Here is a 55,185-nt window from a genome sequence, read left to right as displayed (position 1 = left end):
TCGCCCCCGCGGGGCCCTTCTACTTCGCAGAGGACTACCACCAGCAATACCTGTACAAAGTGCCCCATGGGTACTGCGGCATCGGCGGCACCGGGGTCTCCTGTCCCGTGGGCATCGTGTCGGCAGATGAGTAGATCAGTCCCTTAGGTGAAATCTGACCTCGGCAGCGCAGAGGGCCAGGCCTCGAGGTTGGGGTCGAGCCCTCTGCGAAGTCGTCGGAGGGCTCAGGTGCTTGCCAAGGCCTGCACGAGATCAGTAGCCAGCAGAGACGTTGCCAAAGCAACCGTCTCCGGTTCGCCAATTCCCTCTTCCGCACGTCCGGCCATCGTTGAGCCGGGCGCGGTTGGTCCTGCCGCGAACAGTGTCGCCAGATGTTCGATGGCCTGCTCCGTGACCTCGCTGCTGATGGGATCATGAGCTAGGAGCCTGAAGGTGGTGGCCAGTTCAGCGGTGTCGGCGTCGATAAGGATGCGGTACGTGTCGTGTGCGTCCTTGTCATTCAGCCGGTGGGGGACCGAAACCCGTTCTGCGATCTTGTGGAGCTTGGCCACCAGCAAGGCTGCGGGCCCGGCGACTCTGACTCGATATACGCGGGCATCGGCCGGGTCAAGGGCGGTGACGTCCATGACCGTGTTGTCGATGACAGCGGCTTCGAGACCTCGAGCACGCCGGGTGGCACGGCGATCATGTGGAGGGATGCGGGCTCCCCGTGTCTTTCTCGTACCTGCTCCTGCAAGAGCCTCGGGCACCATCAGATCGACGGGAATGCCCGCGGGGTTCAGCCATGCTCCGGGTTGTCCGCCAATGGGGTCACGGTAGAACCCCGCGCGGCCCATGGATTGCTCCAGAAGCGGATCGTCCTCCAGGACCCTGGGGTCGAGTGCGAGATCGCTGTCCTTCGTCGTCTCGGCGAGTGCGACAGGACTTCCTGCAGTGCGCAGGTAGATGGCCTGCGCTCCAATCACGATCACAGCGTCGCGATGGGCGTCCAACGCGGCCAATGCATCGAGCAGCGCGGACCGAGATCGGACGAGGATGTCGCTACTGCTTACGCCAGGAGGATTCATGTCGCGCCATCCATTCAATGAGTTCTTCGGCTTCAGAGGGGCTGCGTCCAGGGCCTGTCATCAAATCGACGGCGACTTGGGGTGGCGATGCGATCGTGAGACCGGAAGCGTCAGTAAGGGTGCGGGCGAAGACGACATCACTTTCAGGTTCGGCCAACATCACATTCACTCCGGCTTCAGCAGGGCGAAGATCCCAGAGTTGGGCGGTGTGCTCGGCGTCTGTCGTGTAAATCATGGCGGAGCGGGCTGGAGCGTAGGGGGCCCAGCTAGCTGCGGCCAAGGTTCCGGTTATGACGTATTGGGTGGGAGGGCCATCAGCCGCCCGCCGCATGAGGCTAGGCAGGCCTCTCGGTGCTATCCACCGTGTGACGCGACTGCATCGTACGAACCCGTAGTCCTCGCTCCAACGCCTCAGCAGTGCGATCCAGTCGGGAACAACGACTGCACCCGAACTGGTCCGCGTTGCCAGGTTCTCGCTCTCGAGAAACTCGATCACCCGGTAGGTCGACCCAGTGGATACGTCGGCGACGTCGATCAGCTCACGGATCGCCCACGATCTTTCGTGGTCCAACAGCGCACGCACGATCTTCGCTGCGGGAGCGCCCTTCAACGTTCCGCGCGGTCTTCCAGGACCGCGCCACGGATCATGGTCGGCCCCTCTGTCTGCAACGTATAGACCGGGCTTAGAAACGTTCAGGGTGATGTTCCCTGTCGCATCTATGTAGGACAGGCCAGCCTCCGAGAGCCGCTTACGCACGGGCGGCGACAGGTATCGGGAGACGACAACTCCACGGCTGCCTGGATGCTCGTCCGCTGCGGCATTCAACTGATGGAGCAGCGTAGCGGTGTCACGTCTCTCCACCACGCGCTTGGCTTCCACGACCAGCACGACCGAGGTTCCGTCCGGTGCTGTCACCTTCCAGAGAGCGTCGAAGCGAGCATCGGGCAGTCTGCGGCTCAGTGGTTGGATGTCCCACCCGGCCGGCAGTCGGTCACCTAGCACAGCCATTCCGGCTCGCAGAACTTCAACCTCGCTCTGAGGCTGTGGCCTCGCCTCCATTGGTGCTCTCCAGTCCTTCGGCGTTCGGGAAAAATCCTAACTCCGTTGAGGGCGGAAGGCAGGGATTTCCCGAACGCCAGCCGGAGGCGGTTGCTGGGCGTGGCGTCTCACCCGGTTGCCTGCGTGGGCCAGTTGTTGCCGGAAGAGGAGTGCTACCCAGCAATACCTGTACAAAGTGCCCAATGGGTAATGCGGGATCGGCGGCACAGGCGTCGCCTGCCCGGTCGGCCTGACCTCTGGGGAGGCCTGAGCCGATGCTCGGCCCGGGGGCACTGCTCTTCTATATAGAAAGATGTACAGTTGATGCATGACTGTTCTCCGCGACGCTAATGAGCTGAGCGTCACAGAGGCGGCCCAGCGAGGCGTTGCCCGCCTGGTGGCTGATGCGGAGCAGGGGACCGACCTGGTGGTCACCCGGCGGCATCAGCCAGTGGCGGCCGTCGTGAGCATTCGCCGGCTCAATGAGCTGGAGGAAGCGGCGGCTGATCTTCGCGATCTGGCGCTGGTGCTCGCCCGGTCGGTCACGGATACGGGGGAGCGGGTCTCGTTTGATGAGGTGCTTGCCGCTTTCGGACATACTCGCGAGTCGCTGTCCGCCATCCCGGACGATGAGTGAATCGTGTCCGACGTCGTCTTCACGGCGCCGGCGGTCGACGACCTCCGGCGTATCGGCCCGGACGCGGTGCCTGAAGTACTCAAGAAGATCCTGCTCCTGCTGGACAACCCTGAAGCCGGCTACCCGCTGGGCGGCGAACTGAGCGGTTTCCGGAAGCTGGTGGTCGGTCGCAATACCTGGCGTGTCGTCTACCGCATCACCGAGGACAAGGCGGTGGAGATCCGTGAGGTGTGGGCTGTCGGTGAGAGGGCCGACGCGGAAGTGTACGCGGAGGCGACAGCGAGGGTTCGCGAGGCGGGTGCGGACCGGCCCGAGATCATCCAGCTCGGCCAGGTGATCGAACGCCTCGGCGCGCTGGCCGATCACATTCGAGTGGAGAAAACTCCTCCTAGGGAACCGGTTCCGGATTGGCTCGCGGACCGGTTGATCTACACGGTTGGGATGGCGCGTGAGCATGTTGCCGCTCTCGATCTTCAAGAGGCGGTCGACATGTGGGCTGAGTACCGATCCCAGCCTCATTAGGTCGCGCTGTTCGCCGCTCCGATCGCGATCGTCGCGGTGGTGAGCACTGTCGGCGCCATCGTCGGCGCCTTCGACGGCGGTTCGGTACTGCTGGCGCTGGACTCCGGTCTTTTCCTCCTCATCGAGGGCGCCATTCAGGCCCTTTTCGTGGTGACCTTCGTTCGCAACCATCGGCACTGGTTCAGCCGGCGCCGCTCGGCACCGGCCTCTCCTGAGCCGGGCGGCCTGACCTCCGGCGAGGCGTAGACCTGCGGAGCCCCGCGATCAGGTGGCCTTGCCGCGGGCGATGTAGACGTTCATGCCGGTGAAGTCGAGGGTGATGTTGTACGGCTTGTAGAAGCTGTGGAAGAAGGTGACCGGCACGTCGAACCCGAGGGGGGCGAGTGCGGACTCCGGGTGCGTGTTGCAGTAGATGTCGTGGGCGGTGGCGCTGCCGAGGCGGATCTCCTTCGGATAGCAAGGGTAGGTGACCGCCGGGTGGCTGTGAGCGTGAGTCCTGATGGGGCGGTCGTAGTCGGTGCGGATCCGCAACTGTTCGGCCGTATCCCCGTGCATGACCGCGGCGGCCTCGCTGCCTCCGCCGATGGGCAAGGCCACCACGCGCGGGCCTGAGCCGGCGACGCTGCCCCTGCTGTGGACCATGTGCTCACGGGCCAGCCACAGTGGCAGGGGCTCTGCGCCCGCCCGTTCGGCTGCGGCGCGCGCCTGCCTGGCCGCTTCCGGGGTGTTGCACCGCAGGATCAGCGATCGGCCCGCGTAGTCGAAGGTGGTCAGCAGGTGGTAGAAGACCCACGTGCCGATCATGCCGTCGTTGCCGGTGTCGACATCTCCGCCCGACTCCGACTCCGACCACGCCACGGGGATGTTACGCAGTTCGATGCCGCCCAGCCTGAACGAGTCCAGCACCCCGAAGTACTGCCATATGGTGCCGTCCAGATAATCGATCTTCTGGCTGGCGACGGGGCTCAGCCCGGCCTCCTTGGCCACCGTCGAGGACAGGCCCAGCCATGGGGAGCCGGTGTAGAACGTGAAGCGTTTTGACGGTCCACCGTTGACCGAGGCCTCCACCAGCGGTTTCGGGTCCATCTGCGGCCAGGGCAGCCGCGCGATGTCGCCGTGGATCTGGTACGGCTCGCCGCGGACCGCCGCGAACCACGTGGCGAAGACGTCCCTGCCGGCCGCTTGCCAGTGTGGTGCGGCGAGGGCGAACTTGTCCTGCCGGATGTAGCAGTCGGCCAGGAACCGGTTGGCATCCTTGTCGCCGGGTGCCAGCCCGATGGCCATCTTGAGGTATTTTTCGGCTTCGGGGAACCGGTTGGCCAGCAGCCCGACGTAGCCGCGCCGGCGGGCCGCGTTCAGGTTCGCGGGGTCAGCTCTCAGGATCTCCTCGTACGCGCGCCCGGCCTGCTCGAACTTCCCCGCCTTGAACAGCGCGTCCGCGTCACCACCGCGGGCTCGGGCCGTGGCCGCCCCGCCCAGCGGCGGTGCGGTCGCGGCGGCACCGGCCAGCACGGTGGCGCCCCGCAGCAGGGAACGCCGGTCCCATCTTCCGCCTTCAACCACGCCTTTCTCCTTTACGTCGATCGTCGTCCGCTGCACCTCGCCGGCCTGCGGACGGTCACAGCAGCTCCTGCCGGTTCGGCTCGCCCCGCTCGGTGAGGGCGACGCCGTAGTTGCCGGGGGCGTCCGGGCCGCCGACGTCGACCCTGCGCGGGCGGCCCGGGACGGGTGGTCTCGTGCCGGGCCAGCCGGTCCAAGCGCTTCACGCACGCCGGCGACAGCCCTGTCCCGTACTCTCCCGCCGTCAACCCCATCCAGTGTCGGCCGACCGTGTCCCCGCCTCATGCGCCCGGTGTCATCGTTGGGTCACGGTCGCGGCGTCTCGCCGACCCGCCTGCTGCCGGCTCTGCCTGTCGCGGGCGCTCCCATGGGTGGGCGATGAGGGGGCCGGTGCGACCGCGTCACCTCGTCGTGCGGGTGAGCACCCCCAACGGGTCGGCCAGCAGGTCGGAGAAGCCGAGTTCGGCGGCGCCGACCAGGGTGGCGTCGTCTCCCAGCGCCGAGGTGCGCAGTCTCACGCGTTCGCGGGCGACGGGCAGCACGTTGGCGGCGATGCGGGCGCGCACCTGGGCCGCCGCCCCCGGGTACATGTCGCGCAGCATGCCGCCGAAGACGACCATGCCGGGGTTGAAGAGGTTGATGAGGTTGGCCACCCCGATGCCGAGCCAGTCGCCGACCTGGTGCAGCGCCTCCTGGGCTGCGGGATCGCCGCGGTCGGCGTCGTCCACCACGGCTCGTACGGCGTCGCGGCCGAATTGGTCGGCGGGCCGGCCCGCGGCGTCGAGGAGCGCCCGCTCGCCGACCTCCGCCTCCAGGCAACCATGTGAGCCGCACCCGCAGGGGCGCCCGTTGTACGGGTTCACCACCATGTGCCCCAGCTCGCACCCGTAGCCGCCGTCGCCGTCCAGCAACTTGCCGCCCACGATGATGCCGCCGCCCACGCCGACGTCCCCGTGGAGATAGATCAGGTTCTGGAAGCCGGCGCCCGCTCCGCGTTGCTGTTCGGCCAGCGCGCCGAGGTGTGCCTCGTTGCCCACGGACACGGGCAGGCCGAGGCCCAGCCGGCGGCCGAGCTCGGTGCCGAACGCCTGGTCCACCCAGCCCATGTCGGGTCCGAAGCGCACCATGCCGTCGCCGGGCCGGATCATGCCGCAGTAGGACGCGCCGACGCCGACGCAAACGGAGTCCGGAGGGGCCGTACGGTGCAGCTGGCGGCCGAACCGGGCGAGCACCTCGACCACGCGGTCGAGGTCGGCTCCGGCGCGCGGGCGGACGGCTTCCCTGCGGTCCAGCATGATCCCGCCGAGCGCGACGCGGGCGGCGACCAGCCGGTCCACGGCGACGTCGAAGGCGAGCACGTAGACCTGGCCGGAGTCGGGGCGGACCACCAGCGACGGCCGTCCCGCCCGGCCGGTGTCGGCGGGGAGCTCTTCGCGGACCAGGCCCGCTGTGGCGAGCTCGGTGGTCAGCGCCATGATGGTGCTGCGGTTCAGTCTCATCCGCTCGGCCAGCGCCGTGCGGGAGACCGCGCCGCCCAGGTGCACGTGTCGGAGCAGCTTGCCGGCGTTGTGCCGGTGGATCTCCTCCTGGGCCAACCTGACCTCCGGGATCGTCCCGTTTCCTCAGTATCTGATCTGGACGATACTCCGGACAACGCCTCCCGTGATCCGGCCGTCCTGGCGCCCTTCAGGCACGTATGGGATGGGTACGCGGCGAGATATACGAACGATCGGTCGTTAATGTAGTCTGGGTACTATGACGAAGGACGGCCGGCGGCTGCGCGGACTGCGCAGCCGTGAGGTGATCTTGGCGCAGGCGGTGGGCCTGGCCTCCGTCGAAGGGCTGGACGGGCTCTCCCTGGGGCGGCTGGCGACGGCCACCGGCATCAGCAAGTCCGGGTTCTTCGCCCACTGGCCGGGCAAGGAGCACCTGCAGCTCGACGCCGTCGACTGGGCGGCCCGACAGTGGACCGAGCACGTGGTGGCGCCCGCCCTGCGGGCTCCGGCGGGCGTGCGGCGGCTGTTCGCGCTGCACGAGGCGCGCCTGAAGTTCTACGAGGACGGCGTGCTGCCCGGCGGGTGCTTCTTCTTCACCGTGCAGGTCGAGTTCGACGACCGTCCCGGTCCGGTGCGCGACCGCGTCGCCCGGGCCATGGGCGAGTGGCAGGAGTTCCTCCGGCGGCAGGTGGCGGAGGCGATCGCGCTGGGCGAGCTGGCCGAGGGTGTGGACCCGGCCCAGCTCGCCTACGAGATCGACGCGCTCGGCGAGATGGTCGTCATCCACTCCCGCCTGTACGAGGGCCGGGAATCCCTGGTCCGCGCCCGCCGCGCCGTCCTGCAGCGCCTGCGTGCCCTCTGCCCCGACCCCGAGCTTCTCCCGGAGGATCGACCATGATGGAAGCCGGTGTGCACGAGCCCGTCCAGGTGCACTTCGATGATCTCGACGCCATGGGCCTGTTGCACAACTCCCGCTATGCCCTGCTGGTCGAGCGGGCGATCGGCGCCTACTGGCAGCGGCTCGGCTGGGCCCCTGACCCCGGCCGGTCGGCGTTCAAGGACGTGTTCCTCGCCGTCCGCGAGTTCAAGGTGACCTACCACGCGCCCGTCGCCGGGGCGGGGGACCTGCTGGTGCACTTCTGGATGGACCGCATGGGGAGCACCAGCGGCGTGTACGGCTTCCGCGTGTTGTCGGCCGATCGTGCGGTGGTGCACGCCGACGGTTACCGCGTCAACGTCAACCTGGACCCGGCCACGCTGAGACCGACGCCGTTCAGTGCCGAGTTGCGTGCGGCCGCCGGCCCTCTCCTCCGCGCGTCCGTGCCGTGCTGAGGTCGGGCTGACTCTCCGGCCGGCACGCCCACCCACACCCGCGAGCAGCGGGTGGGCCTCGGGCGTCACGCGCAGGTGTATCCGGACGGCAGCGCGGTGTTGCCGTCCGGGCGGCTCACCTGGAAGCCGACGCCGCCGGTGGCGGCCCCGGGGGCGAGGGTGCCGTTGTGGCCGGCGTTCCTGATGGTCACGGTCTGCCCGCTGACGGTGGTGGTGCCGTTCCACGAGCCGGTCAGCGTGTGCCCGGCCGGCAGGGTGAAGGTGACCGTCCAGCCGGTGATCGTCGCGGTGCCGGTGTTGGTGACGGTGAGCGGCTGGATGACGTACCCGGTGCCCCACTGGGTCTGGACGGTGGCCTCGGCCGTGCAACCTCCGGTGGACGTGCCGGGCCGGGTGGTGATCTGGGCGGTGTTCGAGACCGGCGAGGTGTTGCCCGCGGCGTCCCGGGCCCTGACCTGGTAGCGGTAGGTGGTGTCGGGGGTCAGGCCCGTGTCGTTGTACGAGGTCGTGGCCGAGGTGCCGACCTGGGCGAACGTGCCGCCGCTCGCGCCCTGGGCGCGCAGGATGTCGTAGCCGGAGACGCCTTCGTCGTCCGTGGAGGCCGTCCAGGCCAGGCTCGTGCCGGTGGACGTCGTTCCTGAGGCCGCCAGTCCGGCCGGAGCCGTCGGCGGCGAGGTGTCGCCACCGCCGCCCGTCGTGGTGAACGTGACCGACGGCGAGTTGCCGGACAGGTTGCCCGCGCCGTCACGCGCCCGTACGTACACCTGGTATTCGGTGTTCGCGGTCAGGCCGGTGAGGGTGATCGAGTTGGTCGTCGCCTGGCCGAGTTGCGGGTCGGTGGCGCCCTGCTCCCGGTGGACGGTGTAGCCGGCCAGGCCGGAACCGCCCTGGTCGGTGGAGGCGGTCCAGGCCAGCCGGGCGCTGGTGGCGGTCACCCCGGACGCGGCCGGCGCGCCCGGCGTGCTCGGCGCGGTGGTGTCGCTGGAATCGTCGCCGAGGGTGGGTGTCTGCCAGTCCCGCCACTCGGCCAGGTTGCCCTGCGCCCTGGACGAGATCCTCATCGCGCCGGGTGCGTTGCCCGTCTTGAGGAGGAACTTCTGGATGTGCTGCTGCAGCGGGGTCCGCCATTCTGCCCGGTTGGCGCAGTGGCTGCCGTCCTGGACGTCGGACCAGTAGGTGATGTTGTCTCCGGCGCCGAGCGCTTTGTACACCTCCGCGCCGCCGAGGGCCGCCACGCTGGCCGACCTGGGACCCAGGTTGGTGATGTGGGGGTTGTCCATGATGAACAACCCGCGCGGGGCGATCATGGCCACTGCTTCGTGCGTGTCCACAGGCAGCCGGTTCGGGCTGCCGGTGAAGGAGCCGAACGCGTCGCCCAGCCACGGTTGCTCGCCGTACGCGCTGCTCAGGCTCTGGGCGCCCTCCCCTGGGATGCCGCGGAAGATGGGCACGCCGGCGCTGCCCGACTCGATCGGCATGGTCAACGCGATGCGCTGGTCGAACGCGCCGACCACGAAGGCGCCCTTGCCGAACCGCGAGCAGCCGGTGACGCCTGTGGCGTCCGCTCTGAGGATGCCGCCGCCCGACTGCTCGATGACGTCGATGATGCGGCTCACGCCCCAGGCCCAGGCGACCAGCAGCCCGGTGCTGCTCGACGAGCCGTAGACGCTGTAGAACGCGCCTTGCTTGTTGTTGCGCGGCGTGCCCTCCCTGCCGACCGCGTAGGGGTCGTAGTTGATGACCGCCGCCCCCGCGGCTCTGATGGCCGCCGTGTCGGCGCCGAACCCTCCCAGGACCACGACCGCGGGGAACGGCCCCGAACCGCTCGGCAGCGAGACGCTCGCCGAGAAGCCGGCGCTCCTGCCGTTGTGGTTGACGTTCACCGTGATGCCGGTGCTGGAGACCGTGCCCGTGACGCTCGGCGGCTTCGCGGGCTTCTCGCCGTAGACGAACCTCTCCGCCAGCTCCTTGATCTCCGCCCGCCGGCACCGCCAGTCGGACCTGGTGGTGATGCGCGTGCCGTCCAGCTTCCTGAAGGGGTCGGGAAGCCGGGAGTTGGACGGCAGCGATCCTTCGTCGGGCAGGCCGGTCACCGCGCAGTCGGCGCCTTCGTCCTCGACGCCGGCCGCGAAGGGCGCCGCCGGGGCCTCGGCGAGCGCCGCCCGGGTGCCGGCGAGCGTCGCGGGGGCCTTGGCCAGCGTCCCGGGGGATTCGGCGAGCGCCGCCGTTTCCGCTCCAGCGCCCCAGAGTGCCGCTGCCACCAGCACGGCGGCCGCTGTTCGGATCGTTGAGCGGCCCGAGCTCCTGATCACTGAGGCTCTCCTTCCGGGCGGGGGGTGCAGGCGACGATCGCCGATCGATCGACGGCACGGGCGTGTTCACCGCGCGTGCCAGCCGCTGATCAGTGTGAGAAGCGCGCCGAAATATGTCAATTAATCATAGAAATTTTCGGGACATGCGACGGCGTTGCCTCGGTGACCAGGCGCTACCGGTGGCAGGAGGATGAAAGTTACGGGAGTTGGGAGGGCTCACGCCCGGTCGTCGTCGTGCCCCGAAACTTTCGGAGCACGGCGTGCCCATGGTGGTGGTCGCGGGCCTTCACGGCGTCGCGCCGGCCTGTCGCGGGGTCGGGTGGCGGGGGAGTCCGGCCATGGCGACGTCGAGGGCACGGGTGATGTCCTCGACCAGGGCGGCGCCGTGCCGCCCGTTCTCGATGGCGGCTCGGCCGGCGCTCGCCAGCGCTCCGACCATGGCTCCGATGAGGGCGTGCGCGGTGATGTCGTCCAGCTCGGGGAACGCCTCCCTTAGCGCCTTCGCCCACTCGTGCTGGACGTCGAAGAGCCATCTCAGCGCGATCGCGCGCAGCGCCGGCACGGCGAAGATCAGATGCGTGCGGATCACGATCAGATCCTCGTCGGGATCGATGCTCCACCGCCCGGGCTCCAGCGCCACGGCGAAGGCCCGCCGCAGCAGGCTCTCCAGTGACTCTCCCGGGCGGGGCGCGGAGGTCAGCGCCCGTATGGCGTCGATCCGCTCGGGATAGTCGGCGAAGACGATGTCCTCTTTCGCGGGGAAGTGCTTGTAGAACGTGGCGGGCGACAGCTCGGCGGCCGCGCAGATGTCGGCCACGGTGGTCTGGTCGTATCCCCGCTCCGCGAACAGCCGCAGCCCCGTGTGGATCAGGGTCTGCCGCGTGCGCCGCCTCTTGCGCTCCCGCAAGCCGATCTGCTCCGCCATGGGCTCAGCATAGTAGGCAGGATATGAAGATATGCTCGCTCCAAAAGTAGAGACTCTACATCTTCCGCGCGGGGAGGCCGCCTCCAGGATCCACACCGCGCCCCGCGGAAACTCGCTCGACGCCGGGCCCGCGCGCTGCCTACTGTTGATCGCCCAAGAGCCCGAGAGCACCGTCACGGAAGGCGAACGATGAGGCGGAGGACTTCGCAGGAGAAGGCGCGGCCGGGCCGTGCCGAAGACCGCGTCCGGCGGGTCCGGCGGCGGATGGGGCGTCCGGCATGACGGGGTCCGGCGAGCCGCAGCACGCCCAGGAGCGCATCTGGGACGCGGAGGCCGCCCAGAGCTATGACACGCCGGGCACCGGCATGTTCGCATCCGAGGTGCTGGAGCCGACCGTGGACCGCCTCGCCGAGCTCGCGGGCGGCGGGCGGGCGCTCGAGTTCGCCATCGGGACCGGCCGCGTGGCCGTGCCGCTCGCCGAGCGTGGGGTGCCGGTCACCGGCATCGAGCTGTCCAGGCCGATGATCGAGCAGCTGCGTACGAAGGTGGACGAAGCGACGATCCCGGTGATCACCGGCGACATGGCGACCGCTTCGGCCCCCGGGCCGTACTCTCTCGTCTACCTCGTCTTCAACACGATCTCCAACCTGCTCACCCAGGCCGAACAGGTCGCGTGCTTCCGCAACGCCGCCCGCCATCTCGAGCCCGGCGGCCGGTTCGTGATCGAGTTGTGGGTGCCCGAGCTGCGCAAGCTGCCACCGGGCCAGCAGGCGACGGTCATCACCGCCGACCCCGGCTACATCGGCTTGGACACCTACGACGTGCTGCGCCAGCTGGTCGTGTCGCACCACTTCACGTTCGACGAGAGCAAGCAGGCCAAGCTGTTCCGCAGCCCGCACCGCTACATCTGGCCGGCCGAGCTCGATCTCATGGCGCAGCTGGCCGGGTTCGAGCTGGAGACCAGGCACGCCGACTGGGCCGGAGCCGACTTCACCGCGGAGTCACGCTCTCACGTGTCCGTCTACCGCCTCCCGCAGGACCGGTAGGGCCTGCAGGGGAGTTGAGCAGAGGGGTCCGGGGCAAGCCCCATCCCGATCCCCCGGGCCCGCTGCTGATCGAGGCCGCCCAGGCCGGCGATCGCGAGTCGATCACTGCCGTGGTCGACGGTGCCCATTCTCACGTGCGACGTTTCGCGCAGCACCTCTGCGCGAACCCGCAGGATGCGGAGGACGCCGCGCAGGAAGCGCTGATCACCCTCTATCGCAGGATCGGCTCGCTGCGCGCCACCGGGGCGCTGGCATCGTGGATGTTCAGGATCGTCCGGAACGAATGCCTGCGCCGTGCCCGGCTGCTTCTCGACCGCTATGACGAGGCCGGTGCCGGCCTGGCGACGTCGGCCGAGGACGAGGTCATCCGGCGGCTGGAGGCCGAGCTCGTCGCACAAGCGATCAGGGAGCTGCCGGACCTTCAGCGCAGAGTACTGATCATGCGGGATGTCCTCGGTTATCCGGGGCGACGGGTCGCGGAGACGCTCGGCTTGAGCAACGCCGCGATGAAGTCCCAGCTGCACCGGGCCCGAAGCAGGGTCCGGCACAGCCTGGGCGGCAGGACCGACGCCGGCGGCGGTTCGCCCGACGGCGGAGCCACCGGCGCCTGACCTGAGCACACCGTATTTCCGCAGCCCCGAGTACGAAGGAGAGTTCCGCCATGCTGGAAACCGGATCGCCCGCGCCCGACGTAGTGCTGGAACACACCGACGGCAGGACCGTCCGCCTGTCCGACCACCGAGGCCATCGTGCCGTGCTGATCTATTTCATGCGGGCGACGTCGTGCCCGGTCTGCAACAGGCACGTCCAGGACCTCGTCCGGCGCCGTGACGAGTTCGCGGCCGGCGACGTCCAGGTGCTGGTCGCGGTTCCCGAGGACCGCCGGGCGGCGGCCGCGTGGAAGGCCAGGCGCCGGGTGCCGTTCCCCGTCCTCGTCGGCCGCCACGCCTCCCCGCACCAGGTGATGGGCCTGAGCAGGAGGGTTTTCGGCTCGCTGCAGCAGTCGGGCAGCATCCTCATTGACGCCCAGGGCGTCGTCCGCCACGCCCACGGCGCCACCATGCCCACCGGCGCCTACCAGGGGAAGGAGATCACCGCCGCCGTCCAGGCCCTCCGCACCCGTGAATGATCCGTGATGAATCCGAAAGCCTGCGACTATTATCGGTCCCGGTGGCGATGATCTCCATCACACCCCCATTGTGGGCGGGAATGTCGCGGCCGGCTCAACCCGCAGGTCATCACCGCTAACTTGACGTTAACCACGTGTTTCGCAGAGGCGGAAATTCGTGGGCCGGTGGTTCTGCAGGTGGACAAGGAGCGGCGGGCGGCAGATATTGGAGCAGGAGGTTTTCATGGATGTGCGCCTTGACCATCTCGTCTGCTGGGTTGCCGACCAGCGCAGGTCCCTGCATTTCTACGAGCAGGTGCTCGGGCTGCCCGGGGTGCGGACGGAGGAGTTTCGCGATGGAAAGGCGGCCTTTCCCAGCGTGCGGATCTCGGCTGAGACGATCCTCGATCTCATCGCGTACGACGCCTTAAAAGGGGTGGACGAGCACACCGGCGTGAAGGGCAGCGCCGGCCACCCGATCAATCATTTCTGCCTGTCGGTGGGCCGCGAGGATTTCGACGCCCTCCAGGTCCGGTTGAAACAGCACGGAGTGGAGATCTCCGGCACCGCGACCAACACCTTCGGGGCCCGGGGCATCGCTCCCGAGGCGATTTACTTTCCTGACCCCGATGGCAACGTGCTGGAAGTCCGCTATTACGATTGATCGTTCCGGGGAGGCGGCCGGCAGGGTGCGTCCACCGGGGCCCCGGGAAGTGTCGGCCGCGTCTGGTACACAGGCCGCATGGGTGTGAGCGTCGACGAGTTCCTCGAGTTGCTGAACGAGCTGCCCGAGGTCCGGATGAGCCATGGCGGCGAGTGGATCGGGCTCAAGGTGCGTGACAAGGGCTTCGGCTACCTGTGGGAGGCGACCGAGACCGTCGGGCTCAAGGCCACGATCGAGGAGCAGATCGCCCTCGTGGCCGAGCGGCCCGAGGTGTTCGAGGTGCAGTTCACGGCCGGGCGGTTCGGCTGGGTGGTGGTCCACCTCGACAGGATCGACTCCGACGAGCTGTTCGAGCTGGTGGCCGAGGCCTGGTGCCTGACCGCGCCGAAGCAGCTGGTGGCCGATTTCGAAGCCACCCACCAGATCGGGCAACAGGTGCAGCCTGGGTAATCTCGGGCAGCGTGACCCGTGTGAACATGCGGCTGCGGGAGTGGCGCGACGACGACGCCCCGGCCGTGCTGCGCGCCTTCCAGTCTCCCGATCTGCGGCACCAGGCGCCGTGGCCCGTCGTCACCCTCCAGGACGCCATGGGCTGGATCGCCGCCTGGCCGGGGGCTGGTCATGCCTTCGCCGTGACGGTCGGCGAGCAGGTCGTGGGCAACGTCGCGGTCGCCGGGATCGACGCCCACGACAACGGATGGGTGTCCTACTGGGTCGTGCCGGCGTACAGACGGCGGGGCATCGCGGCGGCGGCCACCGACGAGCTGGCCCGGTGGGCGTTCGGCGAGCGTGGCCTCCACCGGCTGGAGCTGGGGCACCGCACGGACAATCCGGCGTCGTGCCGGGTCGCCACCAAGGCGGGCTTCCGCCCCGAGGGGATCGAGCGGGGCAAGCTCTGCTACGACGGCGTGCGCTACGACGTCGAGCGCCACGCCCGGCTCGCCACCGACCGCTGAGCTTCGACACGATCGTGCGCTCGAATCCGGCGTGGGTGGCCACGGGCCGAAACAAGGTCTTGCGACTGGTCAAACGTTCGTTTAGCCTCACACGTACCAACAGCGGATTTCGACGATGTGGCCTGCCGAGCAGGATGCTCGAGCCACCCGCATCAGAGTCGGGCCCTCTCCCTTGGTAGGCGTCGCCCACGCGCCGCCGTTCGTCGCCGCCGGTCCCCGGCGCGCCGAGGGAGTGGTCATGTCCCTTCATGCTTCCGGTGCCGAGGTGCGAGAGCAGCTCGCCGACATGGGCACCACGTCGTTCGTCACCAAAGCGGTGTACGGCAACGCGGCGTCGTTGATGATCGCGACGCGCCCGCCCGGCTACCATTCCAAGCCGCACACCCACGACTGCGAGCAGCTGAACTGGCTGCAGGCCGGGCAGGTCTGGATATTCGTCGAGAACCGGGCGTTCCAGCTTGAAGCGGGTGACTTCTTGCGGATCCCGGCGGGCGCGGTGCACTGGGCCTGGAACAAGTTCGAGCAGCCCTGCACGATGGTGGAGGTCCACGCCCCCGGGCTCCAGGGCGACTCGACGCTCGCCGCGCATGCGGTCGGCCTGTTCGACGACGGCGAGACGTCCAGGCCCGTGGCCGAGCCGACCACCACATTCGTCGACTTCGACGCCGCCGAGATCGAGAAGCTGACGGAGCGGGCCCCATGACGGCCTCGCTAGCCGAGCGGTGGCACACTGCCGCTATGGGTGCGCGGACAAGCCTGATCGTGGTGGGATACGCCAGGGTGCCACGGACCTCCGCGGTTCACGGTGCCAGCGAGTTCCTGACGGTCAGCCTGCGCATCGACCGCGGGACCGGCGTGATCATCGAGGTCGACTCGACCGCCATCGCCGGCATGGTCCGCGACTGGGTGTCCGAACTCCTGGTGGGAGTGAACTTCGCCGACGACATCGGTCCCGTCTTGGCCGAGATCGACGCGCACTTCCTCAGCAACGCGGCCGGCTCGCTCAAGCAGGCGATCTCTGACGCGTGGCGGCGCTACGCGGCCTACCGGTCCAGCTGACCGCCCGGTGCATCCCACACCACGACCGTGCGTGTGGCTGAAGGAGCATGCATGTCACCGTCCAGGCTTCGTGCCGCGCTGCGCGATCGCCCACTTCTCGTACCTGGCTGTCACGACCCGCTGAGCGCCAGGATGGCCTCCTCCGCCGGTGCTCGGGCGGTCTTCATCTCCGGTGGCGCGGTCGGCCGCGCGCTGTTCGACCAGCCGATGATCCCGCGCTGGGGCGTGGACACCTACGTGTCCTACGTACGCCAGATCTGCCGGAGTTCACCCATCCCCGTGATCGTGGACGGCGAGGACGGCTTCGGCGATCCGATCGAGCTGTGTGCCGAGTTGTCGGCTGCCGGCGCCGGTGCGGTGGTGATCGGCGACTCGCGGCCCGATGGGACCCTGCTGCCCGCTACGGCCTTCGCGAATCTGATCGGCGAGACCCGCAGCCGCTTCGAGCTGCTGTTCGTGGCCAGGGCCGACGGGCTGGCACACGACCGCGCCGACACCGCGGATCGGCTCGGCCGCTATCAGGAGGCCGGCGCCGAGCTCACCATGCCCCTGCTGAACTCCGTCCTTCGAGCAGGGTCCGCCGACCGGTTGCTCGGCACCGTCACCGAGCTGGCCGCCGCCGCCCGGGGGGCGCTGGCCGTGCATTCCAGGCTCGGCCGCGAGCTGCCGCCGGCCGATCGACTACCGGGGGGAGTTGCCGCCGTACTCGTGACGGCGATCTCCGTACCGCCGTCTACAGACCATCTCAGACGGCTTCTGAATCAGCGCTGACGTCCGGCAGGACGTCAGCGGGCGGCGGGGACACTCGCTGGCCGCGCAGAAAGGTCGACCTCAATGACAACGCCCCCGATGGACATCCGGACCAGGACGATACGCAAGGTCATGTGGCGTTTCCTGCCACTGCTGGGAATCTGCTACTTCGCCCTCTACCTCGACCGGCTCAACGTCTCGGTCGCCGCGCTGACGATGAACGAGGAACTCGGCATCACTCCCGCCGTCTACGGGCTCGTCGCCGGTATCTTCTTCTGGACCTACTCCCTCTTCGAGATCCCGAGCAACTACATCGTCTCCCGGGTCGGGGTGCGGGTGTGGGTCTCCCGCATCATCATCAGTTGGGGCCTGGTGACGATGGCGACCGCGGCCGCCCAGAGCGAAATCAGTCTCATGCTGCTGCGCCTGCTGCTCGGCATCGCCGAGGCCGGCTTCTCCCCGGCCATGTTGTTCTTCGTCGCGTGCTGGTTCCCGCCGGCCCAGCGCGCGGCGGCCATCTCGCTGATGGTGGTCGCGGTCCCGCTGTCCGGGTTCGGGACGCCGATCTCCGCGCACATCATGACCGGCATGGAAGGCCTGCTCGGCTTGCCCGGCTGGCGGTGGATGTTCCTCGTCACAGGCTTGCCGCCCGTGATCCTCGGCTTCGTGTTCTACCTGGTGATCCGCAACCGGCCCGCGGACGCGACCTTCCTGGACCCAGACGATAAGGCCTGGCTCACCGCGGAGCTGGCCAAGGAGAGCGAGGGTCTCGGCGGGCACGCAGCACACCCGTTCAGGCGCGGCGTGCTCAACCCCCGCGTCGCGGTGCTGGTCGTCATTTACATCCTGTTCGCGTTCAGCCTGTTCGGATACCAGTTCTTCATCCCGCAAATCCTGCGCCAGTTCGGGCTGGACACCAACGCCATCGGCTGGGTGGCGGCCCTGCCGCCGGTCCTCGCCGTCGTCCCGATGGTGTGGTGGTCCCGGCATTCCGACCGCACGCAGGAGCGGATCCGGCACTTCGCGGCAGCCGCGGCCACGGCCAGCGTCGGGTTTCTGGCCGCCGGCCTGCTCATCGAGCAGCCGGTGCTCGCCATCGCCGGATTCTGCGTGGCCGGCGTCGGGCTCTACTGCTGCATCCCGATCCAGTTGTCCATCCCCTCCACCTTCCTGGCGGGCTCGGCTCTCGCCGCCGGCCTGGCCACCATCAACGGTCTCGGAAACATCGGCGGCTACATCGGCCCTCAGATCACGGGCATCATCCGCGAGGCGACCGGCGACTTCACGCTCGCCGTGCTGGTGCTGGGAGCCGGCATCCTGACTTCGTCCGCGCTCGCCCTGATGCTCGACCGGCGTATACGGCGTGCCGAAGCGGCCTCGGGGCGTGAGGCGGTGCTCGATGCCCGGTGATGGCCAGCCTCGGCGCCATCATCGACCCTTACTACCGTCGAGCCGTGACACGAAGGAGACCGGATGCCGAGCGGATCGCTGACAGGCAAGGTGGCGGTGGTCACCGGGGCGGCGAGCGGGATCGGCGCGGCAAGCGCGCGGCGGCTGTCCGCCGAAGGAGCGAACGTGGTCGTCGTGGACGTCGACGGCGAGGGAGCGAAACGGGTCGCCGCGGAGCTGCCGGCACCCGCGCTCGCTGTGGCGGCCGACGTGTCCCGGGAGGACGAGGTGGAGGGGTACGTCGCCGCCGCCGTCGAGGCATTCGGCCAGTTGCACCTGCATCACCTCAACGCCGGCATCGCCGGCAGCCTTGTGCCGCTCACCGAGGTCGGCGTCGAGGAGTTCGACCGCGTCGTCGCGGTCAACCTGCGCGGCCCTTTCCTCGGCGTACGCGCCGCCTTCCGCCAGTACGAACGGCAGGGCGGTGGCGGGGCCATCGTGGTCACCTCGTCGATCGCGGGGCTGCGCGCCAGCCACGATCTGCTGCCCTACCAGGCGTCCAAACATGGCGTGCTCGGCGTGGTCCGAGGCGCGGCCGTGTACGGCGGGCCGAAGGGGGTGCGGGTCAACGCGGTCGCTCCCGGTCTGGTGCCCACAGGCCCGGCCGCCGCGTCGCCCGCCGCCGAGGCCGACATGCTCCGGCGCGGGAGCACGGTGCCGCAACGGCGAACAGGGACGCCGGAGGAGGTCGCAGCGGTGGTGGCGTTCCTCCTCAGTGACGACGCCGGCTATGTCAACGGCGAAGTGCTCTCCGTCGATGGGGGAGCCGCCTGGGTGAGCACCGTTCGCGCCTCCGGCGGTGCGGGCGCGTGGGACCCGCATGCCATCGACGGTGGCTTATCGTGACTGACAACGTCGGGCGTGCTGACCGACAACGCCGGGCGTGCTGACCGACAACGCCGGGCGTGCTGACCGACGGCACCAGAAAGGCGGCTCGCGACGGACCGCTGAGCCGGTGCGAGCGTCATGTCGTTTCTCCTCGCTCGCTGAGCCGGTGATCGCCGTTGAGGCCGGTGGCGGGCCGCATGGAGTCTGGCCGGCCGCAGTGGCAGGGTGGCTGGGCGTGCCTGGCCACCGACCGGCGCGCTGATCTACCCTTTGCAAATGGACAGCGACGGTCTGGCGGCGGCCGGGCTGCTGGCGGCACTGAACCGGGCGTCGGAGATCCTCGCGGAGTTACGTCATCCCTTCGTCAGGAGCGAGCGCTTCTCCTACTTCTTCCCTCCCGCGGGCGCCAGGACCGGCGCCACCTTCACTCTCCCCGACGGCCGCGAGGTGCGGTTCGAGGTGTCCATCGCCGCCTCGGGCGGCGCCTTCCACGTGGCGGGCACGATCACGGCGGAGGGTGAGTCCCTGCTCGACCTGCCGCGCAAGAGCCTGCCCGGCGTCTCCGACGCTCTCGCCGTGCTCGACGACTATGCGGGGGAGGTGGCGGCTCCGGCGGGACGGCTGATCGACCAGCTCCTCGACGAAGTTGTCTGATTGTCAGACAGTCAGGCACAATGGCGGGCATGAGGAATGGACCGCTCGCCGTCGTCGGCGCCTCCGTGCTCTGGGGCACCGCGGGCACGGCCGGGCTGCTCGTCTCCGCCGACTCCGTGGCGCTGGCCGCCGCGCGGCTCGTCATCGGGGGCACGGCGCTCGCCCTCTACGCCGGAGCCGGCCTCAGGAGCGCGATCAGGCCAGGGCTCCTGCCGGCCGCCGCCGCGGCGGCCGCCTACCAGCTCTGCTTCTTCGCCTCGGTCGGCCGCACCGGTGTGGCCATCGGGACGGTGGTCGCGATCGGCAGCGGGCCCGTCTTCACCGGGCTGCTCTCCTGGCTCCTGCACGGCCGCAGGCCGAGCGGGCGGTGGACCCTGGCGACCACGGCGGCCATCTGCGGGTGCGCCGCGCTGATCGTCGGGGGCGGGGCGCAGGCGGGTGGGGAGGTGGTGTCGGGGGTGCTGTTCGCGCTGCTGGGCGGGCTGCTGTACGCCTTCTACACCGTCATGGCGGCCCGCGAGATCGGCCGGGGGGTCAGGCCGGACGCCGTGATGGGGGTGATGTTCGGCGGATCGGCGGTGATCATGCTGCCGTTCCTGGCGGCGAACGGGGTCGCCTGGCTGGGGGAGCCGCGCGGGATGGCCGCCGTGCTCTACCTCGGGCTCGGCACCACCGCCCTGTCCTACTTCCTGTACGGCCGGGGCCTGCGCACCACCCCCGTGGCCACGGCCGCCACGCTGGCGCTGGCCGAGCCGGCCGTCGCGGCGCTGCTCGGCCTGGTCGTGCTGGGTGAGCGGCTGGCCCCGGTGTCGGTCGCCGGGCTCGTCCTGCTGGCCCTGAGCCTCGTCGCGGTGGCCGTACCGGAACGAAGGCGGGAAAGGGCGTTAGAGTCGCAGCCGTGACGTTGCCGCTCAGACCCGTCTCCACCGTGGGCGCGCTCGCCGACGCCCTGCGCAGCAGGGTGCTCTCCGGCGAGATCGCGCCCGGCACCCCGCTGCCCGAGCAGGAGATCGCCGCCTCCTACGGCGTGGCCAGGCCGACCGTGCGGGAGGCGCTGGCGACGCTCGTGCACGAGGGCCTGCTCAGGCGCGAGCGCAACCGCAGCGCCTACGTCCCGGAAGTGACGCTCTCCGATCTCGACGATCTCATGTACGTCCGGCGGCCGCTGGAGGACCTGATGGCCCAGGCGGTGGCCGGGCGGCGGGTGCCGGAGGCCGACGCGGCCCTGCACCGGATGGCCGCACTCCCGGCCACGGCGCCGTGGTCGGAGAGCGTGGCCGAGCACATGGCGCTGCACGAGGCGCTGATCGAGGCGGTGGGGAGCCCTCGGCTCGAACGCCTCTACGGCGCCCTGGCCGCCGAGACCAGGCTCGGGCTGGTCCGGCTGCGCGAGGTCTACGAGGACAGGGAGGTGCTGGTGCGCGAGCACCGCGAGCTGCTCGACGCGATCGCCGAGGGGCCGCAGGACGCGGCGCGGGCGGCGGTGGCGGCGCATCTCGGCCACTCGTGGGGCGCCCGTCACCGCTGAGGCGTCTCGGGGCGGCGAAAGAGCGTGCCCGGCAAACGCCCCCCATTGCGTACGAACCCTTGCGGGACCACCCTTGAACTCGCAAGAATCGCGCCCATGCACGGCAATCCGATGCCGGACTCCTACGTGTACGTCACGGAAGAGGGCGTCACCCGTCACTACGCTGACGGTAGCGTCGAGGCCCTCGCCTGGGAGGACGTCGTCGAGGTCCGTGTCGTCACGGAGGCCGGCGAGGACGTCCTCTACATCCTGCTCGACCGTGGCGGCGAAGGCTGCGTGGTGCCGCGTTCCGCCACGGACGCCACTTTTCTCGCCCGCCTGCGCTACCTGCCGGACTTCGACCTCGACCGGCTCACCCTGGCCGCCGACTCCACGCGTGACGGGGTGGTGGTCGTGTGGCGCAGCCCGGATCCGCCGTCCGCGCTGCCGGACCTGGAGTACGACTAGCCTAACCGGCTAAATATTTCACGAAATATTCGCCGTATTTCCTCGGTGCACTGCCACTTCTGGACCGTTCCGTCAAGCCCTTACGCAGCTCAACAATCGTCCGATTGTGGACATATGCCGTTATTCCCCCTGCTCGAATCGATCTTTAATCTTTAGTGGGGGCCGCCGCCCTTGATTGTTCGAGGGACTTGAACCCATGTGGTGCAAGGAACGTCAAGTCCCGGTGGGAAATCTGCTGAATGGACCGCCGCTACGGCCTGACCAGAGGAGACATCGGTACGGCAGTCTGACGAGCAGGTTTCCTGTGGGGAACAGCGGTGCATCGAGTGTCAGGTGGTGTTATGAGGGTGGGGACTGGGGAGTCCGCTGTCGTGCTCCTCGAGGCCGTACCACGCCGTGCGTCCAGCATCTGGACGCGGGCGTACCTGCGGCTCCTGTTATCCGGCGACGCGATGTGCGTGCTGCTCGCGTGCGCCTGCGTGCTGGGTGTCCGGCTCGTCGCCGGCGTGTACATCCCGCCGGCCGAGTATCTGCTGGGTTTCGGCCTCGTCGTCGCCTGGCCCGTCGCGCTCATGATGGGCGGCGCCTACCGCCAGCGCGCCAACGGCGAGGGCACCGACGAGTTCAAGGCCGTCTTCAACGGCGGCGCCGGGCTGATGGCCACGGTCGCCATCATGGCCTATGCCACGCAGGCCACGATCGCGCGTAGTTTCGTCATGGCGATGTTGCCGCTCGCGCTGCTCGCCACGCTCTATTTCCGCTATCGCATGCGTAAACGTCTTCACCGGAGGAGAGCGGTGGGCGACTACATGCGACAGGTGGTCGCGGTCGGGCACCGGGAGTCGATTCTCGACCTCGTGATGCAGTTCAGGCGCCAGCCCTATCACGGGATGCACGTGGTGGGAGCCTGCCTTCCCGAGGGCGGCATGGACGTCGACCTCGACGGTGTTCCGGTGCTCGGCTCGTTCGGCGACGTGGCGAGCGTGGTGGAGCGCGAGAAGGCCGACGCCGTGGCCGTACTGGCCTGCCCGGAGCTGGACGGGGCGGCGCTGCGCAGGCTGGCCTGGAGCCTGGAGACCGCGCGGACCGACCTCTTCGTCGCGCCCGCGCTCCTCGACGTGGCCGGGCCGCGCATCAGCATCAGGCCGGTGGCCGGGATGCCGCTGCTGCACGTGGAGCATCCGGAGTTCGACGGCACGAAGCAGCTCGTCAAGACCGTGTTCGACCGGCTCGTGGCCGGGACCGCGCTGCTGCTGCTCGCCCTGCCGCTCCTGGCGATCGCGCTGGTGATCCGGCTGACGAGCCCGGGGCCCGCGCTGTTCTTCCAGGTCAGGGTCGGCAAAGGTGGCGAAGAATTCCGCGTCGTGAAATTTCGTACGATGGTGGCCGATGCGGAGCAGCGTAAACGTGCGCTCCTCGACGCGAACGAGTTCGACGGAGTGCTCTTCAAGATTAGGAACGATCCAAGGATCACCAGGGCAGGCGCCTTCCTGCGCAAATACTCGCTCGACGAGCTGCCCCAGCTGCTCAACGTCATCCGCGGCGAGATGTCCCTCGTCGGCCCCCGCCCGCCGCTGCCGGAAGAGGTGGGCAAGTACGGAGCCGACGTCCGCCGCCGCCTGGTGGTCAAACCGGGCATGACCGGGCTCTGGCAGGTCAGCGGCCGCTCCAACCTGACGTGGGAGGAGTCCGTACGCCTCGACCTGCGGTACGTGGAGAATTGGTCGCTCATCCTCGACCTGCAGATCCTCTGGAAGACCTGGTCCGTCGTCACCCGTGGAGAAGGGGCTTACTAGCGTGAAAGCACTCGTGCTCGCCGGAGGGTCGGGCACACGGTTGCGGCCCATCACGCACACCTCGGCCAAGCAACTCGTGCCGGTCGCCGGCAAGCCGGTCCTGTTCTACGGCCTGGAGGCGATCGCGGCGGCGGGGATCACCGAGCTCGGCATGGTGGTCGGCGACACCCAGGCCGAGATCGAGGCGGCCGTGGGCGACGGGTCGGCGTTCGGACTGCAGGTGACGTACCTGCGGCAGGAGGCGCCGCTCGGGCTGGCCCACGGCGTGCTGATCGCCCGCGACTTCCTGGGCGACGACGACTTCGTCATGTACCTGGGCGACAACTTCATCGTGGGCGGCATCACCGACCTGGTCGCCCGGTTCACCCGCGAGCGGCCCGCCGCCCAGATCATGCTCACCGAGGTCGGCGATCCGCGCCAGTTCGGCGTGGCCGAGCTCGACGGCGCGGGGCGGGTCGTCGGCCTGGAGGAGAAGCCCGCGCGTCCCAAGAGCGATCTGGCGCTGGTCGGCGTCTACCTGTTCAGCCCGGCGGTGCACGCGGCGGTGGCGGAGCTGAAGCCGTCCTGGCGGGGCGAGCTGGAGATCACCGACGCCATCCAGTGGCTCATCGAGGAAGGGCTGCGCGTCGAGTCATCGGTGATCACCGGCTACTGGAAGGACACCGGCAACGTCACCGACATGCTGGAGGTCAACCGGCTGGTGCTGGAGTCGGTGGAGCCGCGCGTGAGCGGGCACGTGGACGCGGCCAGCGACCTGGTGGGCCGGGTCGTGGTCGAGCCGGGCGCGGTGGTCGAGCGTTCGCGGGTGGTCGGCCCGGCGATCATCGGTGGCGGCGCGCGGATCCGCGACAGCTACGTCGGCCCGTTCACCTCCATCGGCGCGTCGTGCACGATCACCGGCAGCGAGATCGAGTACTCGATCGTGCTGCCCAGGGCCTCCATCGCGGGGGTGGGCCGGATCGAGTCGTCGCTGATCGGCCACGACGTCGAGGTCACCCCCGCGCCCCACACACCCAGAGCCCACCGTCTCGTGCTGGGCGATCACAGCAAGGTGCAGATCAGTTCATGAGGATTCTGGTGACGGGTGGTGCGGGGTTCATCGGCTCCCACTTCGTGCACGGCCTCGACGGCGCGGACGTGACCGTGCTGGACAAACTCACGTACGCGGGAAGCCGGGCCAACCTCGACGGGGTGCGGCACACGTTCGTGCACGGCGACATCTGCGACCCCGGCCTGCTGGCCAAGGTCGTGCCCGGCCACGACGTGGTGGTGAACTTCGCCGCCGAGTCTCATGTGGACCGGTCGATCGAGGGGGCGGCCGAGTTCGTGCGCACCAACGTGCTGGGCACGCAGACGCTGCTGCAGGCGTGCCTGGAGGCCGGGGTGGCCAAGGTGGTGCAGGTGTCGACCGACGAGGTGTACGGCACGATCGAGTCCGGCTCCTGGACCGAGGACGCGCCGCTGGCGCCGCGCTCGCCGTACGCGGCCTCCAAGGCGGGCGCCGACCTGATCGCCCGCTCCTACGCGATCACGTACGGGCTGGACGTCTCCATCACCCGGTGCGGCAACAACTACGGGCCCCGCCAGTATCCCGAGAAGATCATCCCGCTGTTCGTCACGCGGCTGCTGCGCGGCGCGACCGTCCCGCTGTACGGCGACGGCGGCAACGTGCGCGACTGGATCCACGTCCAGGACCACTGCGCGGGCATCCGCCTGGTGATGGACAAGGGCGAGCCGGGCGAGGTCTACCACATCGCGGGCACGGCCGAGCTGACCAACCTGGAGCTGACCGGCCGCCTGCTGGAGGCCTGCGGCCGGGACTGGGACCTGGTCGAGCACGTCGAGGACCGCAAGGGCCACGACCGCCGGTACTCGCTCGACGACGCGAAGCTGCGCGCCCTGGGCTACCGGCCGGAGATCCCCTTCGAGCGGGGACTGAAGGACACCGTGCGCTGGTATGCCGAGCACCGGGGCTGGTGGGCGGCTTGACAGGAGGCGTCTTGACTTCCTCCCCACGGCTGAAGCCGGGGGATTCCAACCGTCGCCGGTTGGTGTTCCTGCTTCACCGCCAGTCGCCCGCCGGGCTTGCGCCCTTGAGGTCTTACACCAGCTCCACAGGCGTTTCAGCTCTCCGCCAGCCCGGCGGCGAGCACGTTCTTGGCCGCGTTCACGTCGCGGTCGTGGACCGCGCCGCAGGCGCACGTCCACTCCCGGATGTTCAGCGGCATCTCCTCCTGCAGCGTCCCGCACCGCGAGCACAGCCTGGAGGAGGGCAACCAGCGGTCCACCGCCACGAGCGTGCGCCCGTACCAGGCCGCCTTGTACTCCAGCATCGACCGAAACTCGCGCCAGGAGGCGTCGGAGACGGCGCGGGCCAGGCTCCGATTCTTGACCATGTTGCGGACGGTCAGGTCTTCCACGGCGATCACTTGGTTCTCGCGAACAAGCCGTGTCGTGACCTTGTGCAGGTGATCCCTTCTACGGTCGGTGATCCGGGCGTGGACGCGGGCCACCTTCAGGCGGGCCTTGGCCCGGTTGCTGCCACCCTTCTCCTTGCGGGCGAGCGCCGGCTGCGCCTGGGCCAGCCTGCGCCGATCGCGACGTTCGTGACGAGGGTTGACGATCTTCTCGCCGGTCGACAGGGTCGCCAGCGCCGTGATCCCGGCGTCGATCCCCACGTGCGCCGCGACAGGGGGCAGCGGGCTGATCTTCTCTTCGACCAGCAGGGACACGAACCAGCGCCCAGCCGCGTCCTTCGACACCGTGACCGTGGACGGCTGCGCACCCTCGGGAATCGGGCGCGACCACACGATGGTCAGCGGCGCGTCCATCTTCGCCAGCGTCAACCGCCCGTCGCGCCACCGGAACGCCGACCGGGTGTACTCAGCCGACGCCCGCGCCTTCTTCTTGTTCTTGAAGGTCGGATACTTGGCGCGTTTGGCGAAGAAATGCGCGAATGCCGCCTGGAGGTGGCGAAGCGCCTGCTGCAACGGCACCGACGACACCTCCGACAGGAAGTCGTGGTCGCCGCCGCGCTTCCACTCGGTCAGCTTCGCCGACGACTCCACGTAAGAGACGCGACGACCTCCGAGAGTGTAGGCGCGGGTGCGTTCTTCCAGGGCCTTGTTGTAGACGAGGCGGACGCAACCGAACGTCCGGGCAAGCTCGGAGGCTTGCTCGGGGGTCGGGTGGAAGCGGTACTTGTAGGCCCGCTTCACGATCTGCGCCACGAATCACATCTTACAACAAGATCGGGTAAGAATCGTGCGTGTGTTCGACTTGCGGCAGCCGTGCCGCGTTTCCTCCCCGGGGCTGAAGCCCGTGGTCTCCACGCTTAAGGAGATTCGATGAGATGGCTCATCACGGGCGCGGGCGGCCTGCTGGCCACCGACGTGCTCGACCGTACGGCGCTGACCGGCGACCCGGTGGTGGCGCTCGCCCGGAGCGAGCTGGACCTGCGCGACCGGCGCGCGGTGCGCGACTTCGTGTGCGCCTACCGGCCCCGAGCGGTGATCAACTGCGCGGGGTGGACCGCCGTGGACGAGGCCGAGTCGCGCGAGGCGGAGGCGCTGGCGGTCAACGGGCACGCGGTGCGCTGGCTGGCCGAGGCGTGCGACCAGGCCGGGGCGCGGCTGGTGCACGTGTCGACCGACTACGTCTTCGACGGCGCGAGCGTGGCGCCGTACCGGGAGGATGCGGCCACCGGGCCGGTGAACGCCTATGGGCGGACCAAGCTGGCGGGGGAGCGCGCCGCGCTGGAACACGGTCAGTACGTCGTGCGGACCGCGTGGTTGTACGGCGCGGCCGGCACCGACTTCGTCCGGACCATGATCAGGCTGGCCGGTGAGCGGCCGTTCGTGGACGTGGTCGACGACCAGCGCGGGCAGCCGACGTGGGCGGCCGACCTGGCCGACTTCCTGGTGCGGCTGGCGCAGTCGGACCTGCCGCCCGGCGTCTACCACGGCACCTGCTCGGGCGAGACGACGTGGTACGGCCTGGCCAGGGAGATCTTCACGCTGCTCGGCACGGACCCCGGGCGGGTGCGGCCGGTGACCGGCGCCGACTCCCCGCGCCCCGCGAGGCGTCCGGCCAACAGCGTGCTCGCCTGCACCAGAGCCGAGCCGCTGCGCCACTGGCGGGTGGCGCTGCACGCGGCCTGGCCGGTCATCGCCGCGAATGCGGGGCCTCAATGCAACGTGGCGTAGAACTCCTGGCACGCGCGATAGTCCGGCAGCAGCCCGGCCGCGAGCGCCACGTCGAGCGAGGGAGCCTTGGCGTCCTTCTCCGACAGCACGGGTTCCACACCGGCCGGCCAGCCGATCGCGAGCGCCGGGTCGAGCGGGTGGACGCCGTGCTCCCGGCCCGGCGCGTACGGCTGCGAGCACAGGTAGACCACCGTGGCCTGCTCGCTGAGCGCCATGAACGCGTGCCCGAGCCCTTCGGCGACGAGCATGCCGCACCGCGTGCGGTCGTCGAGCGTCCGCGCCTCCCAGCGGCCGAACGTGGGCGAGCCCGCCCGCAGGTCGGCGACCACGTCGAGGACGCTGCCCGACACGCACATCACGTACTTCGCCTGGCCGGGCGGCACGTCGGCGAAGTGCACGCCCCGCAGCACCCCACGGCCGGACACCGAGCAGTTGACCTGGGCGAGGTCGAACCGCCGCGGCAGGTCGGCCGCGCGGAACGCCTCGAGGAACGAGCCGCGGGGGTCGCTGTGGACGCGCGGCGTGTGCAGCCACGCGCCGTCGATGCCGAGGGGATCCATGAGTCGTACGGTAACGAGCGCCCCGCCCTGAGCGAAATACCCAAGTTTGGAGCGTGCGAATGACATCTTGCCGTTTATGCGGCTCCACCGACATGACCGGCGTCGTGGACCTGGGGGCGACACCTCCCTGCGAGCGCGTCCTCACCGCCGGCCAGCTCGACGAGCCGGAGCTCACCTATCCGCTGCATCTGCGCGTGTGCACGTCGTGCTGGCTGGCGCAGATCCCGCCGCTGATCTCCCCCGAGGAGACCTTCACCGACTACGCCTACTTCTCCTCCTACTCCACCTCGTGGGTGGAGCACGCCCGCTCCTTCGTGGCCGGGCTCGCCCTCGGGCCTGACTCCTTCGTGGTGGAGGTGGCCAGCAACGACGGTTACCTGCTGCGCCACGTGGTCGAGCGGGGGGTGCGCTGCCTGGGCATCGAGCCGTCGGTGAACGTGGGCGCGGCGGCCAGGGAGCGCGGCGTGCCGACGGTGACGGCGTTCCTCACGCCGGAGAGCGCGCGGGCTGTCGTGCGGGAGCACGGGCACGCGGACCACGTCGTGGCCAACAACGTCTACGCGCACATCCCGGACGTGATCGGCTTCACCGAGGGGCTGCGCACGCTGGTCGCCGGCGACGGCCTGGTCTCCGTCGAGGTGCAGCACCTGCTCACGCTGATCGAGCGCAACCAGTACGACACGATCTACCACGAGCACTTCCAGTACTACACCGTCGCCTCGGCGCAGCGGGCGCTGGCGAGCGGCGGCCTGGCGGTGGTGGACGTCGAGCTGCTGGACACCCACGGCGGCTCCATCCGGCTGTGGGCCAGGCCGTCGGAGGCCGGCGCCACGCCGTCGCCGCGCGTGGCCGACGTCCTGGCCATGGAGAAGGCGGCCGGGCTGCACGAGATCGCCGGCTACGCCGAGTTCGCGGGGCGGGTGGCCGGGGTCCGGCGTGACCTGCTGCGCTTCCTCGTCAGCGCCGCCGACGCGGGCCAGACCGTGGTCGGGTACGGTGCCCCCGGCAAGGGCAACACCCTGCTCAACCACTGCGGTGTCCGGCCGGACCTGCTCGCCTACACGGTGGACCGCAACCCGTACAAGCACGGCAAGTTCACGCCGGGCGCCCGCATCCCGATCTTCCCGCCCGACCGGATCGCCGCCGACCGGCCGGACTACGTCCTCGTCCTGCCCTGGAACCTGCGCGACGAGCTGGTCGAGCAGCTCGCGTACGTCCATGACTGGGGTGGCCGGCTGGTCTTCCCCATCCCCACGTTGGAGGTCGTGTGAAGGTCGTCCTCTTCTGCGGTGGATACGGCACGCGGATGCGCACCGGGGCGCCGGGCGACGTGCCCAAGCCCATGCAGCTCGTCGGCCCGAGACCGCTGCTCTGGCACGTCATGCGCTACTACGCGCACTTCGGTCACAAGGAGTTCGTGCTCTGCCTCGGCTACGGCGCGGAGCACATCAAGAGCTTCTTCCTCACGTACGAGGAGACCGCCTCCAACGACTTCGTGCTGCGCGGCGGCGACATCGAGTTGCTGGGCAGCGACATCTCCGACTGGACGGTCTCCTTCGTGCACACCGGGATCGAGTCGTCGATCGGCGAGCGGCTGCGCCGCGTGCGCGACCATCTCGACGGGGACGAGATGTTCCTGGCGAACTACGCGGACGTGCTCACGGACGCGCCGCTGCCGGAGATCATCGACAGGTTCGCCGGGTCGGACGCGGGCGGCTCGCTGATGGCCGTGCCCCCGCCGGGCACCTTCCACTGTGTCGGGATCACGCCGGACGGGCTGGTCGACCAGATCACCGCGGTCACCGAGATGCCGTTATGGGTCAACGGCGGATATTTCGTGTTACGCCAGGAGATTTTCGACCACATCCCGGAAAACGGTGACCTGCTCGTCGACGGGTGCAAGGAACTGGCCAAGCGCGGACGGCTGCTCGCCTACCCGTACCGGGGCTACTGGCGGCCCACCGACACCGTCAACCAGCGGATGGAGCTCGACCGCGCCTACGCGCGCGGTGACCGGCCGTGGGCCCTGTGGGAGCGCACGGCATGAACCGGCTCGTGCCCGCCGGGCTGCGCAGGGTCGCCGCTCTGGCCGCGCACTGCGACGACATCGCCATCGGCGCGGGCGGCACCCTGCTCGCCATCTGCACGTCCCACCCGGGCGTGCAGGTCGACGTCCTGGTGCTGTCGGGGGGCGGCACCGAGCGCGAGCACGAGGAGCGCGCGGCGCTGGCCGCCTTCTGCCCCGGCGCGGACCTGCGGATCACGGTGGCCAAGGTGCCCGACGGGCGGCTGCCGGCCCACTGGGACGAGGCCAAGACGGCGGTCGAGGACCTGCGCCTGCGCACCGAACCCGACCTGATCCTCGCGCCCCAGGCCGGCGACGCCCACCAGGACCACAGAGGGCTGGCGCGGCTGGTGCCCACCGCCTTCCGCGACCATCTCACGCTCGGCTACGAGATCCTCAAATGGGACGGCGATCTCGGCCGCCCCCACGCGTACCAGCCGCTCGACCTCGCGCTCGCCGAGCGCAAGGTCGCCCTGCTGTGGGAGCACTACCCGTCACAACGCCGGCGCACCTGGTTCGACAGGGAGGCGTTCCTCGGTCTCGCCAGGATCCGCGGCGTCCAATGCCACGCACGCTACGCCGAGGCCTTCTACCTCGACAAACTCGCGCTCGACCTAGCAGGAGGCTGAAACGACATGCGTGTCCTACTCACCGGGCACCAGGGCTACCTCGGCACCGTCATGGCCCGGCACCTGGCCGTGGCGGGCCACGACGTGACCGGCCTGGACTCCGGGCTGTTCGCCGCCTGCGTGCTCGGCCCGGCGCCCGCCGACCCGCCCGGCCACCGCATCGACCTGCGCGACGTACGAGCCGAGCTGCTGGAAGGCGTCGACGCGGTCATCCACCTGGCCGCGCTCTCCAATGACCCGCTCGGCGCGCTCACGCCCGAGCTGACCTACGACATCAACCACCACGCCTCCGTACGGCTGGCCAGGCTGGCCCGCGACGCCGGCGTTCGCCGCTTCCTGTACGCCTCCACCTGCTCGGTGTACGGCGCCTCCGGCGGGGACGACCTGCTCGGCGAGGACGCCCCGCTCCGGCCCGTCACCCCCTACGCCGAGTCGAAGGTCCGGGTCGAGGACGAGCTGGTGGAGCTGGCCGACGACCGCTTCACCCCCGTGTTCCTGCGCAACGCGACCGCGTTCGGGTTCTCGCCGCGGCTGCGGGCCGACATCGTGCTCAACAACCTCGTCGGCCACGCCCACCTGACCGGTGAGGTGCGGGTGTTGTCCGACGGCACCCCGTGGCGGCCACTCGTCCACGTGGCCGACATCGCCGACGCCTTCGCGGCCGTGCTCGACGCGCCCCGCGAGGCCGTGCACGCCAGGGCGTTCAACGTCGGCGGCGAGCAGAACAACCTCACCGTGGCCGACATCGCCGAGCACGTCGTGGAGGCGGTGCCCGGCTCGCGGCTGCTCATCACGGGCGAGACCGGAGCGGACCCGCGCTCGTACCGGGTGGACTTCTCCCGGATCAGGCGGGCGCTGCCCGGCTTCCACGCCCGCTGGACGGTCAAGGCGGGCGCGGTCGAGCTGGCCGACGCCTACCGGGCCCACGGGCTGACCGAGGACGGCTTCCGGCGGCGCTTCACCCGGCTCGCCTGGCTGGCCGAGCGGCGGGCCGCCGGCACGGTCTCCGCGGAGCTGCGGCCGTGACAGGAGAGGAGATGCACGCCCTGGTGGCGCGGCTCTACCCGCTGTGCCGCTCCATCACGGGCGACGGGGTGCGCGCCACGCTCGGCATCCTCGGGGAACACCTGGACCTGGACGTCCACGAGGTGCCGACCGGCACGCAGGTGCTCGACTGGACGGTCCCCAAGGAGTGGAACGTCCGCGACGCGTACATCATGGACCCGGCCGGACACAGGGTCGTCGACTTCCGGCGCTCCAACCTGCACGTCGTCGGCTACAGCGTCCCCGTGTCGGCCACCATGACGCTGACGGAGCTGCGCCCCCACCTGCACACGCTGCCCGAGCAGCCCGACCTGGTCCCTTACCGGACCGGCTACTACGCCGAGACGTGGGGGTTCTGCCTCAGCCGGCGCACGCTCGACGGCCTCGGCGAGGGGCCGTACACGGTGGTGATCGACTCGACGCTGGCCGACGGGCACCTGACGTACGCCGAGCACGTGGTGCGCGGGCGCACGACGGACGAGGTGCTCATCTCGTGCCACACCTGCCACCCGTCGCTGGCCAACGACAACCTCGCCGCGATCGCCGTGGCGACCGCGCTGGCCTCCCGGCTCGGGACCCCGCGCCTCACGTACCGCTTCGTGTTCGCGCCCGGCACGATCGGTGCCATCACCTGGCTGGCGCGCAACCGCGACCGCGTCTCCAGGATCAGGCACGGGCTCACGCTGGCCTGCGCCGGCGACCGCGGCACGCTGACGTACAAGCGCAGCAGGCGCGGGGACGCCGGCATCGACCGGGTGATGGCCCACGTGCTGCGGGAACGGCCGCACACCATCACGGACTTCTCGCCGTACGGCTACGACGAGCGCCAATACTGCTCGCCCGGCTTCGACCTGCCCGTCGGCAGCCTCACCAGGACGCCGTACGCGGGCTACCCGGAATACCACACCTCGGGCGACGACCTGGGCTTCGTCTCGCCGGACTCCATGTCCGACACGCTGGAGGCGCTGTGGTCGGCCGTGGAGGTGCTGGAGGGCGACGGCCGCTACCTGAACCTGAGCCCGTACGGCGAGCCGCAGCTCGGCCGGCGCGGCCTGTACGGCTCCCTCGGCGGGCGGAGCGACACGAAACAGGCGCAGATGGCGATGTTGTGGGTGCTGAACCTCTCGGACGGCGCACACAGCCTGCTGGACGTCGCCGACCGGTCCGGCCTGCCCTTCGGCGTGGTGGCCGAGGCGGCGGGGGCGCTGGAGGCGGCGGGGCTGCTCAAGAGGGAGGACGCGTGAACCTGCGGGTGGGAGATCTCGTCGAGGTGCGCGGCGAGGCGGAGATCCTGGCCACGCTGGACGAGCGGGGCGAGCTGGAGAGCCTGCCGTTCATGCCGGAGATGGCGCGGTTCTGCGGCCGGCGGATGACGGTGCACAAGGTCGCGCACAAACTCTGCGACACGATCAGCCGCAGCGGCATGCGCCGGATGGAGAGGGCCGTCCACCTGACCGGGGCACGCTGCGACGGCGGGGAGCACGGCGGCTGCCAGACGGCCTGCTCCCTGTACTGGAAGGAGGCCTGGCTCAAACGGGTCGATCCGGACGAACCACAGGCCCCGCCCAGGCCCGGTCCGGAGCTGCTGCCGCTCCTGCGGGCCAACACCCGCAAGGACGCCGACCACTACTCCTGCCAGGCCACCGAGCTGCTCAGGGCGGCGCCGGCCTGCCTGCCGTTCCGCGACCTCGGCCAGTACGTCACCGACGTGCGCAGCGGCAACGCCGGCGTGGCGGCCGTGGCCCGTGCCTTCCTGGTCGGGCTGTTCAACCGTTTCCAGGAGCTCAGCAAGAAGGTCCTGCCGAGACGCCTGTGGATCAGGCGCGGCCTGCGCTGGGGCTTCGTGGAGGGACGGGCCGGCCGCGTCACTCCGACGGAGGAGCTGGACCTGAAGCCGGGCGAGCTGGTCAGGATCAGGTCGAAGGAGGAGATCCTCGACACCCTCAACGACGACCTGCTCAACCGCGGGCTGGGCTTCGAGGAGGAGATGGCCCGCTACTGCGGCAGGACGGCGCGGGTGCGCGCCAGGGTCGAGCGCTGCCTGGACGAGCGGACCGGCCGCATGCTCAGCATGAAGAGCCCGTGCATCGTCCTCGACGACCTCGTCTGCGAAGGCGTCTACAACGCCAGCTGCCCGCGCGAGTTCGTACCGTTCTGGCGGGAGATCTGGCTGGAGAGGCTGCCGCCGGGCGGCGGGGACGCCTTATGAGCGAGGTCGGCGAGATCGGCAGGAAGGCGGGGCGCGGGCTGCGCTGGAGCCTGCTCGGCAACCTGGTCATGAAGGCGGGCTCGTTCGTGATGAGCCTGATCCTGGCCAGGTTGCTGGTGCCCGAGGACTTCGGCGTGTTCGCCATCGCCCTGGCCGCCAGTCAGTTCGTCATCTACGTCAACGACGCGGGAGTGATCTCCGCGACCGTGCAGTGGCGCGGCAGGCTGGAGGAGGTCGCGCCCACGGCCACGGTGGTGGCCATCCTGTCGAGCGCGGGCCTGTACGCGCTGTTCTGGGTCATCGCGCCGTTCTACGCCCGGCTGGCCGGCAGCGAGGACGCCACCTGGGTGATCCGCATCCTCATGGCCACCAACCTCGTCTACGGGCTGACCGCGGTCCGCAGCGCCGCGCTGATGCGCACGTTCCGGCAGGACAGGCTGGCCTGGGCCAACCTCGCCGGGTTCGCCGCCAACGCCACCGTCTCCATCACCCTCGCCGCGAACGGCTCAGGGGCCTACAGCTTCGCCTGGGGCCAGCTCAGCGGGGCGGCGCTCACCGGCGTGCTGGTGGTCGTCCTGGCCGGGGTCAGGATCGAGCTCGGCTTCGACCGCGCGGTGGCCGCCAGGCTGCTGCGCTTCGGCCTGCCGCTCTGCGCCGGCCTCGGCATCGAAGGGCTGCTGCTCAACGTCGACGCGGTCATCGTCGGCGACGTGCTCGGGCCCGCGCTGCTGGGCTTCTACCTGCTGGCCTTCAACATCTCCAGCTGGGTCCCCGGGCTCATCGGCACGGCCGTCCGCTACGTCGCGCTGCCCAGCTTCTCCCGTCTGGCCGAGGAGGGCGCCGAGCCGCTGCGGGCCGGCGTGCGGCAGGCGGTGCCGCTGCTGGCGACGCTGGTGCTGCCGGTCGCGGTGCTCATGGGCACGCTCGCGCCCGCGATCGTGGAGTTCCTCTACGGCGCCCGCTGGTCGCCGTCGGCCGACGTGCTGCGCTTCCTGGCGGTCGTCATGGCCGTGCGCATGCTGACCCTGCTGATCACCGACGTGCTGGCCGCGACCGGCGCGACCAGGTCGCCCATGTGGGTGAACCTGGCCTGGGCGCTCGCGCTCGTGCCCGCGCTCATGGCGGGCGCCCGGCTGGGCGGCATCGAGGGCGCCGCCGTGGCGCACGCGGTCATCGCGGTGGTGGTGGCGCTGCCGCTGCTGGGGGTGGTGCTGCACCGATCCGGCGTGCCGCTGCGGTTGTTCGGCGCGGGGCTGGCCCGCCCGCTGGCGGCCGCCGTGCCGGCCGGCGTCGTCATGGCCGGGCTGGCCGCGGTCGTCGACGGCGCGTTCGCCGAGCTGTGCGTGGCGGGCGGCGCGGGGCTGCTGGTGTTCGTGCTCGCGGCGGTGCCACGTGCCGTGCTGGAGCGACTCGTACGTCAAGGGAGAGCACATGCCGGAACCTGAACTCGTCTCGATCGCCCTGCCCGTGCGCAACGGCGCCGACCGGCTCGAAGGCGTGATCCGCTCGGTGCTGGCCCAGGACTACCCGAGCATCGAGCTGGTCGTCTCCGACAACGCCTCCACGGACGGCACCGAGGAGCTCTGCCGCGACCTGGCGGCCGGCGACCCCAGGATCGTCTACCACCGGCATCCGCACGACGTCGGCCTGCTCGGCAACTTCACGCACGCGGCGCGGATCTCGCGCGGCGCGTACGTGAGGTGGATCGGCGACGACGACCGGCTGGAGCCCGCCTGCGTCTCGCGCGCGATGGCGGCGTTCGCGGCCGACGAGCGCATCATCCTGGTCACCAACCAGGTCTCCTACAGCCGGCCCGACGGGACGCTCGCCACCACCGCTTATGAGGGCGCGGGCCTGGGCTCCGACGACCCGGTGGAACGGTTCACCGAGATGCTCAGGCTGCTCAACGAGAGCCCGTTCCTCATCGATCCGCTCTACGGCCTGCTGCGCCGCGAGCCGGCGGTCGGCATCCCGCGCAGGAACATGTTGCGCGAGGACGAGGTGTTCGCCGCCAAGCTGGCCCTGGCCGGGCCGTGGGCGCACGTGCCCGAGGTGCTGTCGCACCGCAACTGGCGGCTCGAACGCATCTCGGGCCTGGCCCGCCGCCTCGACGTGCCGTCCTGGCAGTCGCACGCGGCGAACACGCTGCAGTGCAGGGAGCTGCTCAGATGGGTGCGCGACGCCGACCTCACCGATGACCGGCGCCGCCGGGCGCGCTCCGCGGTGCTGCGCATGTACGCCCGCCGCCAGCGCCGGACGATCGCCCACCGGGGCCGCAAGCTGCTGTCCATGGCCCGGCTGGTGTAACGGCGTTCACGAAAAGGGCGATTTCCACTTTGCATCGGTACAAAAGTCGACGGGGGCGGAAATAGTGCGCTTCTGGACAACCGTCTTGGGTCTGGCCCGGAAGAAGATGATCGGGCCGCCTGTCGCCGTCGTGGCGATCGGGCTCGCCCTGGCCGCGTACTTCCTGGTCCCGAGCCGTTACGTCTCCACCGCCTCCATGGTGCTCACCGTGCCCGCCACGGGCGGGACGCTGGAGACCGGGCCCCAGCGGCGGCCCGGGCTGACCAACCCGCTGCTGCAGTTCAACGACGCCCTGCGGACGACCGCCGGCATCCTCATCCTGTCCACCAACACGCCCGACGTCGCCGCCGAGCTGGGCGTGACGGAGGACGGCCCGACCGTCCTGACCGTCAACGACGGGCGCACCAACCCCGACCTGCTCGGCATCAGCACCAACGGGCCGTTCGTCTACGTCGAGGTGGAGAGCACCTCGCCGGCCGTGGTCAGGGAGGTCATGCGCAAGGCGCGGCTGCGCATCAGGGTGGAGCTGGCCGAGCGGCAGAAGGCGCTGGGCGCGCCGGTGAGCACGCACATCGCGATCCTCGACGTGATGCCCGCCTCGGTGCCCCGGCTCGTCGTGACGGACCGCCTGCTGGGCGCCGCATCGGGCGGCCTGGTCGGGGTGGTGGCGGGGCTCGGCGTGGCCTACGGCGTCCAGCGCCTGCGCGCCGCCCGCCGCGCCGGCGAACCCGACCCTCCGGAAACCCCGGAGCCCGTCACCGAGCCCGCGCCGGAGCCGGTCGCCGGGCCGGTCGCCGAACCGGTCGCCGGGCCGGTCGCCGGGCCGGTCATCGGGCCCACGTCGGGGCCCGTCGCCGAGCCGGGACGGGAGAACGGTGCCGGGCCGCGTAACGGCGCGCGGCCGCCCGCCGGAGACCCGCCCGCCTCGCCCCTGACCGCCGATGACGACGACACCGGTCCCATCCCGGCGATCGAGCGGGAGGGAGATCAGCTCGACTCGACGACCTGAGCGCACCGCCGGATCGCGGCCATCCTGGCCTCGTGCGGGGTGTGCGACTTGGCGGAGATCATCATGCCCACCGCGTCAGGGGGCAGCCGGTCGGCGAAGGCGACCGCCTGGGCCTCGTCCCACGGCTCGTGGTGGTAGCTCAGGTGGCAGATCGTCGTGTTGACCGGCGGCGACGCCTTCAGCACCTCGTCGACGAACACGCCGTACAGGACGAACTCCGAGACGTGCAGCCGCGCGTTGAACGCGTCCAGCCAGTCGCGGCCGGTGACCTCGGTGACGCGGCGCCGCATGGCGAGCACGATCCGCGGGTCCCAGAACGTCAGCGCGGTCACGTAGTCGGGCAGCGGTGGTGGCGGCGGGGGCGGCAGGCCGAGCAGCTCGCGGGCGACCCGGTGCCACAGGAGGTGCCGCTCCATGTCGGCGGTCACGGCGTTCTCGACCCGGTGGAGGCAGAGCCGCCCGTCCACGCTGAACGACTCGACCCCGGTCGGGCGGACCAGCACGGCGTCGGAGTCGACGATGAGCAGGGCGTCGGCGTCGATCAGGCCGGCGGAGGCGATCTTGATGGTCTGCTGCATGACCCAGCCCCGCAGCGGGGGCCACGGGCGGCGGCAGTTGACGTGCACGTCGGTGAAGGGCACGCGGACGTACCTGCGGGGCAGCAGCTCCGAGCGGATCCACAGGCGGCAGCGCGGGCCCTCGAACCTGGAGAAGATCCGCCGGTCGCGGGCGGAGACGAAGACGTGGTGGACGGTGTCGTCCGAGGTGTACCGGAGAACGGATCGGTGCAGCTCGGCGAAGAGGCCGGCGTCCGGGGCGTAGGACGGGGTGATGACCGCCAGCTTGCTCACGGGCCGACTCCCATCGTGAAACGCCCCTGCCTTCCCCTTATCGGGTCGCCGGAGGTGGCGTTACAGGGTTGATGTAACGCTCCACCCCATTCGCGGCGACATCCATGAGGCAGGACTCGCGGGGAGGGCACGTGGATTTCTGGGGGACCGTCCTTGTCCTGACGCGACGCTGGTTCGTCGCCCTACCGGCCTTCCTGCTGGCGGTCGGCGGCGCGTCCTACACCTACTCCACGATCCCCGTCACCTACACCGTCTCCGCGGTCCTCGTGCTCACCGCGCCCACCAGCGGCGGGACCGTGCCACCCGACCCCGACCAGCCCGTCCCGCAGGTCAACCCGCTGCTCAACTTCGACCACGGGCTCGACGTGGCCGCGTCGATGCTGATCAACGTCATGAGCACGCCGGACATGGTGGCCGAGATGGGCGTTCGCCCCGACGGCGACACCGCCTACGCGGTCACCAACGGCACCAACAACCTGGAGTCGCTGGCGACCGGCCCCCTGGTCTTCGTCGAGGGAGAGAGCCGCGCGCCCGAGGCGGCCACGCGGATGGCCCGCGAGGTCATCGAGCGGGTCCGCCAGGAGCTGGACGTACGCCAGCGGCAGGTGCAGGCACCACCCGAGACCTACATCACGATCAGCGAGACGGTGCCGCCCACCACACCCGTGCCGCAGCAGGGCAGGAAGCTGCGCTCCGCCGCCGCGGCGCTCGGTCTGGGGCTGATCGCCGCCCTCTGCGCCTCGTTCGCCGCTGAAAGCCTCTCAGGGGCGCGCGGGGCCGGTTTCCCCGGGCTGCCGGGAACCCGGCGCGAACGGGACGAGCCCGAGCCCGCGGGCGGCGAGCAGGAACTGGTCACGGCCAGGAAACCGGGGTCGTAACCGGTGGCCGCCGCGACCCCCGGCGCCCCGCCGCTGCCGGGGCGCGCCGACGGCGCCACCGTCGCCGCCGTCTTCACCGTGGTCCTGCTGGTCGTGCCCGCCCGGCTGGTGCTGAAGTACCTGCCGCTCTCGCTCACCCCCGCGAACGTGGTGAGCCTCGCGGCGGCGCTGCTCTGGTTGTGCGCGCAGCTCACGCTCACCCTGGGCGTCGCGAAGGGGCGCAACCCCGTGCGCACGGTCCTGTTCGCCTACTTCACCGCGATGCTGGCGACCTTCGGGTTCACCACGTACGGGTACATGGACTCCGACGAGCTCAACCTGAGCGACCACTCCTTCGTGCTGGTGATCGCGACCGTCGGCATCGCGCTCACGGTCTGCGACGGCGTGCGGGGCCTGCGGCGGCTCGACTTCGTGCTGAAGACGCTGGTGGTGGCCGGGGCGGCGATCTCGGTGATCGGCGCCTTCCAGTTCCTGTTCTCGGTGGACCTGACCAGGTTCATGGAACTGCCGATCCTGCGCTACAGCACCGAGGGCGACTCGTTCGTCCTGGAGCGGGCCGAGCTGCGCCGCGTCGCGGCCACCACCGGCCACCCCATCGAGTTCGGCGTCGCCTGCGCCATGCTGCTCCCGCTGGCCGCCCACCTCGCCGTCAAGGCGCGCCTGCGCGGCGAGCCGGCGCTGCGCTGGTGGGCGTGCACGCTCCTCATCGGGCTCGGCCTGATGTTCTCCGTGTCGCGCTCCGCCATGCTGAGCCTCTTCGTGGCCGGCGTGGTGCTGTTCGCCGGCTGGCCCGCGCGGCGGCGGCTGCGGGCGCTGCTGGCGGGCGCCGGGTTCATGGCGGCCATCTGGGTCGCGGTCCCCGGCCTGCTCGGGGCCATCGCCGGGCTGTTCACCGACCTCGGCAACGACGAGAGCATCCAGTACAGGACCCACGACTACGCCGTCGCCGGCCAGGAGATCGGCCGGCACTTCTGGCTCGGCCGCGGCCTGGGCACCTGGTACGCCCCCAAGCACCAGATCTTCGACAACCAGTACATCCTGTCGATGGTGGAGACCGGGCTGATCGGGACCGTGGCGTACGCGTCGGTGTTCGTGGTGGCCTGCTACGCGGCGCTGAGGGCCCGGCACCTGAGCGCCGACCCCGGCGACCGCGACCTCGGGCTCACCGTCGCCGCCTGCCTGCTCGTGCCGCTCGCCGGGTCGTTCACCTTCGACCTGCTGTCGTTCGCGACCGTGACCGGGATCGCGTTCGTGCTCGTCGGCGCGGCCGGCGCCCTGCTGCGGGCCGCGCGGGCCGATCAGCTCTCACCCTCGCAGACCAGCGGGCCGACGATAGAGGTGACCCGATAGCTCTCGTCGATGGTGACCAGCTCGTTGCCGGACCACTCCGTCCTGCCGCACTCGGAGTCGACGGGCCCGTACACCCACGACTTGTCGACCAGCTTGTTGCCGCGCACGACCTGCCTGCCGCGGGCGTTGCGCACCTGCACGCTGTACGTGCCCCCCATGACGAGGTTGTCGGTGACGACCACGTCCTCCGACTTCTCGTCGACCAGGAAGATGGGGGCGGTGATGTGCTTCGCCTCGCGCTGGTCGACGGTGTTGTGGTGGAACAGCAGCCCCTTGCCGCCGTTGTAGGCCTGGATGCCGTCGGAGTGGTCGCCGGGGTTCGAGCACAACTTCACGAACGAGTCGCGGATCTCGACGTCGTCGCCGGAGACCCGGAAGCCGTCGCTGTGCCCCTGCACCAGCACCCTGGTCGCCTCGTACTTGTCGTAGCCGATCCCGGGCAGCGGCTCGCACTTGTCCGTGGTGCCCACCGTGGTGTCGGTGATGGTGAACCGGAACGACTCGGGGCCGTCGGAGTTGATCACGTCGCCGTCGATCACGCTGTTCCTGACGGTCACGTCGTCCGCGTGAATCAGCAGGTGGCCGGGCACGTGGACACCGTCGAGCACGGTGCCGGGCTTCCTGACGCGGTAGGCGACGTTCTCCGTGTCGAGCCGTACCTTGGTCAGCCTGATCCCGCGGGGCGCGCCCGTGCAGGCCGGGGTGGGATGGTCGGGGCAGGACGAGCCGTCGGCCCTGGTGATGCTCGGCGTGGGGGAGGGGCTCGGCGGCGGCTCGGCGGGCGCGGCCTGGCAGGCCGTGGCCAGCACCGCGACGGCCGGCAGCAGGCGGAGGGGTCGGCGCATCGCTCAGCCGCCCAGCCGCCGCAGCAGGCCCGCCCACGAGCCCGCCTCCCGGTCGCGCCGGCTGACCTCCGTGACGGGGAGCGGCCAGGCTATCCGCAGGTCCGGATCGTCGTAGCGGACCGCCAGGTCCTCGGCGGGATCGTGCTCCCTGTCGATGCGGTAGCAGGTGTCGGCGGGCTCGGTGAGCGCCTGGAAACCGTGCAGGAGGCCCGCGGGCACGTACAGCGTGACGAAGTCCTCGTCGTCGAGCCGCACCGCCATGCTGCGCCCGAACGTCGGCGAGTGCGGCCTGATGTCCACCAGCACGTCGTGGACCGCGCCGCGGGCGCACCTGACGAGCTTCGACTCGCCCTGGCCCGACCGCCCGTGCAGGCCGCGGACCGTGCCGCGCCGCGAGCGCGACTGGCTGTCCTGGATGAAGGTCGCGGGGGCCAGGCCGGCCTCGGCGGCGACGGCGGCGTCGAAGGTCCTGGTGAACAGGCCGCGGCTGTCGTGGTGCGGCGCCGGCCTGAACAGTACGACCCCGTCGAGCTCGCCCTGCTCTGCTTTCATGTGTCGTCCTTCCTGGAGGCGGTCCGGTGAAGCCGGTGGTCAGCGTCGTCATCCCGGCGCACAACGAGGAATCGGTCGTCGCGGAAGGGCTGGACCTGCTGCTCGCCGGGACCGCGCCGGGCGAGTTCGACGTCGTCGTGGTGGCCAACGCCTGCACCGACCGCACCGCCCGGGCCGCGGCACGGCCGGGCGTGCGGGTCCTGGAGACCGCGACCCCCGGCAAGGCCCACGCGCTGCGCCTGGGCGACGCGGCGTGCGCGACCTTCCCGCGCGTCTACCTCGACGCGGACGTGCGGATCGACGCCGCCTCCGTGCGGGCGCTCGCCGCCGCGGCCGCCCCGCCGGGCGTGCTCGCCTGCGCGCCCGCGCCGGAGTGGGACCTGTCCGGTACGGGCCCCGTGGTCCGTCGCGTGCACCGGGTGCACGACCGGCTCATCGCGCCGGGCAGGGCGCTCGCGGGCGTCGGCGTCTACGTGCTCGACGAGCGCGGGCACGGGCGGGCCTTCCCGCTGCCCGACGTGATCTCCGACGACGGCTGGGTGGACGGCTGCTTCACCGGCGACGAGCGGGTCGTGGTGGCGCGGGCGCGCTCCGTCGTGCGTCCCGCCCGCACGGTCCGCGCCCACCTGCGCCGGCGGGTCAGGGTCAGGCAGGGCAACAGGCAGCTCGCCGAGCTGGGCGTGCCCGCGCGCCCGCTGCGCCCGGGCGCGCTGCGCGCGCTGCTGGCCTCGCGGGCGGTCAGCCCGCTCGACGCCGCCTGTTACCTGGCCGTCCTGGCCATGGACCGGCTGCTCACCAGGCTCCGCGGCGGCAGGACGAGCTGGGGCACCGACGCCGGCAGCCGTCATCGCGACCCCACGGCGGCCTCGTAGGCCGCCAGTAACGCCGCCTTCGAACGTTGCCAGGACAGCGGGCCCGCGACCCTGGCGCGGCCGATCTCGCCCATCCGCCGCCGCTCGTCCGGATCGTCGAGCAGGCGCGCGATCAGCTTGGCGAACTCCGACTCGTCGTTCGCGGGCGCGTACAGGGCCGCCTCGCCCGCCGACACCCGCGCCTCGCGCAGCTCGAAGGAGACGATGGGCCTGGCCATGGCCATGTACTCCATGATCTTGTTCATCGTGGAGACGTCGTTGAGCGGGTTGAGCGGGTCGGGCGACAGGCACACGTCGGCCGTGGACAGGTGGCGCAGCAGGTCCTCGTCGGGGATCCTGCCGGTGAACTCGACGGCGTCCGCCAGGCCCAGCTCGCGGGAGAGCGCCACCATCGCGTCGAAGGTGTCGCCGCCGCCGACGAACACCGCGTGCCAGTCCGTACGCCCGTGCTCGTCCCGCAGCCGGGCCAGGCTGCGCAGCGCGTAGTCCACGCCGTCCTGCGGCCCCATCACGCCCAGGTAGCACAGCAGGTACGGCTTGCCGCGCCGCAGGCTCTCGTCGGGCGGCACCTGGTGGAACCGCTCGACCGCCGGGGCGCTGCGCACCACGAAGACCTCCTCGGGACGTTTGCCGCCCCGCGACAGCGCCACCTGCTTGTAGCTCTCGTTGGTCGCGATCACCACGTGCGCGGCCCGGTACGTCATCCGCTCCAGCCCGCGCACCGCGCGGTACAGCAGGTCCTCGCCCCGGCCGAAGCGCGACAGGTAGAGCTCGGGCACCAGGTCGTGCTGGTCGAAGACGAACCGCGTGCCCTTGCCCCGCGTGGCCCGCGCCACCAGGAAGAACAGGTCGGGCGGGTTGCAGCCGTGCACCACGTCGAACGTGCCGAGCCGCCTGGCCAGGCGGAAGGTGTGCCACAGCGCAGAGCCGTACTCACGCAGGTAGCCGAGAGGGCCGCCGGTGGCGGCGCGCAGCGGGTAGCGGTGGATGTGGATGCCGTCGATGACGGCCTCGGGCTCGGTGTCCTGCTTGGCGCCCCGCGGGCAGATGACGTGCACCTCCCAGCCCGCCTGGTACAGGGCCGTGCACTCCTGCCAGACGCGCCGGTCCATCGGTACGGACAGATTCTCGACGAGGATGAGCGCTCTACCACGCAATGCCGGTGTAGTCCCTTCTGCCCCGCTGGGCCTCCGCGTCAGGAACGCGTACGAGATCGACGATCCTGCGGTCGCCCGCGCGGCTCAGCGCGTCGAGCACCGTCGGGTCCGCGCACCCGATCACGCACACCTCGGCGTGCCGGAGGACCTCGTCCACCGAGTCGCCGAGCAGGTCGCCCAGGTGGGGCAGGCGTTCGGCGATGTAGGCGCGGTTGGCCCCCACGAGCCGCGACAGTGTCACGTTGGCGTCGTAGATGCGCAGGTCGTAGCCCTTGCCGAGGAGCCGTTCCGCGAGCTCGACGAGAGGGCTCTCGCGCAGGTCGTCCGTGCCGGGTTTGAACGAAAGCCCGAACAGGCCGATCCTGCGCCGGCCCGCGGCGGTGACCAGGTCGAAGGCGCGCTGGAGGTGGGCCTCGTTGGCGGGGAGCACGTGGGAGAGCAGCGGGACGGACACGTCGGCCTTGCGTGCCGCGTAGACCAGGCCGCGCAGATCCTTGGGCAGGCAGGAGCCGCCGAAGGCGAAGCCGGGCCGCAGGTAGGCGGGGCTGATGTTGAGCTTGCGGTCGGCCAGGAACACGTCCATCACGCGGTGCGAGTCGAGGCCCATGGCCTGGCAGATCGCGCCCAGCTCGTTGGCGAACCCGATCTTCACCGCGTGGAAGGCGTTGTCCGCATATTTGGCCATCTCGGCGACGGGGATCGGCACCCTGAAGACGTCGCCGGGCAGCCCGTCGTACAGCGCGGCGACCACGTCGCCGGCGGCCTCGTCCGACTCGCCGATCACCGTCTTGGGCGGCGCGAAGAAGTCGCGCACGCTGGTGCCCTCGCGCAGGAACTCGGGGTTGACCGCCACCCCGAAGTCCACGCCCGCCCGCAGTCCCGACGACAGCTCCAGGATCGGGACGAGCAGGTCGGCGCAGGTGCCCGGGAGCATGGTGCTGCGGAAGACCACCACGTGGCCCGCGGCCAGCGAGCGGCCGATCTGCTCGGCCACCCGCTCCAGGAAGGTCGTCGACAGGCTGCCGTTGGACGATGACGGGGTGCCCACGCAGACCAGCGACACCTCGCTGTCCCTGACGGCCCGGGCGGCGTCCGTGGTGGCGCGCAGCGTGCCGCCGGCGACGGACGTCGCGACCAGTTCCCCGATGCGCTCCTCGACGATCGGCGCGCGGCCGCCGTTGATGAGATCGACCTTGGCCTGGTTGACGTCGACGCCCACGACCTGGTGTCCCATGGAGGCCAGGCAGGCCGCCGAGACGCATCCGACGTAACCGAGTCCGAAGACACTAATTCGCACAGCCGCCTCCGTTAGGGACCGTCTGCTGTGGACCGCCGTCTGGAGGGCAGCGCGCGATCTCCCCCGCCTCCACCGATATGTCGGGCATGTCCGTTGGAACGTTACGGTTTTCTCCGCGACCTGACCGATCGTGCGATCGCCCTCGCCTCCGACAGCGCCGACGCGACGGCTCTGCGTACCGGATTCCTGGTGACGACGCCCTGGCAGACCACGCTCTCGCCGGTCTTCGCCCGCCGCTTGTACTCGTCCTCGCCCCTGCCGAGATCGATGCGGGCGACCCCGAGCGCCGGGGCGGCGGCCACCAGCTCGCGCAGCAGGATCCAGCCCGGCGACAGCCGGGCGAAGGCGGGGTCGTAGACCGGGAACCACCAGTGCAGGACCGCACCCGACCTGAGCCCGAAGTGCGCCGCGAGCAGGTGCTCCCCGGCGTGCAGCGTGGACAGCACGCCGCCGAAACCGGGGTCGCGGGCGCGCAGCAGGCCGTCGAGCAGCCGGACCCGGTCCGGCTCGGCGAAGTAGTCCTTGGCGCCGGTCGCGGCGTACTGCGCCCGCTTCAACTCGATCACCCGCGCCAGCGCCTTCGGGTCGGACGAGGCCGCCACGAACCGCAGCTCCCCGAGCTCCCGCCCCGCCTTCGCGGCCCGCCGCCTGGCCTGCCCCATGTTCTCCTTGCCGCTGCGCGAGGCCCGGCCCAGATAGCCCGCCAGCCCGCCGGTCACGTCCAGGTACGGCGACGGCCTGCGGGAGACCACCCACCGCTCGAAACCGGGCGCCGCCTCCACCAGGTGGTCGAACGTGTAGGCGGCGGCCCCGTTCCCGAGCAGGTCGAGCGGCCGGAACCCGGTGCCGGCGGCCAGGATCGGCCCCTGGAAGTCCGCGCCGGGCCAGCCCACAGGGCGCAGCAGCCGCCCCTCGCGGTGGTGCGGCAGGAACGCGACGGGCGTGCCGCCGTCGCGCGCGACCGCCACGTGGACCGGCCGCCCCGCGGCGTGCACGGCCGCCGAGAAACCCGGATGGAAATAAGGGCTGTCCAGGGCCGGGTTGGCCGCGCGCAGCGCGTGCCAGGACTCCAGCTCGGCCGGGGCGAGCGCGGTGAACCGTTCCACCCGCAGCCCGCTCATTGCGGCAGCGCCGTCATCCGGCGTGACGGCCGCAGCAGCGCCACCACGCAGGCCCGCGACGTACGCCGCCCGGCCAGCGCCCGAACCGCCTCACCGGCCAGCACGGCCAGGTAGTACGCGGCCCCCGACGCCGGCCCGTGGCGCCGCCGGTACAGGCGCACCTTGTTCACGACGAGCAGCGCCGCCAGCGTCGGATTCACGCCCGAGTCGCCGCCGATGTGCTCGATCACCGACGCGGGCTCGTACCACGTCGTCCATCCCAGGTCGGCGGCGCGCAGGCAGTAGTCCGTCTCCTCGCTGTAGAGCAGGAACGACTCGTCCCACGCGCCCACCTCGCGGATGACCCGCGGCTTGAGCAGCATGGCCGCGCCCGTCGCCCAGGCGTACGCGCCGGGACGCGCGTAGTCGCGCGGATCGGTCACCAGCTCGCCCAGCCCGCCGACGCGCCCGGCCAGCGCCCCGCCGACCAGCGCCTCGGCCAGCGCCCTGCCCACGGTCGGCGTCCGGCGCAGCGACGGCTGCAGCGTGCCGTCGGGGTTGACCATGTAGGGGACCGCGATGCCCCTGCCGGGCTCTCGCAGGCAGCCGAGCAGCGGCGCGATCGACCCGGGACGCAGCCGGCAGTCGGGGTTGAGCACGTAGATGCCGTCGAGCCCGTCGAGGTCGAGCACGGCGGTCCCGGCGTTGATCGCGGCGGCGTACCCGGCGTTCCTGCCGACCTGGACCACCGTGACCCCCGCCCGCTCGGCGACGGCCACGGAGTCGTCCCTGGAGGCGTTGTCGGCCACCACCACGTCCGCCAGCTCCACCCCTTCCGCGCCCCGCGCCAGCGAGTCGAGGCAGCCGGCGAGCACGGACGCGCTGTTGTAGGTGACGATCACGACGGCGACCCGGCCCATCAGCGCACCCGCTTGTACAGGCGCATGCCGAGCTTGCCCGCGCGCCGGGCGAGCGGCGCCCTGCCGTCGAGCACACGCCCGATCCAGGCGCCGTCGAGGTCGTGCCGGAGGCTGTTACGGGCCTGGAGCCAGGAGCCCGGCCTGGCCCGGCCGCCGTCGCTGGTGTACACGCGGGTCACCCCCGCCATCCGCAGCCGGCGCAGGACCCGGCGGTCGTAGGAGCCGAACGGGATGGCCACCCGCGACACCGGCGCGCCGGCGAGCCCGGCGAGCACGGTCCTGGACCTGGTGAACTCCTCGGCCACCTGCGGGCCGTCCAGCGTGCGCCAGTCGCGGTGCGCCCAGCCGTGCGAGCCGACCCGCATGCCCGCGCCGGCCAGCTCCCGCACCCCGTCGGCGTCGAGCCTGCCGGGCTCGCCGAGCAGCCCGGCCAGGACGAAGAACTCCGCCCGCAGGCCCCGCTCCACCAGCCGGGGAAGGGCGATCTCCACATCGGACGCGTTCCCGTCGTCGAACGTGAGCCGTACGTCGGGGCGACCGGCCACCGCGTCGACCACCTGCTCGAACTGCTCGACCGTCACCCACGTCGCGTCCTCGCCCCGTTCGAGCGCGCGGGCCGCCTCGCCGATGCCGTGCACGGTCAGGTTGGTTACCGCACGCATCCTGCCCCCTGGTCAGAAGGTCACCAGGAGAGTTATCGCCACCCAGGATGGACCGTTACATCCGTTTTGCGTACCAGTCGACGGTCTGCCGCAGCCCCGCTTCGAGCGTGGTCGCCGGCCGCCACCTCAGCACGCGCTCGGCGGGCCCGATGTCGGAGCGCTGCGTACGGTCCAGCGGCCTGGCCGCGACGGCGCCGAACACGGGCCTGGCAGAGCCGCCCGCGCCGCCACCCGAGCCGCCGCCCGCACTGCTGCCCGCGGTGCCACCCGCGGCGCCGCCCGGCCTGCCACCCGTGGTGCCGGCCACGATGTCGGCCAGCAACTCCGCCGTGTGGCGGATGGAGACCGGCTCCGGCGTGCCGATGTCGAGGACGTGCCCGGCCGCGTCGCCGTTCGCCCCCGCGAGGACGAACGCGTCCACCACGTCCTCGACGTACACCCAGGTGACGAGCCGGGCGCCGGACGTGAGCCGGGGCGACTGCCCCCTCAGCAGGGACGTCGCCACGTACGGCACGAGCCTGGCCGTGTTCGGCTCGCCGGGCCCGTAGACCATCGCCACGCGCAGCACCGAGACCGGAACCCGCCACAGCGCGTGGAACATCCGGGCGTACCCGGTCGCCGCGGCCTTCGCCGCCGCGTACGGCGAGCTCGGCGCCTGCCCGTCGCGCGGCTCCTCCACCGAGCCCGCCAGCACCACGCTGCGGACGGGGGCGCCGGTCACGGCCGTCAGCAGGTTGACCGCGGCGCCCAGGTTGCCCGCCAGCGTCGGCGCCACGGCCTCCGGCTCGCGGGCGCCGGTGACCTCACTGGCCAGGTGGAAGACCACCTCCGGCCGGACCGCGGCCATCAGGGCGGCCGTCGCGGCGGCGTCGCGCAGGTCGGCCGCGTGCCAGCGCTCGCCGTGCCCGGCGGTCGCCGGCGGACGGCGGCTGACCGCGTGCACCCGCGCGCCCAGCCCGGCCAGGCGGCGGGCCAGGTGGGAGCCGATGAACCCGGTGGCGCCGGTGACCAGCGTGCGCGTCCCCTGCCAGGCTGACATATGATCTCCGGCTAGTCGTGTTGTTCCGGCGACGGGATGGGCTCGCCCGTGTCGTGCCAGACGTTGCCCGCCTTGGCGGCGAGCTCGGAGCGGGTGCTCAGCAGGATCGGGCAGTCGTGCGCGGAGTTGCGCCCGAACCGGTTGCCGGTGACGCGCTGCCCGGCCAGCGGGCGGTCCAGCGGCGTGTGGTCGATGTTGACGATGCAGGCGCCGCCGTCGAGGTAGTTGTCCTCCACCCGCAGCTCGTCGGCCGAGGACTGGACGGCCGCGTTCGGGTCGCGCGTGGTGGACAGGTCGATCGTGTTGTGCCGCAGCGTGACGCCGCTCTGGTCGGCGAAGGCCTGGACGCCGTCGTTGTGGGTGGGCCCGCCGCCCTGGTCGGGGTCGTGGGCGAACCAGCTCAGGTCGTGGATGTAGGAGTCCTGGACCAGGGTGGCGGTGTGGGCCTTGACGCCGTCCACCGTGCCACGGAACTCCGAGCGGTAGATCTTCGTGGCAGCCGCCCAGATGCCGTCGACGGACGGCGAGGGATGGGCGGGGTGGAACTCCGAGTCCTCCACCACCGTGTCCTTGCCCTGCTCGGTGTCGAGCAGCGGCCGCACGTCGGAGGTCGCGGCGCCGCGGAAGACGCATTTGCGGAACGTGACACCGCGCGCGGTCACCACCACGAAGCCGTGGAAGATCTTGCCCTCGACGACCTCGCCGTCCTTGGCGAAGGTCTGGTCACCGGTGACGGCGGTGAGCGCGGTGCCGGGCGGTACGCCCGTGGAGGCCGCGTCGGGAAAGCCGGGAGGGCCTGGCCCGCCGGTCTCCGGGGACGGGCTCCCGGTTGCGGCGGGGCTCTGCGCGGCCCGGCCCGCGGGCTCGCCGAGCTGCTGGGCGACCGTGACGGCCAGGGCCAGGGCGGCGACCGCGGCTATGACATACGACCACGTCTTCGCCACCCTGGCATATTCGCGAAAAATCAGCCGATGCGCCAGGTGTCGCCACCCAGCAGCAGCTCGCTCAGATCGCCGGCTCCGGTGCGGGTCGCGGCCTCGTCGAGCTGCTCGGCCATGAGCGTGTCGTAGGCCGGGCGGGAGACCTGCCGGAAGATGCCGATCGGCACGTGCTCGAACGCCGGCTCGTCGAGCCTGCTGAGCGCGAAGGCCACCGACGGGTCGGGGTTGTGCGCGTCGTGCACGAGGATCCGGTCGTCGCTCACGCTGTCGCGGGCCACCACCTCGAGGCCCCCGCTCGCCGCGCGTACGACGGCTTTCGAGGCGCTCGCGATCGGCTGGCCGTGCTCCAGCCGCACCGTGATGTCGTCGCGGACCTCGGGGTCCTTGAGCTGCTCGAAGGCGTTGTCGTTGAAGATGTTGCAGTTCTGGTAGATCTCGACCAGCGACGTGCCGCGGTGCGCGGTCGCCTCGCGCAGCACCGACTGCAGGTGCTTGCGGTCGGAGTCGATGGTCCTGGCCACGAAGGACGCCTCGGCGCCGATGGCCAGCGAGATCGGGTTGAACGGCTTGTCCAGCGACCCCATCGGCGTCGACTTGGTGATCTTGCCGACCTCGCTCGTGGGGGAGTACTGGCCCTTGGTCAGGCCGTAGATCCGGTTGTTGAACAGCAGGATGTTGAGGTTGACGTTGCGGCGCAGCGCGTGGATCAGGTGGTTGCCGCCGATCGACAGCGCGTCGCCGTCACCGGTGATCACCCACACCGACAGGTCGGGCCGCGAGGCGGCCAGGCCGGTCGCGATCGCGGGCGCGCGGCCGTGGATGGAGTGGAACCCGTAGGTGTTGAGGTAGTAGGGGAAGCGCGAGGAGCACCCGATGCCCGACACGAACACGATGTTCTCGCGCTTGAGCCCGAGCTCGGGCAGGAAGCTCTGCACGGCGGCGAGGATCGCGTAGTCGCCGCAGCCCGGGCACCAGCGCACCTCCTGGTCGGACTTGAAGTCCTTCAGGCTCTGCTTCACGTCGGTCTTGGGGACGAGCGAAAGGCCCTTCCCGTTCACCGAAGTTTTGCCGGAGGCGAACAATGGTTCACTGGTCACTGTTGATCACGTCCTGGATGACTCCGGCCAGCTCCTCGGCCTTGAACGGGAGCCCGCGCACGCGGTTGTAGCTGATCACGTCGACGAGGTAGCGGGCCCGCAGCAGCAGGGCCAGCTGGCCCAGGTTGATCTCGGGCAGCAGCACCTTGTCGTAGCGCTTGAGGATCTCGCCGGTGTTGGCGGGCAGCGGGTTGAGATGGCGCAGGTGGGTCTGCGCGACCTTGCCGCCGCCCTTCCTGATGCGCCGCACGGCGGCGGCGATCGGGCCGTACGTCGAGCCCCACCCGATGACCAGCACCCTGGCGTCGCCGTCGGGGTCGTCGACCTCGAGGTCGGGCACGTCGATGCCGGCGATCTTGGCGGCCCGGGTGCGGACCATCAGGTCGTGGTTGGCGGGGTCGTAGGAGATGTTGCCGGTGCCGTCGGCCTTCTCGATGCCGCCGATGCGGTGTTCGAGGCCCGGGGTGCCGGGGATGGCCCACGGGCGGGCGAGGGTCTCGGTGTCACGCTTGAAGGGCAGGAACGTGCCCTCCTCGCCGTTGGGGGCGGTCGTGAACTCCTGCGAGATGTCCGGCAGGTCGGCGATTTCAGGCAGGCGCCAGGGCTCGGAGCCGTTGGCGAGATAGCCGTCCGACAACAACATGACAGGCGTGCGATACTTGACGGCGATCCTGGCCGCCTCGATGGCCGCGTCGAAGCAGTCGCTCGGCGACATCGGCGCCACGATCGGCACGGGCGACTCGCCGTTGCGGCCGTACATGGCCATCAGCAGGTCGGTCTGCTCGGTCTTGGTCGGCATGCCGGTGCTCGGCCCCGCGCGCTGCACGTCGACGACGATCAGCGGCAGCTCGGTGGTGACCGCCAGGCCGACGGTCTCGGCCTTCAGCGCCACGCCGGGGCCCGACGTCGTGGTCACGCCCAGCGCCCCGCCGAACGCGGCCCCGAGCGCCGCGCCGACCCCGGCGATCTCGTCCTCGGCCTGGAAGGTGCGGATCCCGAACCGCTTGTGCTTGGACAGCTCGTGCAGGATGTCGCTCGCCGGGGTGATCGGATAGGACCCCAGGAAGAGCGGCAACTTCGACTGCACGCTGGCGGCGATCAGACCGTAGGCGAGCGCCTGGTTGCCGGAGATGTTGCGATAGACACCCGGAGCCAGCCGCGCGGGCTTGACCTCGTAGCTCACCGAGAAGCCCTCGGTCGTCTCGCCGAAGTTCCAGCCCGCCTGGAAGGCGGCGATGTTGGCCTTGGCGATGTCGGGCTTCTTGGCGAACTTCTGCTCGAGGAACTTGATGGTGTGCTCGGTCGGCCGGTGGTAGAGCCAGGACAGCAGTCCGAGGGCGAACATGTTCTTCGACCGCTCGGCGTCCTTCTTCGACAGGTCGAAGTCTTCGAGCGCCTTGACGGTCAGGGAGGTCAGCGGGACCGCGTGCACGCGCCACTCGCTCAGGGAGTCGTCCTCGAGCGGGCTGGTGGCGTAGCCGACCTTCTGCAGGTTGCGCTTGGTGAACTCGTCGGTGTTCGCGATGATGTCGGCGCCCCTGGGCAGGTCGCCCAGGTTGGCCTTGAGCGCGGCCGGGTTCATCGCCACGAGCACGTTCGGCGCGTCGCCGGGCGTGAGGATGTCGTGGTCGGCGAAGTGCAACTGGAAGCTCGAGACGCCGGGCAGCGTGCCGGCGGGCGCGCGGATCTCGGCGGGGAAGTTGGGCAGTGTCGACAGGTCGTTGCCGAACTCCGCCGTGCCCGCCGTGAAACGGTCGCCGGTGAGCTGCATGCCGTCGCCGGAGTCTCCAGCGAATCTGATGATCACGCGGTCGAGTTGCTGGACCTGCTTCGTCACAGCTCAGTCCTCCTCGACGCGCCAAGGCGCGGTTGATGTAGGCGCGTTCTCTGTATCCATGCTAGATCCTCGGAAGGTCACGCGTTTTACTGGCCGCGAAAGCGGGTAAACGCGGGCGGAGTCAGGGTGAGGTGGGAGAACGACGACACAGCCCGGACGCGAGCCTGCAGAGGTCCACATGCAGGCGGGCGAACAGGACGGTTCGGGTCACGTGCGCCAACTATACGTCCCCCCACACGCGCGCTACGTCAGGGGCTGGCCGCTCCCCGACCTGTACATGCGTCCGGCCTGCATCCCCGCAGTGCCGTACAACTCAGGAACGGTGACAAAGCTGTAACCCTTCCCGCGCAACCTTTCGAGGATGTCCGGAACCGCATCGACGGTTTCCCGATGGATGTCGTGCATGAGAATGATCGCACCTGGATGCGCCGCGCGCACCGCTCGGTCGGCGATGTCGGCAGATTTCCCGCCCTTCTGGTCGTGGGTGTCGACATCCCAGGTGACCAGCGACGCGCCCTGATCGGCCGCGACGGCGCGCAACTCCGGGCCCACGGCCCCGTACGGCGGCCGCACGAGCGTCGGCGTCCGCCCGGTCGCGGTGGAGATCGCGTTCCCGGCCCGCCTCAGCGAGTCGGCGATCTTGCTGGTGGGCAGGTCGGCAAGGTTCCTGTGCGTCCAGCCGTGGTTCCCGACCAGGTGCCCCTCGGCGCTCATCCGCAGCACCAGACCGGGATCTGCGGCGGCGTTCGTGCCGAGGGGGAAGAACGTGGCCCGCGCCCGGCCGTCCTGCAGCTCGTCGAGCAGTGCACCGGTGTAAGGGCCGGGACCGTCGTCGAACGTCAGCGCCACACATTTGGTCTCGGCGCAGTCGGTGGTCACGGCCAGGTTCCTGACGGCCTCGGTGTTGTTCGCGGGGTCGCCCGTGGGCGGGGGCCCGTCCATGTCCTCCGCGGTCTTCAGCGCCGCCGTCCTGACGCCGGCCTGGGCCCGCGCCCCCAGGCCGGACAGCAGCGGCGCCACGTCGTCCGCCGGCACGGCCGCGGCCACCCGGCCCAGCCGGCACGGCCCGACCTGGCAGTCGTCGAACTCGACCACCAGATCCCCGTCACGGTTGAAGGCCATCGAGTCGAACCGGTCGCCGTCCGCGATGATCCCGCCCGCCGCGATCTGCGACCCGCGCTCCTTGAGCAGTTGCCGCTTGACCAGCACGCCCAGCCTGCCCAGCGCGTCCTTGCCCGCGAGCAGCCCGGAGGAGCGGACCGCCTTGCCCTCGTGCGGGTCGAACCAGTACGTCCGCGTGGCGTACTCCCAGCCCGCCTTCAGCTTTTCGCCGGTGCGCAACCGCACCGCGACCGCCTCGGGGGAGGCGGCGGCGAGCTGCCAGTTCACGTTCAGCTCCGGCCGCGGGCCGGCCGCCCTCGTCTTCGTGCGCTCGCGGAAGACGCGCAGCTGCTCGCGTGCCCGCTCGCGCAGCGTCCGGTTGAGCGCGGGGGCCTCGTCCAGCTCGGGGTAGGTGATGTGCACGTGTCTGCCGCTGGTGCCGTCGCCTTCGGTGATGGTTCTGGTGGACAGCCCGACCACGGTCGTGGGGTCGACAAAGTCGATCGATGTCGGCTCTGCCGGGACCACGATGCCCCTGTCGGGCACGGTGGCGGCCATGCCGCAACCGGACACCGAGAGGGCCAGCAGAGCGATTCCTGGAGAGAATCGCTTTTTACGCATGCATGTCAGGGTATGTGGGCGATCTTCCCATTTACTCTGATTTGGGATGATCAGGAACTGACTTTTGACCATCCCCCGGTTTGGGTCCCACTGAGTTACCATCCCGTCATGGACGGCTATTTCGGGTCCTACGTGCTCGTCGCCGCGCTGCTCGCCATCGGCGTCGCCATCGTGGCCGGCGCCCTGCTCGCCAACCGCCTGCTCCGCCCCTCCAGGCCCACGCCGGACAAGCTGACCACGTACGAGTGCGGGGTCGACCCGGTGGGCGACGGCTGGGCGCAGTCCCAGGTCCGCTACTACGTCTTCACGTACCTCTACGTGGTGTTCGCGGTGGACGCCGTCTTCCTGTTCCCCTGGGCGACCGTCTTCGACGCCCCCGGCTACGGGCTGACCACGCTCGTCGAGATGTTCGTCTTCCTCGGGTTCATCGCCCTCGGCATCGTCTACGCCTGGCGCAAGCGCGTGCTCACCTGGACATGAGGATGTGGCACGTTGTCTGCCATGTCTGCCATGTCTGCCGAGTCCGTCTGCCCGCAGTGCGACCAGCCGCTCAGGACCGAGCCGTCCTTCCCCGCTTGGTGCCCGTCCTGCGACCGGAACGTCGTACGCGACGGCGAAAGGCGAGAGCGCGCCCGGCCAGCCCGATTATCGGCCAGGCTCCGTCCGCGGCCTCCACGAGGACGTCCTCCGCTCGGGGAAGGAGCCTGGCGGCATCTCGGCGGGCGCGGCCCGCGTCATCGGCTACGCCCTCGCCTGCCTGACCCACCTCCTCACCCCTGCTTTCCTCCTTCTCGGCGTCTACCTGCTGACCCGCGGCAGCCTTCTCGCCGTTCTCCCCGCCCTGGTGGCCCTCGACCTCGCC

The 55,185-nt window shown here is 70.6% G+C and carries 60 protein-coding genes and 1 pseudogene (1 of these 61 only partly in view); 38 read left to right on the top strand and 23 right to left on the bottom strand.

The genetic code is table 11. The annotated features are described in order from the left end of the window. On the top strand, positions 1-134 hold the end of the coding sequence (gene msrA / locus E1292_RS04810; protein ID WP_132592387.1) for a peptide-methionine (S)-S-oxide reductase MsrA. It extends 529 nt beyond the left edge of the window; the window shows 134 of its 663 coding nt (coding positions 530-663); its start codon lies off the left edge, out of view; its stop codon occupies positions 132-134. 90 nt (positions 135-224) lie between these two features. Here the strand turns inward: msrA and E1292_RS04805 are convergent, their stop codons facing one another. Both E1292_RS04805 and E1292_RS53460 read right to left on the bottom strand, forming a co-directional pair. After that, a complete protein-coding gene (locus E1292_RS04805) occupies positions 225-1,067 on the bottom strand; it encodes a hypothetical protein (RefSeq protein WP_132592385.1) in 843 nt (280 codons plus the stop codon). Beyond that, a complete protein-coding gene (locus E1292_RS53460) occupies positions 1,042-1,302 on the bottom strand; it encodes a hypothetical protein (protein WP_246089931.1) in 261 nt (86 codons plus the stop codon). The genes E1292_RS04805 and E1292_RS53460 overlap by 26 nt, the downstream gene beginning before the upstream one ends. A 1,132-nt stretch (positions 1,303-2,434) precedes the next feature. Here E1292_RS53460 and E1292_RS04790 point away from each other — a divergent pair. Genes E1292_RS04790 through E1292_RS04780 form a run of 3 tightly spaced genes read left to right on the top strand, consistent with a single transcriptional unit; the run spans position 2,435 to position 3,511 of the window. Continuing rightward, positions 2,435-2,743 (top strand): type II toxin-antitoxin system prevent-host-death family antitoxin, encoded by a 309-nt coding sequence (locus tag E1292_RS04790; RefSeq protein WP_132592381.1) that lies wholly within the window; start codon positions 2,435-2,437, stop codon positions 2,741-2,743. A 3-nt stretch (positions 2,744-2,746) separates the two neighbouring features. Next, positions 2,747-3,265: a type II toxin-antitoxin system RelE family toxin gene (locus E1292_RS04785; RefSeq protein WP_132592379.1), complete on the top strand. Its 519-nt coding sequence runs from the start codon at positions 2,747-2,749 to the stop codon at positions 3,263-3,265. Between the two features lie 39 nt (positions 3,266-3,304). After that, positions 3,305-3,511: a hypothetical protein gene (locus tag E1292_RS04780; RefSeq protein WP_132592377.1), complete on the top strand. Its 207-nt coding sequence runs from the start codon at positions 3,305-3,307 to the stop codon at positions 3,509-3,511. An 18-nt stretch (positions 3,512-3,529) separates the two neighbouring features. Here the strand turns inward: E1292_RS04780 and E1292_RS04775 are convergent, their stop codons facing one another. Together E1292_RS04775 and E1292_RS04770 are read right to left on the bottom strand one after the other, a co-directional pair. Continuing rightward, positions 3,530-4,828 carry an aspartyl protease family protein gene (locus E1292_RS04775; RefSeq protein WP_165974386.1) on the bottom strand — a complete coding sequence of 433 codons (1,299 nt, stop codon included), beginning with the start codon at positions 4,826-4,828 and terminating at the stop codon, positions 3,530-3,532. Positions 4,829-5,226: 398 nt separating this feature from the next. Further along, positions 5,227-6,420, bottom strand: coding sequence for an ROK family transcriptional regulator (locus tag E1292_RS04770; RefSeq protein WP_181958188.1), 1,194 nt, complete (start codon positions 6,418-6,420; stop codon positions 5,227-5,229). Between the two features lie 160 nt (positions 6,421-6,580). Between E1292_RS04770 and E1292_RS04765 the strand changes: the two genes are divergently transcribed. Continuing rightward, positions 6,581-7,219 carry a TetR/AcrR family transcriptional regulator gene (locus tag E1292_RS04765; protein WP_132592371.1) on the top strand — a complete coding sequence of 213 codons (639 nt, stop codon included), beginning with the start codon at positions 6,581-6,583 and terminating at the stop codon, positions 7,217-7,219. Further along, positions 7,216-7,653: an acyl-CoA thioesterase gene (locus tag E1292_RS04760; protein ID WP_132592369.1), complete on the top strand. Its 438-nt coding sequence runs from the start codon at positions 7,216-7,218 to the stop codon at positions 7,651-7,653. The genes E1292_RS04765 and E1292_RS04760 overlap by 4 nt, the downstream gene beginning before the upstream one ends. Before the next feature lie 65 nt (positions 7,654-7,718). On the opposite strand, the gene E1292_RS53455 is transcribed toward E1292_RS04760, so the two are convergent. Both E1292_RS53455 and E1292_RS50900 read right to left on the bottom strand, forming a co-directional pair. After that, the gene (locus tag E1292_RS53455) at positions 7,719-9,965 is read right to left on the bottom strand and encodes a fibronectin type III domain-containing protein (RefSeq protein ID WP_246089929.1); all 2,247 of its coding nucleotides are present in this window, start codon (positions 9,963-9,965) and stop codon (positions 7,719-7,721) included. A 286-nt stretch (positions 9,966-10,251) separates the two neighbouring features. Then, the gene (locus E1292_RS50900) at positions 10,252-10,890 is read right to left on the bottom strand and encodes a TetR/AcrR family transcriptional regulator (RefSeq protein WP_165974385.1); all 639 of its coding nucleotides are present in this window, start codon (positions 10,888-10,890) and stop codon (positions 10,252-10,254) included. Positions 10,891-11,168: 278 nt separating this feature from the next. Here E1292_RS50900 and E1292_RS04745 point away from each other — a divergent pair, with 278 nt between their 5' ends. The 18 genes from E1292_RS04745 (at position 11,169) to rfbB (ending at position 25,164) form a co-directional block, all read left to right on the top strand. Beyond that, positions 11,169-11,936 carry a class I SAM-dependent methyltransferase gene (locus tag E1292_RS04745; protein ID WP_132592365.1) on the top strand — a complete coding sequence of 256 codons (768 nt, stop codon included), beginning with the start codon at positions 11,169-11,171 and terminating at the stop codon, positions 11,934-11,936. Between the two features lie 14 nt (positions 11,937-11,950). Further along, positions 11,951-12,547 (top strand): RNA polymerase sigma factor, encoded by a 597-nt coding sequence (locus E1292_RS04740; RefSeq protein ID WP_246089927.1) that lies wholly within the window; start codon positions 11,951-11,953, stop codon positions 12,545-12,547. Between the two features lie 50 nt (positions 12,548-12,597). Continuing rightward, positions 12,598-13,065 carry a peroxiredoxin family protein gene (locus E1292_RS04735; RefSeq protein WP_132592363.1) on the top strand — a complete coding sequence of 156 codons (468 nt, stop codon included), beginning with the start codon at positions 12,598-12,600 and terminating at the stop codon, positions 13,063-13,065. A gap of 223 nt (positions 13,066-13,288) precedes the next feature. Beyond that, complete coding sequence (locus E1292_RS04730; RefSeq protein WP_132592361.1) at positions 13,289-13,708, top strand: VOC family protein; 420 nt, start codon at positions 13,289-13,291, stop codon at positions 13,706-13,708. A 78-nt stretch (positions 13,709-13,786) separates the two neighbouring features. Beyond that, entirely contained in the window at positions 13,787-14,158 is a 372-nt protein-coding gene (locus E1292_RS04725; RefSeq protein ID WP_132592359.1) for an MmcQ/YjbR family DNA-binding protein, read from the top strand. A gap of 11 nt (positions 14,159-14,169) precedes the next feature. After that, positions 14,170-14,664, top strand: coding sequence for a GNAT family N-acetyltransferase (locus tag E1292_RS04720; RefSeq protein ID WP_246089926.1), 495 nt, complete (start codon positions 14,170-14,172; stop codon positions 14,662-14,664). A gap of 238 nt (positions 14,665-14,902) precedes the next feature. Continuing rightward, positions 14,903-15,367: a cupin domain-containing protein gene (locus E1292_RS04715; protein WP_165974384.1), complete on the top strand. Its 465-nt coding sequence runs from the start codon at positions 14,903-14,905 to the stop codon at positions 15,365-15,367. A 35-nt stretch (positions 15,368-15,402) separates the two neighbouring features. Further along, positions 15,403-15,723 (top strand): DUF3870 domain-containing protein, encoded by a 321-nt coding sequence (locus tag E1292_RS04710; protein ID WP_165974383.1) that lies wholly within the window; start codon positions 15,403-15,405, stop codon positions 15,721-15,723. Between the two features lie 51 nt (positions 15,724-15,774). Continuing rightward, on the top strand, positions 15,775-16,494 hold the full coding sequence (locus E1292_RS04705; RefSeq protein WP_132592353.1) for an isocitrate lyase/phosphoenolpyruvate mutase family protein: 720 nt from the start codon (positions 15,775-15,777) through the stop codon (positions 16,492-16,494). A gap of 63 nt (positions 16,495-16,557) precedes the next feature. Beyond that, positions 16,558-17,883: an MFS transporter gene (locus tag E1292_RS04700; RefSeq protein ID WP_132592351.1), complete on the top strand. Its 1,326-nt coding sequence runs from the start codon at positions 16,558-16,560 to the stop codon at positions 17,881-17,883. Between the two features lie 63 nt (positions 17,884-17,946). Continuing rightward, the gene (locus E1292_RS04695) at positions 17,947-18,768 is read left to right on the top strand and encodes an SDR family NAD(P)-dependent oxidoreductase (protein WP_132592349.1); all 822 of its coding nucleotides are present in this window, start codon (positions 17,947-17,949) and stop codon (positions 18,766-18,768) included. A 258-nt stretch (positions 18,769-19,026) separates the two neighbouring features. Then, a complete protein-coding gene (locus tag E1292_RS04690; RefSeq protein WP_132592347.1) occupies positions 19,027-19,404 on the top strand; it encodes a hypothetical protein in 378 nt (125 codons plus the stop codon). 29 nt (positions 19,405-19,433) lie between these two features. Beyond that, positions 19,434-20,306 carry a DMT family transporter gene (locus E1292_RS04685; protein WP_132592345.1) on the top strand — a complete coding sequence of 291 codons (873 nt, stop codon included), beginning with the start codon at positions 19,434-19,436 and terminating at the stop codon, positions 20,304-20,306. Further along, positions 20,303-20,932, top strand: a complete 630-nt coding sequence (locus tag E1292_RS04680; RefSeq protein WP_132592343.1) for a GntR family transcriptional regulator — start codon at positions 20,303-20,305, stop codon at positions 20,930-20,932. The genes E1292_RS04685 and E1292_RS04680 overlap by 4 nt, the downstream gene beginning before the upstream one ends. Positions 20,933-21,028: 96 nt before the next feature. Further along, positions 21,029-21,379, top strand: coding sequence for a hypothetical protein (locus E1292_RS04675; protein WP_132592341.1), 351 nt, complete (start codon positions 21,029-21,031; stop codon positions 21,377-21,379). A 341-nt stretch (positions 21,380-21,720) separates the two neighbouring features. After that, a complete protein-coding gene (locus tag E1292_RS04670; protein ID WP_132592339.1) occupies positions 21,721-23,175 on the top strand; it encodes a sugar transferase in 1,455 nt (484 codons plus the stop codon). A gap of 1 nt (position 23,176) precedes the next feature. Continuing rightward, positions 23,177-24,244 carry a glucose-1-phosphate thymidylyltransferase gene (locus E1292_RS04665; RefSeq protein ID WP_132592337.1) on the top strand — a complete coding sequence of 356 codons (1,068 nt, stop codon included), beginning with the start codon at positions 23,177-23,179 and terminating at the stop codon, positions 24,242-24,244. Continuing rightward, complete coding sequence (gene rfbB, locus E1292_RS04660; protein ID WP_132592335.1) at positions 24,241-25,164, top strand: dTDP-glucose 4,6-dehydratase; 924 nt, start codon at positions 24,241-24,243, stop codon at positions 25,162-25,164. Before E1292_RS04665 ends, rfbB begins: the two co-directional genes overlap by 4 nt. 32 nt (positions 25,165-25,196) lie before the next feature. Here rfbB and E1292_RS04655 read toward each other — a convergent pair. Then, a pseudogene (locus tag E1292_RS04655) lies at positions 25,197-26,405 on the bottom strand (RNA-guided endonuclease InsQ/TnpB family protein); the annotation flags it as partial. A 117-nt stretch (positions 26,406-26,522) separates the two neighbouring features. Between E1292_RS04655 and rfbD the strand changes: the two are divergent. After that, a complete protein-coding gene (gene rfbD / locus E1292_RS04650; RefSeq protein WP_132592331.1) occupies positions 26,523-27,380 on the top strand; it encodes a dTDP-4-dehydrorhamnose reductase in 858 nt (285 codons plus the stop codon). On the opposite strand, the gene E1292_RS04645 is transcribed toward rfbD, so the two are convergent. Next, the gene (locus E1292_RS04645) at positions 27,362-27,940 is read right to left on the bottom strand and encodes a dTDP-4-dehydrorhamnose 3,5-epimerase family protein (RefSeq protein WP_132592329.1); all 579 of its coding nucleotides are present in this window, start codon (positions 27,938-27,940) and stop codon (positions 27,362-27,364) included. The two genes, rfbD and E1292_RS04645, sit on opposite strands and share 19 nt — an antisense overlap. 59 nt (positions 27,941-27,999) lie before the next feature. On the opposite strand from E1292_RS04645, the gene E1292_RS04640 reads away from it, so the two are divergent. The 9 genes from E1292_RS04640 to E1292_RS50895 all read left to right on the top strand — a co-directional run bounded on the left by E1292_RS04640 (position 28,000) and on the right by E1292_RS50895 (position 37,203). After that, positions 28,000-29,211 (top strand): class I SAM-dependent methyltransferase, encoded by a 1,212-nt coding sequence (locus tag E1292_RS04640; RefSeq protein WP_132592327.1) that lies wholly within the window; start codon positions 28,000-28,002, stop codon positions 29,209-29,211. Beyond that, complete coding sequence (locus E1292_RS04635) at positions 29,208-29,987, top strand: glycosyltransferase family protein (protein ID WP_132592325.1); 780 nt, start codon at positions 29,208-29,210, stop codon at positions 29,985-29,987. Before E1292_RS04640 ends, E1292_RS04635 begins: the two co-directional genes overlap by 4 nt. After that, positions 29,984-30,634, top strand: coding sequence for a PIG-L deacetylase family protein (locus E1292_RS04630; protein ID WP_132592323.1), 651 nt, complete (start codon positions 29,984-29,986; stop codon positions 30,632-30,634). The genes E1292_RS04635 and E1292_RS04630 overlap by 4 nt, the downstream gene beginning before the upstream one ends. A gap of 6 nt (positions 30,635-30,640) precedes the next feature. Beyond that, positions 30,641-31,660 (top strand): NAD-dependent epimerase/dehydratase family protein, encoded by a 1,020-nt coding sequence (locus tag E1292_RS04625; protein ID WP_132592321.1) that lies wholly within the window; start codon positions 30,641-30,643, stop codon positions 31,658-31,660. Between the two features lie 11 nt (positions 31,661-31,671). Then, positions 31,672-32,922 (top strand): DUF4910 domain-containing protein, encoded by a 1,251-nt coding sequence (locus E1292_RS04620; protein ID WP_132592319.1) that lies wholly within the window; start codon positions 31,672-31,674, stop codon positions 32,920-32,922. After that, positions 32,919-33,887, top strand: coding sequence for a hypothetical protein (locus E1292_RS04615; RefSeq protein WP_132592317.1), 969 nt, complete (start codon positions 32,919-32,921; stop codon positions 33,885-33,887). Before E1292_RS04620 ends, E1292_RS04615 begins: the two co-directional genes overlap by 4 nt. Then, the gene (locus E1292_RS04610; protein WP_132592315.1) at positions 33,884-35,332 is read left to right on the top strand and encodes an oligosaccharide flippase family protein; all 1,449 of its coding nucleotides are present in this window, start codon (positions 33,884-33,886) and stop codon (positions 35,330-35,332) included. The genes E1292_RS04615 and E1292_RS04610 overlap by 4 nt, the downstream gene beginning before the upstream one ends. Beyond that, the gene (locus tag E1292_RS04605) at positions 35,319-36,194 is read left to right on the top strand and encodes a glycosyltransferase family 2 protein (protein ID WP_132592313.1); all 876 of its coding nucleotides are present in this window, start codon (positions 35,319-35,321) and stop codon (positions 36,192-36,194) included. Before E1292_RS04610 ends, E1292_RS04605 begins: the two co-directional genes overlap by 14 nt. Positions 36,195-36,300: 106 nt before the next feature. Further along, positions 36,301-37,203, top strand: coding sequence for a hypothetical protein (locus E1292_RS50895; RefSeq protein ID WP_165974382.1), 903 nt, complete (start codon positions 36,301-36,303; stop codon positions 37,201-37,203). On the opposite strand, the gene E1292_RS04595 is transcribed toward E1292_RS50895, so the two are convergent. After that, positions 37,182-38,054: a DUF6492 family protein gene (locus E1292_RS04595; RefSeq protein ID WP_132592311.1), complete on the bottom strand. Its 873-nt coding sequence runs from the start codon at positions 38,052-38,054 to the stop codon at positions 37,182-37,184. The genes E1292_RS50895 and E1292_RS04595 overlap by 22 nt on opposite strands. A 131-nt stretch (positions 38,055-38,185) precedes the next feature. Between E1292_RS04595 and E1292_RS04590 the strand changes: the two genes are divergently transcribed. Together E1292_RS04590 and E1292_RS04585 are read left to right on the top strand one after the other, a co-directional pair. Further along, positions 38,186-38,932 carry a YveK family protein gene (locus tag E1292_RS04590; RefSeq protein WP_132592309.1) on the top strand — a complete coding sequence of 249 codons (747 nt, stop codon included), beginning with the start codon at positions 38,186-38,188 and terminating at the stop codon, positions 38,930-38,932. Positions 38,933-38,935: 3 nt separating this feature from the next. Next, positions 38,936-40,282 carry an O-antigen ligase family protein gene (locus E1292_RS04585; protein ID WP_132592307.1) on the top strand — a complete coding sequence of 449 codons (1,347 nt, stop codon included), beginning with the start codon at positions 38,936-38,938 and terminating at the stop codon, positions 40,280-40,282. Here E1292_RS04585 and E1292_RS04580 read toward each other — a convergent pair. Together E1292_RS04580 and E1292_RS04575 are read right to left on the bottom strand one after the other, a co-directional pair. After that, positions 40,231-41,127: a hypothetical protein gene (locus E1292_RS04580; protein ID WP_132592305.1), complete on the bottom strand. Its 897-nt coding sequence runs from the start codon at positions 41,125-41,127 to the stop codon at positions 40,231-40,233. The genes E1292_RS04585 and E1292_RS04580 overlap by 52 nt on opposite strands. A gap of 3 nt (positions 41,128-41,130) precedes the next feature. Next, positions 41,131-41,679: a dTDP-4-dehydrorhamnose 3,5-epimerase family protein gene (locus tag E1292_RS04575; RefSeq protein ID WP_132592303.1), complete on the bottom strand. Its 549-nt coding sequence runs from the start codon at positions 41,677-41,679 to the stop codon at positions 41,131-41,133. A gap of 26 nt (positions 41,680-41,705) precedes the next feature. Between E1292_RS04575 and E1292_RS04570 the strand changes: the two genes are divergently transcribed. Beyond that, complete coding sequence (locus E1292_RS04570; protein ID WP_132592301.1) at positions 41,706-42,551, top strand: glycosyltransferase; 846 nt, start codon at positions 41,706-41,708, stop codon at positions 42,549-42,551. Here E1292_RS04570 and E1292_RS04565 read toward each other — a convergent pair. From E1292_RS04565 to E1292_RS04525, 11 genes are all read right to left on the bottom strand, one after another. Continuing rightward, positions 42,524-43,708, bottom strand: coding sequence for a glycosyltransferase family 4 protein (locus E1292_RS04565; protein WP_132592299.1), 1,185 nt, complete (start codon positions 43,706-43,708; stop codon positions 42,524-42,526). The two genes, E1292_RS04570 and E1292_RS04565, sit on opposite strands and share 28 nt — an antisense overlap. Continuing rightward, on the bottom strand, positions 43,698-45,005 hold the full coding sequence (locus E1292_RS04560) for a nucleotide sugar dehydrogenase (protein ID WP_132592297.1): 1,308 nt from the start codon (positions 45,003-45,005) through the stop codon (positions 43,698-43,700). The genes E1292_RS04565 and E1292_RS04560 overlap by 11 nt, the downstream gene beginning before the upstream one ends. 101 nt (positions 45,006-45,106) lie before the next feature. Continuing rightward, on the bottom strand, positions 45,107-46,126 hold the full coding sequence (locus E1292_RS04555; RefSeq protein ID WP_132592295.1) for a GNAT family N-acetyltransferase: 1,020 nt from the start codon (positions 46,124-46,126) through the stop codon (positions 45,107-45,109). After that, positions 46,123-47,025 (bottom strand): glycosyltransferase family 2 protein, encoded by a 903-nt coding sequence (locus E1292_RS04550; protein WP_132592293.1) that lies wholly within the window; start codon positions 47,023-47,025, stop codon positions 46,123-46,125. Before E1292_RS04550 ends, E1292_RS04555 begins: the two co-directional genes overlap by 4 nt. After that, positions 47,025-47,687, bottom strand: coding sequence for a polysaccharide deacetylase family protein (locus tag E1292_RS04545; RefSeq protein ID WP_132592291.1), 663 nt, complete (start codon positions 47,685-47,687; stop codon positions 47,025-47,027). Before E1292_RS04545 ends, E1292_RS04550 begins: the two co-directional genes overlap by 1 nt. 55 nt (positions 47,688-47,742) lie before the next feature. Further along, positions 47,743-48,726 (bottom strand): NAD-dependent epimerase/dehydratase family protein, encoded by a 984-nt coding sequence (locus tag E1292_RS50890; protein WP_165974381.1) that lies wholly within the window; start codon positions 48,724-48,726, stop codon positions 47,743-47,745. Between the two features lie 11 nt (positions 48,727-48,737). Next, positions 48,738-49,670, bottom strand: a complete 933-nt coding sequence (locus E1292_RS50885; RefSeq protein ID WP_165974380.1) for a hypothetical protein — start codon at positions 49,668-49,670, stop codon at positions 48,738-48,740. Positions 49,671-49,690: 20 nt separating this feature from the next. Next, complete coding sequence (locus E1292_RS04535; RefSeq protein WP_246089922.1) at positions 49,691-50,764, bottom strand: 2-oxoacid:ferredoxin oxidoreductase subunit beta; 1,074 nt, start codon at positions 50,762-50,764, stop codon at positions 49,691-49,693. Next, positions 50,754-52,601, bottom strand: coding sequence for a 2-oxoacid:acceptor oxidoreductase subunit alpha (locus E1292_RS04530; RefSeq protein WP_132592289.1), 1,848 nt, complete (start codon positions 52,599-52,601; stop codon positions 50,754-50,756). The genes E1292_RS04535 and E1292_RS04530 overlap by 11 nt, the downstream gene beginning before the upstream one ends. A 121-nt stretch (positions 52,602-52,722) precedes the next feature. Further along, positions 52,723-52,812 (bottom strand): putative leader peptide, encoded by a 90-nt coding sequence (locus tag E1292_RS55665; protein WP_311132193.1) that lies wholly within the window; start codon positions 52,810-52,812, stop codon positions 52,723-52,725. A gap of 32 nt (positions 52,813-52,844) precedes the next feature. Beyond that, the gene (locus tag E1292_RS04525) at positions 52,845-54,323 is read right to left on the bottom strand and encodes a polysaccharide deacetylase family protein (protein WP_165974379.1); all 1,479 of its coding nucleotides are present in this window, start codon (positions 54,321-54,323) and stop codon (positions 52,845-52,847) included. A gap of 108 nt (positions 54,324-54,431) precedes the next feature. On the opposite strand from E1292_RS04525, the gene E1292_RS04520 reads away from it, so the two are divergent. Next, positions 54,432-54,803: an NADH-quinone oxidoreductase subunit A gene (locus tag E1292_RS04520; RefSeq protein WP_132592285.1), complete on the top strand. Its 372-nt coding sequence runs from the start codon at positions 54,432-54,434 to the stop codon at positions 54,801-54,803. A gap of 70 nt (positions 54,804-54,873) precedes the next feature. Here the strand turns inward: E1292_RS04520 and E1292_RS52540 are convergent. Then, positions 54,874-55,185 (bottom strand): hypothetical protein (locus tag E1292_RS52540; protein WP_220446669.1); only part of this gene is annotated, 312 nt, incomplete at its 5' end.

The sequence above is a fragment of the Nonomuraea deserti genome (genome assembly GCF_004348685.1).
Classification (GTDB): domain Bacteria; phylum Actinomycetota; class Actinomycetes; order Streptosporangiales; family Streptosporangiaceae; genus Nonomuraea; species Nonomuraea deserti.
This window is presented reverse-complemented; position numbering and strand designations above follow the sequence as displayed.

What these genes read in the sequence shown, in the direction of transcription:
- E1292_RS04690 (WP_132592347.1), top strand. Translation starts at nt 19,027, where the DNA reads ATGGACAGCGACGGTCTGGCGGCGGCCGGGCTGCTGGCGGCACTGAAC.
- E1292_RS04715 (WP_165974384.1), top strand. Translation starts at nt 14,903, where the DNA reads ATGTCCCTTCATGCTTCCGGTGCCGAGGTGCGAGAGCAGCTCGCCGAC.
- E1292_RS04580 (WP_132592305.1), bottom strand. Translation starts at nt 41,127, where the DNA reads ATGCGCCGACCCCTCCGCCTGCTGCCGGCCGTCGCGGTGCTGGCCACG.
- E1292_RS04670 (WP_132592339.1), top strand. Translation starts at nt 21,721, where the DNA reads ATGAGGGTGGGGACTGGGGAGTCCGCTGTCGTGCTCCTCGAGGCCGTA.
- E1292_RS04610 (WP_132592315.1), top strand. Translation starts at nt 33,884, where the DNA reads ATGAGCGAGGTCGGCGAGATCGGCAGGAAGGCGGGGCGCGGGCTGCGC.
- E1292_RS04640 (WP_132592327.1), top strand. Translation starts at nt 28,000, where the DNA reads ATGACATCTTGCCGTTTATGCGGCTCCACCGACATGACCGGCGTCGTG.
- E1292_RS04685 (WP_132592345.1), top strand. Translation starts at nt 19,434, where the DNA reads ATGAGGAATGGACCGCTCGCCGTCGTCGGCGCCTCCGTGCTCTGGGGC.
- E1292_RS04725 (WP_132592359.1), top strand. Translation starts at nt 13,787, where the DNA reads ATGGGTGTGAGCGTCGACGAGTTCCTCGAGTTGCTGAACGAGCTGCCC.
- E1292_RS50890 (WP_165974381.1), bottom strand. Translation starts at nt 48,726, where the DNA reads ATGTCAGCCTGGCAGGGGACGCGCACGCTGGTCACCGGCGCCACCGGG.
- E1292_RS04630 (WP_132592323.1), top strand. Translation starts at nt 29,984, where the DNA reads ATGAACCGGCTCGTGCCCGCCGGGCTGCGCAGGGTCGCCGCTCTGGCC.
- E1292_RS04625 (WP_132592321.1), top strand. Translation starts at nt 30,641, where the DNA reads ATGCGTGTCCTACTCACCGGGCACCAGGGCTACCTCGGCACCGTCATG.
- E1292_RS04760 (WP_132592369.1), top strand. Translation starts at nt 7,216, where the DNA reads ATGATGGAAGCCGGTGTGCACGAGCCCGTCCAGGTGCACTTCGATGAT.
- E1292_RS04805 (WP_132592385.1), bottom strand. Translation starts at nt 1,067, where the DNA reads ATGAATCCTCCTGGCGTAAGCAGTAGCGACATCCTCGTCCGATCTCGG.
- E1292_RS04675 (WP_132592341.1), top strand. Translation starts at nt 21,029, where the DNA reads ATGCACGGCAATCCGATGCCGGACTCCTACGTGTACGTCACGGAAGAG.
- E1292_RS04735 (WP_132592363.1), top strand. Translation starts at nt 12,598, where the DNA reads ATGCTGGAAACCGGATCGCCCGCGCCCGACGTAGTGCTGGAACACACC.
- E1292_RS50900 (WP_165974385.1), bottom strand. Translation starts at nt 10,890, where the DNA reads ATGGCGGAGCAGATCGGCTTGCGGGAGCGCAAGAGGCGGCGCACGCGG.
- E1292_RS04620 (WP_132592319.1), top strand. Translation starts at nt 31,672, where the DNA reads ATGCACGCCCTGGTGGCGCGGCTCTACCCGCTGTGCCGCTCCATCACG.
- E1292_RS04645 (WP_132592329.1), bottom strand. Translation starts at nt 27,940, where the DNA reads ATGGATCCCCTCGGCATCGACGGCGCGTGGCTGCACACGCCGCGCGTC.
- rfbD (WP_132592331.1), top strand. Translation starts at nt 26,523, where the DNA reads ATGAGATGGCTCATCACGGGCGCGGGCGGCCTGCTGGCCACCGACGTG.
- E1292_RS04520 (WP_132592285.1), top strand. Translation starts at nt 54,432, where the DNA reads ATGGACGGCTATTTCGGGTCCTACGTGCTCGTCGCCGCGCTGCTCGCC.
- E1292_RS04550 (WP_132592293.1), bottom strand. Translation starts at nt 47,025, where the DNA reads ATGGGCCGGGTCGCCGTCGTGATCGTCACCTACAACAGCGCGTCCGTG.
- E1292_RS04705 (WP_132592353.1), top strand. Translation starts at nt 15,775, where the DNA reads ATGTCACCGTCCAGGCTTCGTGCCGCGCTGCGCGATCGCCCACTTCTC.
- E1292_RS04730 (WP_132592361.1), top strand. Translation starts at nt 13,289, where the DNA reads ATGGATGTGCGCCTTGACCATCTCGTCTGCTGGGTTGCCGACCAGCGC.
- rfbB (WP_132592335.1), top strand. Translation starts at nt 24,241, where the DNA reads ATGAGGATTCTGGTGACGGGTGGTGCGGGGTTCATCGGCTCCCACTTC.
- E1292_RS04525 (WP_165974379.1), bottom strand. Translation starts at nt 54,323, where the DNA reads ATGCGTAAAAAGCGATTCTCTCCAGGAATCGCTCTGCTGGCCCTCTCG.
- E1292_RS50895 (WP_165974382.1), top strand. Translation starts at nt 36,301, where the DNA reads ATGATCGGGCCGCCTGTCGCCGTCGTGGCGATCGGGCTCGCCCTGGCC.
- E1292_RS04765 (WP_132592371.1), top strand. Translation starts at nt 6,581, where the DNA reads ATGACGAAGGACGGCCGGCGGCTGCGCGGACTGCGCAGCCGTGAGGTG.
- E1292_RS53460 (WP_246089931.1), bottom strand. Translation starts at nt 1,302, where the DNA reads ATGATTTACACGACAGACGCCGAGCACACCGCCCAACTCTGGGATCTT.
- E1292_RS04575 (WP_132592303.1), bottom strand. Translation starts at nt 41,679, where the DNA reads ATGAAAGCAGAGCAGGGCGAGCTCGACGGGGTCGTACTGTTCAGGCCG.
- E1292_RS04695 (WP_132592349.1), top strand. Translation starts at nt 17,947, where the DNA reads ATGCCGAGCGGATCGCTGACAGGCAAGGTGGCGGTGGTCACCGGGGCG.
- E1292_RS04745 (WP_132592365.1), top strand. Translation starts at nt 11,169, where the DNA reads ATGACGGGGTCCGGCGAGCCGCAGCACGCCCAGGAGCGCATCTGGGAC.
- E1292_RS04790 (WP_132592381.1), top strand. Translation starts at nt 2,435, where the DNA reads ATGACTGTTCTCCGCGACGCTAATGAGCTGAGCGTCACAGAGGCGGCC.
- E1292_RS04710 (WP_165974383.1), top strand. Translation starts at nt 15,403, where the DNA reads ATGGGTGCGCGGACAAGCCTGATCGTGGTGGGATACGCCAGGGTGCCA.
- E1292_RS04545 (WP_132592291.1), bottom strand. Translation starts at nt 47,687, where the DNA reads ATGCGTGCGGTAACCAACCTGACCGTGCACGGCATCGGCGAGGCGGCC.
- E1292_RS04700 (WP_132592351.1), top strand. Translation starts at nt 16,558, where the DNA reads ATGACAACGCCCCCGATGGACATCCGGACCAGGACGATACGCAAGGTC.
- E1292_RS04555 (WP_132592295.1), bottom strand. Translation starts at nt 46,126, where the DNA reads ATGAGCGGGCTGCGGGTGGAACGGTTCACCGCGCTCGCCCCGGCCGAG.
- E1292_RS04605 (WP_132592313.1), top strand. Translation starts at nt 35,319, where the DNA reads ATGCCGGAACCTGAACTCGTCTCGATCGCCCTGCCCGTGCGCAACGGC.